General features: G+C 58.1%; 48 protein-coding genes, 1 other RNA gene and 1 other annotated feature. Of the genes, 31 read left to right on the plus strand and 18 right to left on the minus strand.

All coding sequences use genetic code 11. The features are described 5' to 3' along the window. The 5 genes from B3797_RS16190 to B3797_RS16210 form a co-directional block, all read left to right on the plus strand. Nucleotides 1–673, plus strand: a 673-nt coding sequence (locus B3797_RS16190; protein WP_311791599.1) for an ABC transporter permease, incomplete at its 5' end; no start/stop codon positions are given. 12 nt (nt 674–685) lie between these two features. Next, nucleotides 686–1,483, plus strand: a complete 798-nt coding sequence (locus B3797_RS16195) for a glucose 1-dehydrogenase (protein ID WP_311791600.1) — start codon at nt 686–688, stop codon at nt 1,481–1,483. A gap of 164 nt (nt 1,484–1,647) precedes the next feature. Next, nucleotides 1,648–3,090, plus strand: coding sequence for a YchO/YchP family invasin (locus tag B3797_RS16200; RefSeq protein ID WP_311791601.1), 1,443 nt, complete (start codon nt 1,648–1,650; stop codon nt 3,088–3,090). Nucleotides 3,091–3,167: 77 nt separating this feature from the next. After that, entirely contained in the window at nt 3,168–3,530 is a 363-nt protein-coding gene (locus B3797_RS16205) for a hypothetical protein (protein ID WP_311781575.1), read from the plus strand. Nucleotides 3,531–3,659: 129 nt separating this feature from the next. Beyond that, entirely contained in the window at nt 3,660–4,568 is a 909-nt protein-coding gene (locus B3797_RS16210) for a bestrophin family protein (RefSeq protein WP_311791602.1), read from the plus strand. A 99-nt stretch (nt 4,569–4,667) separates the two neighbouring features. Here B3797_RS16210 and B3797_RS16215 read toward each other — a convergent pair whose 3' ends face one another. After that, entirely contained in the window at nt 4,668–5,741 is a 1,074-nt protein-coding gene (locus tag B3797_RS16215) for a porin (protein WP_311791603.1), read from the minus strand. Nucleotides 5,742–6,232: 491 nt separating this feature from the next. Next, nucleotides 6,233–6,463: a hypothetical protein gene (locus B3797_RS16220; protein ID WP_311791604.1), complete on the minus strand. Its 231-nt coding sequence runs from the start codon at nt 6,461–6,463 to the stop codon at nt 6,233–6,235. Nucleotides 6,464–6,659: 196 nt separating this feature from the next. On the opposite strand from B3797_RS16220, the gene B3797_RS16225 reads away from it, so the two are divergent. From B3797_RS16225 to spy, 6 genes are all read left to right on the plus strand, one after another. After that, a complete protein-coding gene (locus tag B3797_RS16225) occupies nt 6,660–7,880 on the plus strand; it encodes an aspartate aminotransferase family protein (RefSeq protein ID WP_311791605.1) in 1,221 nt (406 codons plus the stop codon). Continuing rightward, the gene (astA, locus tag B3797_RS16230; protein WP_311791606.1) at nt 7,877–8,908 is read left to right on the plus strand and encodes an arginine N-succinyltransferase; all 1,032 of its coding nucleotides are present in this window, start codon (nt 7,877–7,879) and stop codon (nt 8,906–8,908) included. The genes B3797_RS16225 and astA overlap by 4 nt, the downstream gene beginning before the upstream one ends. After that, nucleotides 8,905–10,371 (plus strand): succinylglutamate-semialdehyde dehydrogenase, encoded by a 1,467-nt coding sequence (gene astD, locus B3797_RS16235; protein ID WP_311791607.1) that lies wholly within the window; start codon nt 8,905–8,907, stop codon nt 10,369–10,371. The genes astA and astD overlap by 4 nt, the downstream gene beginning before the upstream one ends. Continuing rightward, nucleotides 10,371–11,696 carry an N-succinylarginine dihydrolase gene (astB, locus tag B3797_RS16240; RefSeq protein WP_311791634.1) on the plus strand — a complete coding sequence of 442 codons (1,326 nt, stop codon included), beginning with the start codon at nt 10,371–10,373 and terminating at the stop codon, nt 11,694–11,696. Before astD ends, astB begins: the two co-directional genes overlap by 1 nt. Before the next feature lie 36 nt (nt 11,697–11,732). Then, nucleotides 11,733–12,731, plus strand: coding sequence for a succinylglutamate desuccinylase (gene astE / locus B3797_RS16245; protein ID WP_311791608.1), 999 nt, complete (start codon nt 11,733–11,735; stop codon nt 12,729–12,731). A gap of 277 nt (nt 12,732–13,008) precedes the next feature. Next, entirely contained in the window at nt 13,009–13,497 is a 489-nt protein-coding gene (spy, locus tag B3797_RS16250) for an ATP-independent periplasmic protein-refolding chaperone Spy (RefSeq protein WP_126688799.1), read from the plus strand. 75 nt (nt 13,498–13,572) lie between these two features. On the opposite strand, the gene cho is transcribed toward spy, so the two are convergent. The 4 genes from cho to B3797_RS16270 form a co-directional block, all read right to left on the minus strand. Next, nucleotides 13,573–14,433: an excinuclease Cho gene (gene cho / locus B3797_RS16255; RefSeq protein ID WP_311791609.1), complete on the minus strand. Its 861-nt coding sequence runs from the start codon at nt 14,431–14,433 to the stop codon at nt 13,573–13,575. A 123-nt stretch (nt 14,434–14,556) separates the two neighbouring features. Then, complete coding sequence (gene nadE / locus B3797_RS16260) at nt 14,557–15,381, minus strand: ammonia-dependent NAD(+) synthetase (RefSeq protein WP_311781567.1); 825 nt, start codon at nt 15,379–15,381, stop codon at nt 14,557–14,559. A gap of 126 nt (nt 15,382–15,507) precedes the next feature. Beyond that, nucleotides 15,508–16,701 (minus strand): multidrug effflux MFS transporter, encoded by a 1,194-nt coding sequence (locus B3797_RS16265; RefSeq protein ID WP_311781566.1) that lies wholly within the window; start codon nt 16,699–16,701, stop codon nt 15,508–15,510. Further along, nucleotides 16,698–17,285, minus strand: coding sequence for a helix-turn-helix domain-containing protein (locus tag B3797_RS16270; protein ID WP_311781565.1), 588 nt, complete (start codon nt 17,283–17,285; stop codon nt 16,698–16,700). The genes B3797_RS16265 and B3797_RS16270 overlap by 4 nt, the downstream gene beginning before the upstream one ends. A gap of 192 nt (nt 17,286–17,477) precedes the next feature. On the opposite strand from B3797_RS16270, the gene osmE reads away from it, so the two are divergent. Beyond that, nucleotides 17,478–17,813 (plus strand): osmotically-inducible lipoprotein OsmE, encoded by a 336-nt coding sequence (gene osmE / locus B3797_RS16275; protein WP_311781564.1) that lies wholly within the window; start codon nt 17,478–17,480, stop codon nt 17,811–17,813. A gap of 98 nt (nt 17,814–17,911) precedes the next feature. Here osmE and B3797_RS16280 read toward each other — a convergent pair whose 3' ends face one another. From B3797_RS16280 to hxpB, 6 genes are all read right to left on the minus strand, one after another. Next, a complete protein-coding gene (locus B3797_RS16280) occupies nt 17,912–18,295 on the minus strand; it encodes a DUF6515 family protein (protein ID WP_311781563.1) in 384 nt (127 codons plus the stop codon). A gap of 195 nt (nt 18,296–18,490) precedes the next feature. After that, the gene (locus tag B3797_RS16285; RefSeq protein WP_311781562.1) at nt 18,491–19,882 is read right to left on the minus strand and encodes an L-cystine transporter; all 1,392 of its coding nucleotides are present in this window, start codon (nt 19,880–19,882) and stop codon (nt 18,491–18,493) included. Between the two features lie 155 nt (nt 19,883–20,037). Then, nucleotides 20,038–20,628, minus strand: coding sequence for a metal-dependent hydrolase (locus B3797_RS16290; protein WP_311781561.1), 591 nt, complete (start codon nt 20,626–20,628; stop codon nt 20,038–20,040). A 186-nt stretch (nt 20,629–20,814) separates the two neighbouring features. Further along, on the minus strand, nt 20,815–21,576 hold the full coding sequence (kduD, locus tag B3797_RS16295) for a 2-dehydro-3-deoxy-D-gluconate 5-dehydrogenase KduD (RefSeq protein ID WP_311781560.1): 762 nt from the start codon (nt 21,574–21,576) through the stop codon (nt 20,815–20,817). A 16-nt stretch (nt 21,577–21,592) separates the two neighbouring features. Next, on the minus strand, nt 21,593–22,429 hold the full coding sequence (gene kduI / locus B3797_RS16300) for a 5-dehydro-4-deoxy-D-glucuronate isomerase (RefSeq protein WP_311781559.1): 837 nt from the start codon (nt 22,427–22,429) through the stop codon (nt 21,593–21,595). Between the two features lie 191 nt (nt 22,430–22,620). Continuing rightward, on the minus strand, nt 22,621–23,301 hold the full coding sequence (gene hxpB, locus B3797_RS16305) for a hexitol phosphatase HxpB (RefSeq protein ID WP_311781558.1): 681 nt from the start codon (nt 23,299–23,301) through the stop codon (nt 22,621–22,623). A gap of 143 nt (nt 23,302–23,444) precedes the next feature. Here hxpB and B3797_RS16310 point away from each other — a divergent pair, with 143 nt between their 5' ends. Beyond that, nucleotides 23,445–23,981, plus strand: a complete 537-nt coding sequence (locus B3797_RS16310; protein WP_311781557.1) for a YniB family protein — start codon at nt 23,445–23,447, stop codon at nt 23,979–23,981. A 4-nt stretch (nt 23,982–23,985) separates the two neighbouring features. Here the strand turns inward: B3797_RS16310 and B3797_RS16315 are convergent, their stop codons facing one another. Together B3797_RS16315 and ghoS are read right to left on the minus strand one after the other, a co-directional pair. Further along, nucleotides 23,986–24,879 (minus strand): fructosamine kinase family protein, encoded by an 894-nt coding sequence (locus B3797_RS16315; RefSeq protein WP_311781556.1) that lies wholly within the window; start codon nt 24,877–24,879, stop codon nt 23,986–23,988. 135 nt (nt 24,880–25,014) lie between these two features. Beyond that, entirely contained in the window at nt 25,015–25,305 is a 291-nt protein-coding gene (gene ghoS, locus B3797_RS16320) for a type V toxin-antitoxin system endoribonuclease antitoxin GhoS (RefSeq protein ID WP_311781555.1), read from the minus strand. Nucleotides 25,306–25,658: 353 nt separating this feature from the next. Between ghoS and B3797_RS16325 the strand changes: the two genes are divergently transcribed. From B3797_RS16325 to B3797_RS16400, 16 genes are all read left to right on the plus strand, one after another. After that, nucleotides 25,659–26,420: a DUF481 domain-containing protein gene (locus B3797_RS16325; protein ID WP_311781554.1), complete on the plus strand. Its 762-nt coding sequence runs from the start codon at nt 25,659–25,661 to the stop codon at nt 26,418–26,420. A 239-nt stretch (nt 26,421–26,659) separates the two neighbouring features. Beyond that, on the plus strand, nt 26,660–28,588 hold the full coding sequence (gene thrS / locus B3797_RS16330; RefSeq protein ID WP_311781553.1) for a threonine--tRNA ligase: 1,929 nt from the start codon (nt 26,660–26,662) through the stop codon (nt 28,586–28,588). A gap of 4 nt (nt 28,589–28,592) precedes the next feature. After that, entirely contained in the window at nt 28,593–29,135 is a 543-nt protein-coding gene (gene infC, locus B3797_RS16335; protein WP_033747527.1) for a translation initiation factor IF-3, read from the plus strand. Between the two features lie 99 nt (nt 29,136–29,234). After that, the gene (rpmI, locus tag B3797_RS16340) at nt 29,235–29,432 is read left to right on the plus strand and encodes a 50S ribosomal protein L35 (protein WP_081137701.1); all 198 of its coding nucleotides are present in this window, start codon (nt 29,235–29,237) and stop codon (nt 29,430–29,432) included. 97 nt (nt 29,433–29,529) lie between these two features. Next, entirely contained in the window at nt 29,530–29,886 is a 357-nt protein-coding gene (gene rplT, locus B3797_RS16345; RefSeq protein WP_010616241.1) for a 50S ribosomal protein L20, read from the plus strand. Between the two features lie 115 nt (nt 29,887–30,001). Next, nucleotides 30,002–30,126, plus strand: a sequence feature (Phe leader region). After that, nucleotides 30,007–30,051 carry a pheST operon leader peptide PheM gene (pheM, locus tag B3797_RS16350; RefSeq protein WP_001386830.1) on the plus strand — a complete coding sequence of 15 codons (45 nt, stop codon included), beginning with the start codon at nt 30,007–30,009 and terminating at the stop codon, nt 30,049–30,051. Its footprint overlaps the feature before it by 45 nt. A 70-nt stretch (nt 30,127–30,196) precedes the next feature. After that, a complete protein-coding gene (pheS, locus tag B3797_RS16355; protein ID WP_311781552.1) occupies nt 30,197–31,180 on the plus strand; it encodes a phenylalanine--tRNA ligase subunit alpha in 984 nt (327 codons plus the stop codon). A gap of 14 nt (nt 31,181–31,194) precedes the next feature. Continuing rightward, nucleotides 31,195–33,582: a phenylalanine--tRNA ligase subunit beta gene (gene pheT, locus B3797_RS16360; RefSeq protein WP_311791610.1), complete on the plus strand. Its 2,388-nt coding sequence runs from the start codon at nt 31,195–31,197 to the stop codon at nt 33,580–33,582. Nucleotides 33,583–33,586: 4 nt separating this feature from the next. Next, the gene (gene ihfA, locus B3797_RS16365; RefSeq protein WP_033747517.1) at nt 33,587–33,889 is read left to right on the plus strand and encodes an integration host factor subunit alpha; all 303 of its coding nucleotides are present in this window, start codon (nt 33,587–33,589) and stop codon (nt 33,887–33,889) included. 205 nt (nt 33,890–34,094) lie between these two features. Then, nucleotides 34,095–34,445, plus strand: a complete 351-nt coding sequence (locus tag B3797_RS16370) for a DUF2502 domain-containing protein (RefSeq protein WP_311791611.1) — start codon at nt 34,095–34,097, stop codon at nt 34,443–34,445. Nucleotides 34,446–34,544: 99 nt separating this feature from the next. Continuing rightward, nucleotides 34,545–35,528: a vitamin B12 ABC transporter permease BtuC gene (gene btuC, locus B3797_RS16375; protein ID WP_311791612.1), complete on the plus strand. Its 984-nt coding sequence runs from the start codon at nt 34,545–34,547 to the stop codon at nt 35,526–35,528. Between the two features lie 38 nt (nt 35,529–35,566). Then, nucleotides 35,567–36,109 carry a glutathione peroxidase gene (locus B3797_RS16380; RefSeq protein WP_311791613.1) on the plus strand — a complete coding sequence of 181 codons (543 nt, stop codon included), beginning with the start codon at nt 35,567–35,569 and terminating at the stop codon, nt 36,107–36,109. Between the two features lie 2 nt (nt 36,110–36,111). Continuing rightward, a complete protein-coding gene (gene btuD / locus B3797_RS16385; RefSeq protein ID WP_311791614.1) occupies nt 36,112–36,852 on the plus strand; it encodes a vitamin B12 ABC transporter ATP-binding protein BtuD in 741 nt (246 codons plus the stop codon). A 72-nt stretch (nt 36,853–36,924) separates the two neighbouring features. Next, nucleotides 36,925–37,386 carry a C40 family peptidase gene (locus B3797_RS16390; protein ID WP_311781546.1) on the plus strand — a complete coding sequence of 154 codons (462 nt, stop codon included), beginning with the start codon at nt 36,925–36,927 and terminating at the stop codon, nt 37,384–37,386. 314 nt (nt 37,387–37,700) lie between these two features. Then, entirely contained in the window at nt 37,701–38,432 is a 732-nt protein-coding gene (locus B3797_RS16395) for an EAL domain-containing protein (protein ID WP_311791615.1), read from the plus strand. A gap of 133 nt (nt 38,433–38,565) precedes the next feature. After that, the gene (locus B3797_RS16400; RefSeq protein WP_311791616.1) at nt 38,566–40,002 is read left to right on the plus strand and encodes a protein adenylyltransferase SelO; all 1,437 of its coding nucleotides are present in this window, start codon (nt 38,566–38,568) and stop codon (nt 40,000–40,002) included. Between the two features lie 5 nt (nt 40,003–40,007). Here B3797_RS16400 and B3797_RS16405 read toward each other — a convergent pair whose 3' ends face one another. Then, nucleotides 40,008–41,054, minus strand: coding sequence for a 3-deoxy-7-phosphoheptulonate synthase (locus B3797_RS16405; RefSeq protein ID WP_311791617.1), 1,047 nt, complete (start codon nt 41,052–41,054; stop codon nt 40,008–40,010). A gap of 151 nt (nt 41,055–41,205) precedes the next feature. Continuing rightward, nucleotides 41,206–42,033, minus strand: coding sequence for a posphoenolpyruvate synthetase regulatory kinase/phosphorylase PpsR (ppsR, locus tag B3797_RS16410; protein WP_311791618.1), 828 nt, complete (start codon nt 42,031–42,033; stop codon nt 41,206–41,208). A gap of 457 nt (nt 42,034–42,490) precedes the next feature. Between ppsR and ppsA the strand changes: the two genes are divergently transcribed. After that, complete coding sequence (gene ppsA, locus B3797_RS16415; RefSeq protein WP_311781541.1) at nt 42,491–44,875, plus strand: phosphoenolpyruvate synthase; 2,385 nt, start codon at nt 42,491–42,493, stop codon at nt 44,873–44,875. 60 nt (nt 44,876–44,935) lie between these two features. On the opposite strand, the gene rprA is transcribed toward ppsA, so the two are convergent. After that, nucleotides 44,936–45,042: antisense sRNA RprA (gene rprA / locus B3797_RS16420), an RNA gene on the minus strand. A 245-nt stretch (nt 45,043–45,287) separates the two neighbouring features. Beyond that, nucleotides 45,288–46,406: an AI-2E family transporter YdiK gene (ydiK, locus tag B3797_RS16425; RefSeq protein ID WP_311791619.1), complete on the minus strand. Its 1,119-nt coding sequence runs from the start codon at nt 46,404–46,406 to the stop codon at nt 45,288–45,290. Between the two features lie 204 nt (nt 46,407–46,610). Between ydiK and ydiJ the strand changes: the two genes are divergently transcribed. After that, the coding region (ydiJ, locus tag B3797_RS16430) for a D-2-hydroxyglutarate dehydrogenase YdiJ (RefSeq protein WP_311791620.1) at nt 46,611–49,035 on the plus strand (2,425 nt) is incomplete at its 3' end.

The following is a 49,035-nucleotide window of genomic DNA, read 5'->3' on the forward strand; positions in this document are numbered from 1 at the left end:
CTGCACCCTCGGCATGATGTACGTGGCGCGCGGCGCGGCGCTGCTCTTTAACGACGGCAGCACCTACGCCAATCTGGTCGGCATGCCGGCGCTGGGCAACACCGGCTTCGCCTTTCTCGGCTCCGGCACGCTGCTCGGCGTCTATCTGCCGATCTGGCTGATGGTGGCCTTTCTGCTGCTCGGACTCTATCTGACGCGCAAAACGCCGCTGGGCCGTTATATCTACGCCACCGGCGGCAATGAGTCGGCCGCGCGGCTGGCAGGCGTGCCGATCGTAAAGGTAAAGATTTTCGTCTATGCCTTCTCCGGCCTCTGCGCCGGGCTGGTGGGGCTGGTGGTGGCGTCGCAGCTGCAAACCGCGCACCCGATGACCGGCAACATGTTTGAGATGGACGCTATCGGCGCCACGGTGCTGGGCGGTACGGCGCTGGCGGGCGGCCGCGGACGCGTCTCCGGCTCGATTATCGGCGCGTTCGTTATCGTCTTCCTTGCCGACGGCATGGTGATGATGGGCGTCAGCGACTTCTGGCAGATGGTGATCAAGGGGCTGGTGATTGTCACCGCCGTGGTGATCGACCAGTTCCAGCAGCGGTTGCAAAGCAAAGTGGTGCTGCTGCGTCGCCATGAAAAAAAGCAGCAGTCGACATCGGTATCTGAAGTCAGTCATGGATAAGCGGAGGGTAATATGACGCGTAATTTTCAAGGACAAACCGTAGTGATAACCGGCGCCTGTCGCGGCATCGGCGCGGGCATCGCTGAGCGCTTTGCGCGCGACGGCGCGAACCTGGTGATGGTGTCTAACGCCGAGCGGGTATTCGCCACCGCCGAGGCGCTGAAGGGGCAGTACGGCAGCGAGATCCTCGCGCTGCAGGCGGACGTTACCGATGAAGAGGCGGTGCGGCAGCTTTACCAGCAGGCGTTTGAGCGCTTTGGCCGGATCGACGTTTCGATTCAGAACGCAGGTGTGATTACCATCGATCGCTTCGATGCCATGCCGAAAGCGGACTTCGAGAAGGTGCTGGCGGTAAATACCACCGGCGTCTGGCTCTGCTGTCGCGAAGCGGCGAAGTATATGGTGCAGCAGAACGGCGGCAGCCTGATCAATACCTCGTCGGGCCAGGGGCGACAGGGATTTATCTACACGCCGCACTACGCGGCGAGCAAGATGGGCGTTATCGGCATTACCCAGAGCCTGGCGCTGGAGCTGGCGCCCTGGCATATCACCGTGAACGCCTTCTGTCCCGGCATTATCGAAAGCGAGATGTGGGATTATAACGATCGCGTCTGGGGCGAAATCCTCAGCACCGGGCAGAAAAAATATGGCAAGGGCGAGCTGATGGCGGAGTGGGTACAAAACATTCCGCTGAAGCGCGCTGGCCAGCCCGAGGATGTCGCCGGGCTGGTGGCGTTCCTCGCCTCTGAGGATGCGCGCTATATTACCGGCCAGACCATCAACGTCGATGGCGGACTGATTTTCTCCTGATTCGCTCTCCCCGCTGGATAAGCTGCGTGCTTATCCAGCCTGTTCCCGCCTTTTTCCGCTGTTTTCCCGCTTTTCCTGCAAATAAATTCTGCTGTGTTAAAATAAATTTCATGAATTTTGTGAGACAGGTCTCGTTAATTAGTCGAAAAACGCCTTACTACGCTATGTTTTTTCACCCCAATAGCCGTCTGTTTTTTCCTTTCTGTCTGGTCGCTGAGGCGGTTCTTTCCAGCGTGCCTGCTGCTCAGGCGTTCACCGACAGCGCCTCCGTTGCGGATGCGCCATTCAACGATCCGGCGCGCTTTAACCAGCAGCTGGCGGCGCTGCCGTCGCTGGGCAACCCTCAGAGCGACGACGAGTGGAACAAGCGCCTCGCCGCTATCGCCAAAAGCATCGGCGAGGCGAGCCAGAACGGCGACAACAGCACCAGCTTCGGCCAGCAGGCGGGGGTATGGGCCTTTAATCACTTTCGCGACGAGGTAGCGAACCGCGTCGAGAGCGAAGGGCAGTCGCTGCTGTCGCCCTACGGCAATGCGCAGCTCGATCTGATGGTGGATATGCAGGGCAGCTTTACCGGCACCGGCGGCGATCTCTTTACCGCGCTGGCGGACGAGCGCAGCCATCTTACCTTTAGCCAGGTGGGGGTGCGCGACACCAGCGACGGGCTGGTGGGCAATGTCGGGCTGGGCCAGCGCTGGGTTACCCCAAACTGGCTGCTGGGCTATAACGCCTTTCTCGACCGCAGCTTTGAGATTGGCCAGCAGCGCGCCTCGCTCGGTACCGAAGCCTGGAATGAAAACCTGCGCTTCTCCGCAAACTACTATCACCCGCTGGGCAGCTGGAAAAACAGCGGCGAAACGCAGCAGCAGCGCATGGCGCGCGGCTACGATATCACCACTCAGAGCTATCTGCCGTTCTATCGTCAGCTGGGCGTTTCGCTGAGCTGGGAGCAGTACCTGGGCGACAACGTCGATCTGTTCCACAGCGGCAACCGCTATCACAATCCTTCCGCACTGTCGCTCGGCGTCTCCTATACGCCGGTGCCGCTGGTGACCTTCTCCGCCAGCCATAAGACCAGCAGCGCGGGCGAGACGCAGGACCAGCTGGGCCTGAAGCTCAACTATCGCTTCGGCGTGGCGCTGAGCAAACAGCTTGAGGCGAGCAACGTCGCCGAGGCGCGTTCGCTGCGCGGCAGCCGCTACGATCGCGTCACGCGCTCAGATACGCCGGTACTCGATTTCCGCCAGCGCAAAACGTTGTCAGTATTTCTCGCCACGCCGCCCTGGCAGCTGACGCCGGGCGAAAGCCTGCCGCTTAAGTTGCAGATCCGCCACAGTAATCCCATCAAGGCGGTGAGCTGGCAGGGCGATACCCAGGCGTTGAGCCTGACGCCGCCGGCAGATAACAGCCAGCCGCAGGGCTGGAGCCTGATCGTGCCCGCATGGGACGATTCACCAGGCGCCAGCAATGAATATCACCTGTCGGTGACGCTGGAGGATGATAAACAGCAGCGCGTTACCTCGAACTGGATTACCCTGAAGGTGCAGCCGCCGATGCGTCTGGATGCGGGGCAGGCGTCCGATCGCTTCGATATCATGGCGCCCTGAGCCTGTTCTGAGAAAAGCTCAACTCAGCGAAGGCGCCAGGTCTTTTCGCCTTACTCTTTTCTCAGGCTGGTAATGAAATGAAACGCATCTCCCTTTGTCTGTTTAGCTGTTTTTTATGCGGCTGCGTCGATGTGGGCCAGGTCTCGCTCCATCCGCAAACCACAACCGGCTACTTTTCCGCCCAGCGTGGTGAGGTTGAATCCTGTCTGGAGAGTGAAGCCCTGCGCCAGCAGCACCAGCTGCAAAGAGACGACCCCTTGCCGGGCGGAGCAGACCGCTTCAATCTTCTGAATCCGCAGTCAGAAGTGGTCGCATGGATTGAAGTAGCGCCGTTCAGCAACAGAGAAACCAGCGCCCAGTTCTATTACGCGCCCGATAAACCTGAAACTAAAAGCGTCGTCGCAGCGCTTATCTCCCGCTGCGGCAGTAGCAGGGAATAACCTGCCAGCACCGGAAAAGCGCCGCGCTGGCAGGGGAGGATAAATTGTGACAATTGTCACAATTTATCGCTGGTAAGGCGGGCGGGAAAGTCGCAGAATCGCCGCAAAATCCCTTTTCACCTGCACATCATGATCGTTCGTCCCCATCGCCATTGGTTCGTTCGTTTGTTCGCCTGGCACGGCTCAGTGCTGCCCGATATTTCGTTTCGCTTGTTTCTCAATTTGCTGATGTCGCTGCTCGCGCTCTGGCTGCTCAACTGGTACGAGACGCTCGGCATCCGGCTGACGCTGGCGCCGTTTAGCCTGCTTGGCGTTTCAATCGCCGTGTTTCTCGGCTTTCGCAACAGCGTCTGCTTTGCGCGCTTCAGCGAGGCGCGCCATTTTTTTGGCGCGCTGCTGATCGCCTGCCGCACGCTACAGCGTCAGGTGCTGGCGCTCTTTCCTGACGAGGCGCCGCGTATCCAGGCGCTGCTGCTGGCGTTCTGCTACAGCCTGAAGCACCAGCTGCGCCGCAGCGATCCGCGCCCCGATCTGGAGCGTCTGCTGGGCGAGGATGCCGAATGGGTGCTGTCGCGCCGCTCGCCGACCAATATGCTGCACCTTCAGCTGTCACACTGGCTGGCGGATCAGCGTCGTCAGGGCAAAATCAGCGATCTGGTATGGGGCAATATTGACGAAAGCCTGAATCAGCTGGCGGCGGTGCTCGGCGGCTGCGAGCGGCTGGCCAGTATGCCGGTGCCTTTCGCCTACGGCCTGCTGCTGCACCGCACCGTCTATCTCTTCTGCACGCTGCTGCCGTTTGCGCTGGCACCCGATCTGCACGCGATGACGCCGCTGGTGTCGATGTTCATCTCCTATACCTTTCTGTCGCTGGATACGCTGGCGGAGGAGCTGGAGATGCCCTTTGGCTATCAGAACAACCATCTGCCGATGGACGCTATCTGCGCCAATATTGAAATAAGCCTGCGAGAAATGGCGGGCGAAGAGGAGACGCTGCCGATGCCGCTGCGGCCGGACGTCCGCTATCGCCTGACCTGAGGGCGGCATTTAAGCCTGCATTAGCCCCGGCAGAAAGTGCGCCTGTACAGCCTGCGTGCGCCCGGATAACAGCAACCGGGCGCAGCGTGGGGAAGGTTATCAGAACTGGTAGATCAGGCCGACGGCGGTGATATCGTCGGTCTTCAGTCCCAGCGGGTTGTTGTCCTTCAGCAGGTTGATCTTGTACTCCACGTAGGCAGACATGTTTTTGTTGAAGTAGTAAGTCGTACCCACCGAGACATATTTGAAGATATCGGCGTCGCCGATGTTCTCAATCTCTTTGCCCTTCGAGGAGACGTAGCCTACCGACGGGCGCAGGCCGTTCAGGAACTGATACTGCGCGACGGCTTCGAAATTCTGCGCTTTGTTGGCAAAGCCGCCGCTGATCGGCGTGGCGTTCAGCGTCTCGCCATACATCGCCGCCAGATAGATCTGGTTAGCGTCATATTTTACCGCTGTCGCCCAGTTCTGCGCTTTGTCGCCATCGCCGCGCGACGCTGCGTTCTGCGCTTCGGTGCGGTCCAGGCTGGCAAATGCGCCGGTAAAGCTCAGGCCGAAATCGAAATCGTAGCTGGCGGAAAGGGCGTAGCCGTCGCCGTTGGAGCGGCGCACGCCGTCGGTATTGGCGGCGCGATCGTTTTTGCCTTCATACTGCGCGGCCAGGCTGAGGCCTTTAACCAGACCAAAGAAATCTTTGTTGCGCCAGGTCAGCACGCCGGTTGAGCGGCCCGCCAGGAAAGCGTCGGTGTAGCCTGAATCCCCGCCAAAGAAGGGCAGCATATCGGTATAGGCCAGCGCGTCGTAGACCAGCCCGTAGTTACGGCCGTAGTCCAGCGAGCCGGCATTGCCGAATTTCAGACCGGCATAGCCAAGGCGGGTTCGGTTACCGTTCTGCGCGTCGCTACCTTCCGAGTTGCGCAGGCTGTACTGATACTGCCAGAAACCATAGCCGGTCAGCCGATCGGTAATTTTAGTTTCGCCTTTGAACCCGAGTCGGGTGTAGGAGGAGGTATCGCCATCGTTAGCACTGTCACTGGAAAAGAGGTGCGAGACGTTTATTTTTCCCACCAGGTCGAGCTTGTTGCCATCTTTATTATAAATTTCCGCTGCCTGACCGGCAGATATTCCAAGCAGAGACGACACGATCGCCGCCGCTAAAGCACGCTTCATCATTTATTTTTACCCTGTCACTGTTTGTTATTATTCCCCGCTATCTGGGGTGAGAGAAAAATGACACAAAAGGATAAGGTGACATAGTGCAATAAGTGTAACCAAATATTTCATTAATTTTTACTGCATCTGTGTTGCCTGGTTATTAACCTTTTCTGTATGACGTAAATTTATATCTGCCAGAGAGATAAAGGTTTTTTAATTAATAACCACATGATTTTATTATATTTTTAAAAGGATATGGTGGTTTTTTTGAAAAGGTTTAGCTATTTTCATTTCGCCGCCTATTTCCATATGGAAATTAAGATTTACTGAAAAAAGCATGGGGTTTTATTGATATTAAACCTCTAACCATTAGCTTGCTTACAAATAGTCTGGTCATCATATTATCTTATTTCTACATTGATAATAACGTCAGAAATAATAATGGTCATGCTCATCATTTATTTCCTCTTCCCTGAAAGATAAATAGCCCGCTTTCCCACCAGAGGGTTTTATTTGTTCAGAGGTTCTGTTGTTATCCTGCTTCCCCAAAAACATAACGGCCGCTTTTCATTCTGATTTTTTGCCCGCCAGCGAGGCAATATGCGCCTCGCTGGTGCAATTTTTGCCCGAATTTGAACATAAAAGTCAGGGGCGATCACAAAAGCAATATTTACTCTGGCAACTGCATAAATCTGCTGCGGATTCTGCGGCGCAGGCGCGCTTCGTTCAAAATTATTCACTATTTATTCACTTAAAGTGAATAATGGATGATTGTAAGTTATTGATATTTCGTTGTGATAACTGTTTTATGCATTTTTTTCTCTGGCTGGCACGCATGCTGCACTCTAGAGTAGGCTGCGTTTACCCAACTTTCACAAATTTAAAACATTCGCTTTACTCACCGGCGCGCCGGGCGGGGAAGCAGGAGAAACAGTTATGTCACTGCAGGTTTCGCGTCACGATTTCGATCAATGGATGGTGCCGGTCTATGCGCCCGCGAGCTTTGTACCGGTACGCGCATCGGGTTCGACACTCTGGGATCAGAACGGCAAAGAGTATATCGACTTTGCCGGCGGCATTGCGGTTAACGCGCTGGGTCATGCGCATCCGGCGCTGCAGCAGGCGCTGACTGAGCAGGCGTCGCGCCTGTGGCATACCGGCAATGGCTTTACCAATGAGCCGATTTTGCGCCTGGCGAAGCAGCTGATCGACGCTACCTTCGCTGACCGCGTTTTCTTCTGTAACTCCGGCGCCGAAGCCAACGAGGCTGCGCTGAAGCTGGCGCGTAAAACGGCGCACGATCGTTTCGGCGCGCATAAAAGCGGCATCGTTGCCTTTAATAACGCTTTTCACGGCCGCACGCTGTTTACCGTTTCCGCCGGCGGCCAGCCCGCCTATTCAAAAGATTTCGCGCCGCTGCCGCCCGATATTCGCCATACGCCGTTTAACGATCTGGAGGCCGCTGCGCAACAGATTGACGACAATACCTGTGCGGTGATCGTAGAACCGATTCAGGGCGAAGGCGGCGTGCTGCCCGCCGATCCCGCCTTTTTACGCGGCCTGCGCGAGCTGTGCGATAAGCATCAGGCGCTGCTGATTTTTGATGAGGTGCAGAGCGGCGTAGGCCGCACCGGTTCGCTCTACGCCTATATGCACTACGGCGTGACGCCGGACGTCCTCACCACCGCCAAGGCGCTGGGCGGCGGTTTTCCTGTCGGCGCGATGCTGACGCGCGAAGACCTGGCGCAGGTGATGAGCGTCGGCACCCACGGCACCACCTATGGCGGTAACCCGCTGGCAGGCGCGGTGGCGGGCAAGGCGCTGGAGCTGATCAACCAGCCCGAAACGCTGGCGGGCGTGAAGGAGCGCCACCAGTGGATCGTTGACGCGCTGGAGGAGATCAACCAGCGGCTGCATCTGTTTAAAGAGGTGCGTGGCCTGGGGCTGCTGATCGGCGCAGTGCTGAATGAAGATTATGCCGGTAAAGCGAAACAGTTCAATCTGGCGGCCGCCGAGCAGGGCGTGATGGTGCTGATCGCCGGCGCTAACGTGGTGCGCTTCGCGCCCGCGCTGAATATCAGCGAACAGGAAGTGAAAACCGGCATGGCGCGCTTTGCGGTCGCCTGTGAACACCTGGCGCGAGGATCGACATCATGATGGTGATTCGCCCTGTTGAACATGACGATCTGGCGCAGCTGCTGACGCTGGCGGCTAAAACCGGCGGCGGGCTGACGTCGCTGCCGGTCGACAGCCCGACCTTACAGGCGCGTATTGAACGCTCGCTGCAAACCTGGCAGGGCGCGCTGCCGCGCGCCGAGCAGGGCTACGTCTTTGTACTGGCGGACAGCGAAGACAACCGCGCCGTGGGCATTTGCGCCATTGAGGTGGCGGTCGGACTTCAGGAACCCTGGTATAACTTTCGCGTCGGCACCCAGGTACATGCCTCAAAAGAGCTTAACGTCTATGCGGCGCTGCCGACGCTGTCGCTGAGCAATGACCATACCGGCAGCAGCGAACTCTGCACGCTGTTTCTTGACCCCGACTACCGCGACGGCAAAAACGGCTATCTGCTGTCGAAATCGCGCTTTCTGTTTATGGCCAACTTTCGCCATCTGTTTATGGATCGCGTGGTGGCGGAGATGCGCGGCGTCAGCGATGAAGCGGGGCATTCGCCCTTCTGGGAGAGCGTCGGCAGTCGCTTCTTCTCTATGGAGTTTCGCAAGGCTGACTTCCTCAGCGGCACCGGACAAAAGGCGTTTATCGCCGAGCTGATGCCGAAGCATCCACTCTATATCGACTACCTGTCGCCAGAAGCGAAAGCGGTTATCGGCCAGGTGCATGAGAAGACCGCGCCTGCGCGCGCGGTGCTTGAGGCGGAGGGGTTCCGCTACCGCAACTATATCGACATTTTCGACGGCGGCCCGACGCTGGAGTGCGAGATCGACGATATTCGCGCTATCCGTAAAAGTCATGTGCGCAGCGCCGTACTCGGCGAGCCGGACGACCATGCGCCGCTTTGCCTGGTGGCGAATCTGGACTATCACCATTTTCGCGTCGCGCTGCTGCCTGCGCGTATTGAGCAGCACGACGTGGTACTTAATGAGAATCAGCTCAGGGCATTGCGCCTTCAGCCAGGCGACAGCCTGCGCGTGGTGACGCTGGGCGGCGAGGAGAAAAAAGCATGACGCAAATGATTAACGGCGAATGGCTGCCGGGCCGTGGCGACACCTTAAGTAAAATCGATCCGGTCTTCGGCGAGACCCTGTGGCAGGGCGAGGCCGCTACCGCGGAGCAGATCGCGCAGGCCGCCGCCGCCGCTCGCGAAGCTTTTCCCGGCTGGGCGCGTCGGCCTTTTGCCGAGCGTCAGGCGATAGCTGAACGTTTCGCCGCGCTGCTGGAGAGCCACAAAACCGAACTGGCGGAAACCATCGCCGCCGAAACCGGCAAGCCGCGCTGGGAGGCGCTGACCGAAGTGCAGGCGATGATCAACAAAGTCGCTATCTCGGTAAAGGCATTCCACACGCGCACCGGCGAACAGCACGAGGGCGAAAGCTCGCTGCGCCATCGTCCCCACGGCGTGCTGGCGGTCTTCGGCCCTTATAACTTCCCCGGCCATCTGCCCAACGGCCATATTGTGCCAGCGCTGCTGGCGGGCAACTGCGTGCTGTTTAAGCCGAGCGAGCTGACGCCGCTGACGGCGGAGAAGACCGTACGCCTCTGGCTGGAGGCGGGGCTGCCGCGCGGCGTGCTGGCGCTGCTGCAGGGCGCGCGCGAAACCGGCCAGGCGCTGGCGGCTGAAGCGCAGATCGACGGCGTGCTCTTTACCGGTAGCGCGGGAACCGGCTATCAGCTGCATCGCCAGTTCGCCGGTCAGCCGGAAAAAATGCTGGCGCTGGAGATGGGCGGCAACAACGCGCTGATCGTCGAAGATCCGGCTGATATCGACGCGGCAGTGCATATCGCCGTTCAGTCCGCCTTTATTACCGCCGGGCAGCGCTGCACCTGCGCGCGTCGCCTGCTGGTGAAGCGCGGCGCGGCGGGCGACGCTTTCTTACAGCGTTTGGTCGAGGTGAGCGCGCGGCTGCAGCCCGGCGCGTGGAACGCCGACCCGCAGCCCTTTATGGGAAGCGCTATTTCCGTCGGCGCGGCGGAAAAAATCTATCAGGCCTGGCAGCAGCGCGTCGCGCTTGGCGGCAAGCCGCTGCTGGAGATGCGCTGGCCGCAGCGCGGCAATGCGCTGCTGACGCCCGGCATTATCGATGTCACCCAGGTCAGCGGCCTGCCGGATGAAGAGGTCTTCGGGCCGCTGCTTAACGTTATCCGCTATGACAGCTTCGATGAGGCGATCCGCCTCGCCAACGACACGCGCTACGGTCTTTCATGCGGCCTTATTTCGCCGTCGCGCGCGCAGTTCGATCAGCTGCTGCTGGAGGCGCGCGCCGGGATCGTGAACTGGAACAAGCCTCTGACCGGCGCCGCGAGCAGCGCGCCGTTTGGCGGCATCGGCGCGTCCGGCAATCATCGCGCCAGCGCCTGGTATGCGGCGGATTACTGCGCCTGGCCGATGGCGTCGCTGGAGACGCCAGATCTGACGCTGCCTGCCGCGCTCTCGCCGGGACTCGATTTCTCTGCGGGCGAGGGGCAATGATGAAAGCGATTGAAGCGAACTTCGACGGGCTGGTCGGCCTGACGCACCACTATGCCGGATTATCGTTCGGCAATGAGGCCTCGACGCGTAACCAGCATCAGCCGTCAAATCCGCGCCTGGCGGCGAAGCAGGGGCTGCTGAAGATGAAAGCGCTGGCGGACCGCGGCTTTGTACAGGGCGTGATCCCGCCGCACGAGCGGCCAAACCTGCCGCTGCTGCGCCAGCTCGGCTACAGCGGCAGCGACGAGCAGGTGCTGGCGCAGGCGGCGAAAACTTCCCCTGGCCTGCTGTCGGCGGTCAGCTCCGCCTCGGCGATGTGGGTCGCCAACGCGGCGACGGTTTCGCCCTCGGCCGACAGCGCCGACGGACGCGTGCACTTCACCGCGGCGAACCTGAATAATAAATTCCATCGCGCGATGGAAGCGCCGCAAACCGCCCGGCTGCTGCGCGCTATCTTCCGCGATCCGCAGCATTTCGCCGTCCACGACGCGCTGCCGCAGGTGGCGCTGTTCGGCGACGAAGGGGCGGCGAACCATAACCGCCTCGGCGCGGCGTATGGTGAACGCAGCCTGCAGCTGTTTGTCTATGGACGCGACGATAACGGCGGCAGCGCGCCGGGGCGCTATCCTGCGCGCCAGACGTTGCAGGCGAGTCAGGCGGTGGCCAGGCTGCATCAGCTTGATGACAGCCAGGTGCTGTTTGCCCAGCAAAATCCACAGGTGATCGATCAGGGCGTGTTTCATAACGACGTTATCGCGGTGAGCAATCGCGAGGTTCTGTTCTGCCATCAGCAGGCGTTTGTTGACCAGCCTGCGCTGCTGGCGACGCTGGCGCGCCGCGTGCCCGGCTTTACCGCGATCGAAGTGCCCGACAGTCGCGTGTCCGTGGCGGACGCGGTCAGTACCTATCTGTTCAACAGCCAGCTGCTGAGCCGTGATGACGGCAGCATGCTGCTGGTGCTGCCTGAAGAGTCGCGCCAGCATCCCGGCGTCTGGCGCTATCTTACCGAACTGGTGGAGCAGGGCGGCCCGGTGCGCGAGCTGGTCAGTTTCGATCTGCGTGAAAGCATGCAAAACGGCGGCGGCCCGGCCTGTCTGCGCCTGCGCGTGGTGCTGACGCCGCAGGAGCAACAGGCGCTGAATCCGGCGGTAATAATGAACGACAGCCTGTTCGCCACGCTTAATCGCTGGGTGGATCGCCACTATCGCGATCGCCTGACGCAGGCGGATCTGGCTGACCCGCAGCTGTTAAGAGAGGGGCGTGAAGCGCTGGACGAACTGACGCGCCTGCTGGACTTAGGCAGCGTTTATGCGTTCCAGCAGTAGCGGGAACGGCTCTTTTTCTCGCAGACAGGAGTAGCAATGCAGGATTTTCTTCAGCAAACGCTGTCAGGCGACGCCCCGCAACATCAGCGCGGCGAAACCCCGTATTTACGCTGGCAGTGGCTCGATCACGGCATTTTACAGCTGGATCCTCTGAGCGAGCCACAGCAGGCGCTGGTGCTGTCAGCAGGCATTCACGGCAATGAGACCGCGCCGGTAGAGATACTGAATACGCTTATCGGCGCGCTGCTGCGCGGCGAAATGAAGCTGCGGCATCGCGTACTGGCGATCCTTGGCAACCCGGCCGCGCTGCGTGCCGGAAAGCGCTATCTGCGCCATGATGTTAATCGCCTGTTCGGCGGTCGCTGGCAGCGCATCGACGACTGCGACGAGGCGCGACGCGCGCTGCGTCTGGAGCAGGCGACAGAAGCCTTCTGGCAGCAGGAGTCCAGAGAAGCACAGACTCGCTGGCATCTTGACCTGCATACGGCCATTCGCGGCTCCTGGCATACACGCTTTGGCGTGCTGCCGCTTAATCCGCAGCCCTGGCCGGATAATTTTATCCACTGGCTAGCGGCGGCAGGGCTGGAGGCGCTGGTCTTCCACACCGCGCCGGGCGGCACCTTTACCCACTTCAGCTGTGCGAACTTTAATGCCGCCAGCTGTACGCTGGAACTGGGTAAGGCTTTGCCGTTCGGCACCAACGATCTGACGCAGTTTTCCGCCGCGCACCAGGCGCTGGCGGCGCTGCTGAGCGGCGAGCCGCTGCCGCAAGCGCAGGAGACGCCGCGCCGCTACCGGGTGGTGCAGCAGATTACCCGTCTCAGCGAGCAGTTCCGGCTGCATATGGACGCAGAAACGCGTAACTTCACCGCGTTTCCGCAGGGCGCACTGCTGGCCGAGGATGGGGATACGCGTTACTTTGTGCAGCAGGCGCGCGAATATGTGCTGTTTCCCAATCCGGGTGTGGCGCTGGGGCTGCGCGCTGGGCTGATGCTGGTGGAAGAGAGCGCGCAGAACGAGGCGCTGCCGCGCTGACCTCATAAAGGGTGGCAGAGCGCGGGATTTTCCTTCCGCTTTGCTGCCAGAACCCTTACACTCCTCCATAATTCCTGCCAAATCCGCTTTGATTTCATACTCTTTTGCAATTCTTCACTTAATTCTTCTCATTCTCTTCATGATTGCGCGATTTTTGTCTTTTATGCTTTCACGGCTTTACTCACTCTCTGAGTAGTTGACATTCAGCAGCGTAATCTTGTTCTCGAAGACGCGACAGGCTGCTGTCGTTATTAACTGAATGATAAGGACAACTATTATGCGTAAACTGACTTCCCTGATTCTGGCGTCTACTCTGGCTTTCGGTGCGGCAAGCGTGGTTCATGCCGCAGCTGACAACCTGACGCCGCCGCCGGCCGGTAGCGAAAAGCCGATGCATAAGCCGCCGATGCCACACGGAATGAACATGATGTTCAAAGATCTCAATCTGACCGAGGCGCAGAAAAAACAGATCCATGAGATCCTGAAAGAGAGCCACAAAGACTTTAAGCGTCCGTCGCTGGAAGAGCGCCGCGCCGGTCACGCCATTATCGCCTCTGACACCTTTGACCGTGCGAAAGCGGAAGCGCAGGCAGAGAAAATGACCGCAGACGCGAAAGAGCGCGCGGTGGCGATGATGGAAACGCAGAACAAGCTCTACAACGTGCTGACGCCGGAGCAGAAAAAGCAGTACAACGCTAATTTTGAGAAGCGTCTGACTGAGAAAGGCCCGCACGACGATAAAATGGCACCACCGCCGGCTGAATAATCAGGCTGAATTAAGGCAGTGAGACCGCCTGCGTTGTCCAGATAAGCAAAATGCTGGGCAGCGCAGGCGGTTTTTTTATAAGGGTTCGACAGGATAGTGGCCGGAAAGCAGCGGCCGACACAAAATTTTATAGCCGTCATGGTCAAAGCCGCTCGGCGCGCGTTTTAGCTGGCGCGCCTCCTCCATATCGTTGACCGATCCCAGATAGAACCAGTGATCGATAACGTGGATCTGCGTCATCAGCTTCCCTTCCTCGATCAGCGCCACCGGGCCTTGCCACGGCCAGCAGATCACCCGTACGCTCTCCAGCGCCTCCACCAGACGCGCCTGATGTTCGCTTAGCGTCTCGCGGCCGCAGCAGGCGCCTGCGCAGCGGCGCAGGGCGGCGCGGAAACAGGCGCGGTTGGCGCTCAGCTTTTCCAGCCCCAGCAGCCCGTGACAGAGCTGATGCTCGTCAGCGAGATACTTAAGCGTCTCCAGCGCCTTATGGCGGCTGCGGTAGAGACCGAACAGATCGGGAGAGTGGGAAAAGTCGACGTCGCGCGCGTAGACCACTTCAGGCTTGCCGTCGGCGATGCGAATCGAACAGAGCTGGCGATTCTTACGCAGGCGCTTATTGAACAGCGGCTGCTGCGTCTTGATCATCTGCGCTTCCAGCAGCAGCGCGCCGAGATCGCCAGCGGTCGGGATCCAGCTGACGCGCCGCGCCTGACGCAGCATGCGCGCCTCTTCCGGCGTACGGAAATGGGACATCACGCGCGATCGCAGATTGATGCTTTTCCCGATATAGAGCGGCAGCGTCTCGCTGTCACCGTGGAAGGTATAGACGCCCGGCTGATTTGGTAAACCTTCCAGCCATTCGCGCAGATGTTCGGGATATTCGTAGATAGCAGCCGCATCGAACTCGAGGCGGTGCGTGGCGGCACGTCGAACCAAGACAGACTCCTGTAACTGTGTATTCATACAGCATATCAGTCTGTTCAGGCTTTCGCCAGCGGGTTAGCGAGTGAACACAGCGGCAGGGAAAATTTCCCCTGCCGGAGGGCAGGGGAAAAAGGGTTATTTCCAGAAGTCGTCGAATACCGTAATCGGCGGGCGACGCTTGTGCTCGGTCTTGGTATACCAGTTTTCAATGATTTTTGCCGTTTCCGGCGCGACGCTTTTGCCTTCCAGGTAGTCGTCAATCATTTCGTAGGTAACGCCGAGCGCGACTTCATCTTCAAGGCCAGGACGATCGTCTTCCAGGTCCGCCGTCGGGCGTTTCAGGTAGAGATGTTCCGGGCAGCCCAGCGTCTTCAGCAGCAGTTTGCCCTGACGTTTGTTGAGGCGGAACAGCGGGTTAATATCTGTGCCGCCGTCGCCATACTTAGTGAAGAAGCCGGTCACCGCTTCCGCCGCATGGTCGGTGCCGACTACTACGCCCTGCGTCATACCGGCGATGCTGTACTGCGCCTTCATGCGCTCGCGCGCTTTTTCATTGCCGCGCACAAAGTCAGAAAGCTCAATGCCCGCTTCCCGCAGCGCGCGTTCGCTGGCCAGCACCGACTCTTTGATATTTACCGCCAGCGAGCGATCCGGCTGGATAAACGCCAGCGCGTCCTGGCAATCCTGCTCATCCGACTGCACGCCGTAGGGCAGGCGCACAGCGATAAAGGCGTAGGCCTTGTCGCCGGTCTCTTCGCGCAGTTCGCTGATCGCCATCTGCGACAGTTTGCCCGCCAGCGTAGAGTCCTGACCGCCGCTGATGCCCAGCACCAGGGTCTTCAGAGACGGGTAGCGCTTCAGATAGCTTTTGAGGAAATCAACGCTGCGGCGAATTTCCTGCTGCGCGTCGATAACCGGGTTAACGCCGAGTGCTGTAATGATTTCCTGCTGCAGTGACATGAATTTCTCCTCAAGACGGTGGCCTGTCGGCCCGAGCGAACCATCTATTAAAGCTAACGCGCATCGCTGAAAACAACAAGCCAAAGCGCCAGTTGTTTCCAGTTAAGTGTTGCGATATCAGGCAGTTTATGTGCGCGGCGCGGGCTTCTGCGCCAGGAAAATAAACATCAGAATCGCCAGCATAAAGCAGCCGAAGATCGTGCCGGTCATGCTGAGCAGCGAGGTGCCGCCAAGGCCGGTGATGGGTACTGAAATGGCGCCAAGCGAGAACATGCAGACGCCAATCACCGCTGAGGCGCTGCCGGCGCGATGCCCCTGGCTCTGCATCGCCAGCGACGAGGCGGTAGTGGCGATGACCCCGTTGCTCGCGATAGTGAAGAAGAGCGCTACCAGCACCAGCGGCAGCGGCGCGGCGGTAACGCCCGCCAACAGCAGCAGACTGGAGGCAACGAACGCCAGCGTCAGGCCGCCTTTCAGGACGCGATACTCACCCCAGAGCGGGCAAAGACGCGCGCTGGTCTGCGAGGCGATGACCAGGCCGATGCCGTTCGCCGCAAAGCAGAAGCTGAACGCCTGCGGTGACAGGCCGTAAATCTGCTGCAGCACGAACGGCGAGGCGCCGATATAGGCGAACATGCCCGACATCATAAACGCCTGCGTCAGGCAGAAACCCATAAAAGGACGATGGACGATAACCTGGCCCAGTGCCGCCCAGGCGGAAAACACCGAGCCCTGGCTACGACGTTCCGGGGGCAGGGTTTCGTGCAGCTTCCAGCGCGCCAGCAGGATAAGCAGCAGCGCCGTCGCGCCCAGCACCACAAAGATGCCGCGCCAGTTAAGCACCGTCATCAGCACGCCGCCGAGCACCGGCGCGCCGATCGGCGCCAGCCCGTTCACCAGCATCAGCAAGGCAAAGAAACGCGTCAGTTCATGGCCGCTGTACATATCCCGCGCCACCGCACGCGACAGCACCGCGCCGCCTGCGCCCGCCAGGCCTTCGAACAGGCGAGCCAGCAGCAGCTGGTGGATATCCTGCGCCAGCGCGCAGCCAATCGAGGCGACAAACAGCAGCACCAGCGAAAGCGCCAGCGGCCGCAGGCGGCCAAACTTATCGCTCATCGGCCCGAACAGCAGCTGTCCGGCGCCCAGGCCGAGCAGACCGGCGGTCAGGCTAAGCTGCGCCGTCGCGGTTGATGTCTGGAGATCGCGCGCCAGTTCAGGCAGCGCGGGAAGATAGAGATCGATGCAGAGCGGGCCGAGCGCCGCCAGCAGGCCCAGCGTTATGGCATAGACCAGTCGGTTATTATGTGCAGGTGTCATTTGTCCTCTGAGGGCTTTACTAAGTCGTGGATCATCTTTTTGTAGAGGGTATTGAGCAGTTCCGCTGACGCTTTCTGCGTCGTCAGTCGGCGAAAAGCGGTGCCTTCAACCAGCACTGCCAGCACTTCGACGCAGGCGGTGAGCTGCGCCTCGCTGAGATGCGGATAGTCAGCGCGCATTTTTTCACAGGCGTTGTGAAACAGTCGCGCCTCGGCATGTTGCAGGATGGCGCTGACGCGCGGATTGCGGCTCGCCTCGGCGGCGACTTCCAGCATCAGTATCTCATCCTCTTCATTCAGGGTTTCGCGGCGGGCGATCATATCGGCGAGATGGCTGGCGTCGGCCTGCTCACTCATCGCCGCCACGCGGCCGTCGACGATGCGTTTCACCATCTCTTCGATCAGCGCGTCTTTGCTGGGGAAATAGCGATAGATTTGTCCGACGCTCAGGCTGGCGGCGCTGGCAAGCTGCGCCATGCTGGCGCCGTGAAAGCCGGACTGGCGGAAACAGCGCCGCGCCGCCGCGATGATCTCATCCTGGCGCATACGATGCCGCGCATCGCGCGCTTCACGCTGTTTGCTCATCCTGCCTCCTGACGTTAGTTTTGAGAGTGTTTATTCTCGCGCTGGATTATACGAGTCGATCGCGATAAGAACAGCTTTTTTACGCTAACCTGACGTTTCAGACTCTACTTAAAAACGCGCCATAAAGTTGATTAATCTGCATTTCTGTTCCAGGCTTAAGCTTACATGGACAATACAACGAGGAACAACAAGATGAAAAAAGCAATGGGATGTATCGCTGCGGCGCTGACGCTGGCCGCACTGTCTGGTTGTACGGCTTACGATCGTGCTGAGAGCTACGTGAGCAAGCCTGTAGTTAAGGATGTGAAAAAAGGCATGACGCGCGATCAGGTGCGCCAGATTGCCGGACCGGCTTCAACTGAAATCACGATGGTTCACGCGCGCGGCACCTGCCAGACTTATGTGCTGGGCGAGCGCGACGGTAAACAGCAGACCTATTTCGTCAGCTACAACGACACCGGTCGCGTAATGAACTACGGTTTCCAGAGCTGTAAAGAGTACGATACCGATCCGCAGGCTGCCCAGTAAGCTGAGCAAAAGCGGTAGAGAACAACAAACGGCCCGTCAGTGACGGGCCGTTTTTCATTGGCTGGCTCAGCGCCAGATAAAGCTGCTCGCGCGATGGGTTACAGCCCGGCGGGACGCGGCACCTCAATATATTCGCCATTAATATCGCGCTGATAGTAGTGCCCCTCCTGGACGTAAAAACGTCGTCCGTTGAAGTCGAGCACGCGCATCGCGCTGGCCGGTTCGGCTGGCGGCTGCACCACCACGTAGTTCTCGCCCTGACGCTGATAGTAAGCGCCGTTGAGCATATAGTAGGTCAGGCCGCCGATCAGCACTGCGGTAGCCGCTTCAGGCAGGAAGCGCAGCGGGCCGGGACCACCCCAGCCGCGACCAGGACCGCCCCAGTGCGGGCCCGGGCCTGGGCCCCAACCGCCGGGGTGAGCAGAGACAATGGCTGGCGACAACAGCGTTAACGCCAGCAGTGAGGCGATAACTTTTTTCATGGGTTTTCTCCTGCGATAACTCACTGAAGCATTCTCCTTTTCCGCGTTGAAAACAAGCGCAGAAGCGCGACTTTTTCCTCTCTTTACCACGCTTAACGCTTTCTTAACGAGGCCGCCATAAAGCCACCAGATTATGAAGCGCAGACATAAAAAAACCGGGCGCAATGGCCCGGTTTATGGTGGCGTAAAAGGCGATTAACGGTGCGCCAGCTCCGCGTGCTCCTCGCTCTCCAGCACTGCTTTGTCGGTCAGGCCGAGCCAGCGGCTGGTAAGGGAACCGGCGGTCATCGCGCCGTTGACGTTGAGCGCGGTACGGCCCATATCGATCAGCGGTTCGATAGAAATAAGCAGGGCAACCAGCGTCACCGGCAGACCCATTGCCGGCAGTACGATCAGCGCGGCGAAGGTCGCGCCGCCGCCTACGCCCGCCACGCCAGCGGAGCTGAGCGTAACGATGCCCACCAGCGTAGCGATCCAGACCGGATCAAACGGGTTAATACCTACGGTTGGCGCAACCATCACCGCCAGCATCGTTGGGTAGAGTCCTGCGCAGCCGTTCTGACCAATGGTCGCACCGAAAGAGGCGGAGAAGCTGGCGATCGACTCCGGCACGCCCAGGCGACGCGTCTGGGTTTCCACATTAAGCGGAATGCTCGCGGCGCTGGAGCGGCTGGTAAAGGCGAAGGTGATAACCGGCCAGACCTTGCGGAAGAAACGCAGCGGATTAATACCGTTCACCGACAGCAGCAGCGCGTGCACGCCGAACATAATCGCCAGACCCAGATAGGAGGCAACGACAAAGCCGCCCAGCTTGATGATGTCCTGCAGGTTCGACCCGGCGACCACTTTGGTCATCAGCGCCAGCACGCCGTAAGGCGTCAGCTTCATAATCAGACGCACCAGCTTCATGACCCAGGACTGCAGGGTATCTATCGCGACCAGCACGCGCTGGCCCTTGGCTTCGTCATCTTTCAGCAGCTGCAGCGCCGCCACGCCGAGGAAGGCGGCGAAAATCACTACGCTGATAATCGAGGTCGGGCTGGCGCCGGTCAGATCGGCGAACGGATTTTTCGGCACAAACGAGAGCAGCAGCTGAGGAACGGTCAGATCCGCTACCTTGCCCGCGTAGTTGCTCTGTATTGCAGCGAGGCGCGCGCTCTCCTGCGCACCCTGCACCAGACCTTCAGCGCTGAGGTGGAACAGGCCAGTAACCAGCACGCCGACCAGCGCGGAGATAGCGGTGGTGAACAGCAGCACGCCAATCGTCAGCAGGCTGATTTTACCCAGCGACGAGGCATTATGCAGGCGCGCAACGGCGCTGAGGATAGAGGCGAACACCAGCGGCATCACGATCATTTGCAGCAGCTGTACGTAGCCGTTGCCCACAATATTGAACCAGCTTATTGAGGTCTTCAGCACTTCGCTCTGTTGGCCATAGATGGTTTGCAGCGCCAGGCCGAACAGCACGCCGATCACCAGACCGACCAGCACCTTTTTCGACAGGCTCCAGCCTTGACGGCCGAGGCGCGACAGCAGCAGCAGCAGCGCGACGAAGGCCGCGAGATTAAGAATCAGAGGTAGATCCATATTGGCTCCCGAGAGAGGCACCCGACGACAGCTGTGGTGTCGGGACGCCAGATAATGTTATGCACGAATTAAGTGCCGGTATGTTAACAGTTACCCCGGGTATCGACTTATATCCAAATGGAATGGCTTATAACCAGACAGCGGTTTCTGCTGGTTTAATGCGCTTTTTGCGTGGAAATCAAGCGGGAAACACCATTTTGCAGCGTATCAAAGAGCTGAGAAGGCCAGCCATTCGCACCAAAAGAGGGCGAGCCGGGTGGAAACCAGAGCGCGTAGCCAACCAGCGCCAGGCAGAGCGTACGCTCCAGCTGGTTGCCTTTCTGACTTCTGAGGATGGGCAGACGGAAACGCCAGCGACACGGCCACAGCAGCGGCACCCCGGCAGGAGTCAGCATATCCGCCACAATATGGCTGAGATAGCCCAGCGTCATACCCTGCAGCACATCGGCAGGCAGCAGCCAGTCTTTGGGGACATTAATCTGAAACAGCCACAGGCTGGCGGCTACCGCCAGCAGGCTGTGCGTGAACCCCCGGTGACCAAAGGCGCGCGCGATAGGATGCGACAACCACTTTAAGCGCTGGCCGAGCAGGGATTTAGGATGATCGATATCAGGCAGCAGGCAGGTAAGCAGCGAGGCGGAAATAAGGTGCCACCAGTCGGCCTGCGCCAGCACAGGCGTCAGCTCTGCGCGCTTGGCAAAAATAGCGGTAGCAATAGCGAAAATTACGTGGCCTTCGCCCGTCATGATAAAACCTGGCTGCAAACTGTCGATGCATCCAGTATAGGGATTTATCCAGTGAATGAGAAGTTGTGACGCTGTAACGAAGCGTGAATTTTTTTAGCGAAACGGCGCCGCCAGGCTGCCGTTTCGCCACAGAAAGCCTTTTAGGGTGAGCGCGCGCCGAAGGGCTGCTGGCGCGCCTTCCTGCGCTTAACGCGCCAGCCAGCCGCCGTCAACGGCCAGCGTATAGCCATTCACATAATCTGACGCCGAAGAGGCGAGGAAAACAACCGGACCCATCATATCTTCCGGCACGCCCCAGCGCGCAGCCGGGATGCGTCCAAGAATTTCTGCGCTGCGGCCCTCGTCGCTGCGCAGCTGCTCGGTATTATTGGTCGCCATATAACCCGGCGCGATAGCGTTAACGTTAATGCCGTGTTTCGCCCATTCGTTCGCCATCAGGCGCGTCAGCCCCATCACCGCGCTTTTCGACGCCGTGTAAGAGGGAACGCGGATACCGCCCTGGAAAGAGAGCATTGAGGCGATATTGATGATTTTGCCGCCCTGGCCCTGCGCGATAAAATGACGCGCTACCTGCTGCGACAAAAAGAAGACGCTCTTGGTATTGATGTTCATCACATCGTCCCAGTCCTGCTCGCTAAAGTTAAGTGCGTCTTCGCGGCGGATAATCCCGGCGTTATTGACCAGAATATCGATTTTGCCTGCAGCGTCGATCGCCTGCTCCACGACGCGCGGCACCTGCTCGGTACGAATAAGATCCGCCTGCAGAGACCAGAAGCGGCGGCCCAGCGCTTCGACGCGCTGCTGCGTTTCTGCGGGATCTTCGCGATTGACGCCGATGATATCGCAACCGGCCTGCGCCAGTCCCAGCGCCATGCCCTGACCGAGCCCGGTATTGCAACCGGTGACCAGCGCGATTTTACCTTCCAGATTAAATGCGTTGAGTATCATGAGAGCGCCTCCTTTTTTAGCGCAGATCGCGGATTTTGACATGATCCATGTCGTCGAATACCTGATTCTCGCCGACCATGCCCCAGATAAAGGTGTAGCGTTCGGTGCCGACGCCGGCATGAATCGACCAGCTGGGCGAAATGACCGCCTGCTCGTTGTGCACCAGCAGATGACGCGTCTCCTGCGGCTGACCCATCATGTGAAACACCGCGCTTTCCGGATTCATATCAAAATAGAAATAGACTTCCATACGGCGCTCGTGGGTATGGCATGGCATGGTATTCCACAGGTTGCCTTCATCCAGGCGGGTCAGCCCCATGGTGAGCTGGCAGGTCGGCAGCACGTCCGGCACCAGGTATTTATTGATGGTGCGGCGGTTAGAGGTCGCCGCATCGCCGAGCGTGGTGCGTACCGCCTCCTCTTTACCTATTTTCTTATCGGGAAAGCGGCTGTGCGCGGGCGCGCTGTTGAAATAGAACTTCGCCGGATGGGCCGCATCGCTGCTGCGAAAGCTCAGCGTCTGGGCGCCTTTGCCGACATAGAGCGCCTCTTCCGTTCCAATCTCCCAGACTTTGCCGTCCACCTCAATGGTGCCCGGGCCGCCGATATTGATCACGCCCAGTTCGCGGCGCTCCAGAAAATAGCTTACGCCCAGCTGTTTGCCCATCTCGTTGCCGAAAGAGACGCTGGCGGCGACCGGCATCACGCCGCCGATAATAATGCGATCGATATGGCTGTAGGTCAGGGTGTAGCGGTCAGCTTCAAAGATGTTTTCAATCAGGAACTCGCGGCGTAGCGCGGCGGTGTCGAGCTGTCTGGCATGCTCGCTGTGAATGCTTTGTCGAACGTCCATTCTGATCCCCTCTGGCAAAAAAGGCGTGCGTGCCCCGCAGGGCGTCTGAGGGCATTTTAGGAGGAGTGGAAGATCAATTCAATAAAAATGAAACGTTGTTTTATTTTTTGCGAAGGGGATCATGCCATAAACAAAACCCGCCAGCGGCGGGTCGGGTCCGATAAAGGCGCCATCAAAGGCCCACGCGCGAGTCAGGGCGCAGAGTTGCCCAGAAGATGTGCTGCGGTGAGTTGGGTAAGATCGTCCAGCCTGACGTTCGCCAGCGACCAGCGCGCGTCATCGCGCAGCGCCGCGGGCGGCACCACGATGGAGCGCATACGCGCCGCTTTTGTGGCGATCATGCCGTTAAACGAGTCTTCCAGCGTCACGCAGTTCAGCGGGTCGATGTTCAGCCGCGCGGCGGCATCCAGATAGACCTGCGGATGCGGTTTGCTGTAGGGCAGCGCCTCGGCGGAAACCAGCACGTCGAAATCGTCGCGCAGGTCAAAGAGCGCCAGCACGCGCTCCAGCATCATCAGCGGCGACGCGGAAACCAGGCCGGTTTTCAGCCCGCGCTGGCGACACAGCTGCAGCGCCTGCTTAACCCCCGGCAGTAGCGGGCGCTTCTCCTCAATCAGCGCCAGCGCGCGGGCGATAATACGCGCCGTGACCGTCTGCTGATCCGGGCCTGTCCAGGGCAGGGTTTCATACCACATGCGCACCACCTGATCGATACGCAGGCCCAGCGTGTCCGGCAGCTCGCTGCGGCGTGATAAATCAACGTTCAGCGTAGCGAATATATCCATTTCAGCCTGATCCCACAGCGGTTCGGAGTCGATTATCAGGCCATCCATATCAAACAGGGCGGCATAAACAGGGCGGGTATAACTCATCGGCTGGCTCCTTGTAGAATTTGCGCTACCTTATCATGGGCTGGCTCGCGTCGCGAAAGGGACGCAGGCTACGCTTTTTACAGGAAATAAAAACCACAGGCAGGTAGACTGGCTGCAATCTGGATTGAGGTACAGGAGATACCATGACTTATCAACAGGCTGGCCGCATCGCCATCCTTAAGCGAGTGGCTGGCTGGGCAATCTTTTTGCTCGCGCTGCTGTCGACCGTGATTTCAGTGCTGAGCTTTATGTTCAGACACAGTGAAAAACAGCCGGGCATTGACGCCGTGATGCTCGACTTTGTCCATGTAATCGTCGATATGATCCGCTTCAACACGCCTTTCCTTGGCTTCTTCTGGCAGAACTCGCCGGTACCGGAGTTCCACGGTCAGATGAATCTCGGCTTCTGGATCATCTACATTCTGATTTTTGTTGGTCTGGCGCTGGAAGCGTCCGGTTCGCGAATGGCGCGTCAGGCGCGCCATATAAAAGAGGGTGTTGAAGATCAGCTGATTCTGGAGCAGGCAAAAGGCGGCGATGCCCGTACGCGCCAGCAGCTGGAAGAGAAGATCCGCGTGCCGCACCACACCATCTTCCTGCAGATTTTTCCGCTCTATATCCTGCCGGTGGTGATCGCCGTTGCCGGTTATTTCGTGCTGTCGCTGCTCGGCTTTCTGTAACAGGTCAGGCCGGTCTGGCCTGACGCTGCGCCAGCGCGTCCTCATCCAGCAGTCGCCCGACGGCGAACTGCGCCTCGCTTAACCAGCTGCCGCCGAATACGTTGGCGCGGTTAAGCAGGTAGTAGAGCTGATAGACCGGCTGGCGCTGCGAGAAGCCGTCCGGCAGCGGCCAGACCGACTGATAGCCTTCATAGATCTGCCGCGGCAGATCCGGGAACCAGCCGAGCATCGCCAGATCGCATTCGCGGTCGCCCCAGTAACAGGCGGGATCGAACAGCCAGGGGCCGTTGGCGCTGCCAGCACAGTTGGCTGGCCAGAGATCGCCGTGAAGCAGGGAAGGCTGCGGCTGATGCGTGGCGAGGGCGCGCTGCACGCAGTTTATAATCTCTTCCGTATTGCCGTAGGTGAGGCCTTTCTCTTCAGCGAGCTGAAGCTGCCAGCCGATGCGCTGTTCGGCAAAAAAGACCGACCAGCGGCGCAGCCAGCTGTTGGGCTGCGGCGTCGTGGTGATGTTATTGTCGAAGTCGAGGCCGAACTGCGCCTGTTCGCTCCACTGATGCAGGTGCGCCAGCTGCTGTCCCAGCTGAAAGGCGTTCTCCGCATCCAGCGGCTGAGGCGTGATATATTCCAGCAGCAAAAAGCTCTGGTCGCGGTGATGGCCCACGCCATAAACCGCCGGTACGCGTACGCTTTGCGTGCGCGCCAGTAGCGCCAGCTGATCGGCTTCCCAGGCGAAAAGGGTAAGCATTTCACGACTGTTGCACTTCACGAAAACGTCATGTTCGCCATAGCGAATGCGCCAGGCGGGGTGGATGTCGCCGCCAGGAAGTTCGTGGCGTTCGGTAATATCGGCATGGCCAAACTGTTCGCTTAATAAACGACTAATAGCGTTCCACATTGGGCGATCCTCTTTTAACCTGTCAGGCTGCGGTGTCGGGCAGCACGCTCTACGACCCATTGACGATTATATCGCGTGAATATCGCTCAAAACCCGCGCTTGCGCACAGCTTACCGGAACGAATGGCGGGCGCGTTTACTGCGCAGCGTCACGTAAAAACGCCTCCAGCGTCGTTACGGTGACGTCGGGCGTCTGATGCAGCACGCTCTCGCCAGCGGCGACGGCCTGGCGTTGCAGATCCTCCTGCGACAGGGCGCTGACCAGACCGAAGCTGTTAGTGCCCAATTCGTGGGCGTGACCCTGATCGTCATTAAGCGTGGTGCTGAACCCTCCTGCGATCATCGCGCTGTTGAGCGTTTGGACGTCGCTGAGGCCCGATTCCTGATAGTGAAACGTGACAATGTAACGTTTAAGTCCGTCGCTCATTTTTCACCTCTGTTCGGCTTGACTGAGCACAGCGTAGACCATGGCGAAAAAGCGCGCGAATAATGAACAGGATAAAGGCATTATTTATCACAGGCATAAAAGTAAAGCTGGGTAAAGGCGGGGGTTGCAGGTTCAGAAAAATTTTGTCGCAACTGAGCTGATGTTTTGCTGGCTGCCCCCTATAATGTGCGGCGTTAATGAGAAAATTCCCAATAATCAAGCGTGATTGAGTCTGAATAGCCTGTTTTATGGAGGTTAATACTTATTTACAATACTTACCGTAAATTGCATTGATCGGCCCGTAAAACCCTTCACACTCTTCGTTTTTTAAACTGTCGTACGGGTCACAATAAATGAAAGTGCTTAACAAGCTCTCAGCCGTTCTTTTGCTCTCCGCTGGCGCGTTTTGCCACCAGGCATTGGCGGACAACAACGTTTTTACCGCGATGGACGATCCTTCAACGGCAAAGAAGCCGTTTGACGGCAGCGCCTCCGCAGGCTATCTGGCGCAGACTGGCAACACCACCAGCTCTTCGCTGACCGCGCAGACTAATATGACGTGGTATCAGAGCTCTATGGCGTACAGCCTGTGGGGCAACGCGGCGAACACCTCATCTAATGATGAGCGCTCTTCGGAAACCTACAATATCGGCGGCCGTTCGCGTTACAACCTTAACAGCTTCGATTACCTGTTTGGTCAGGCGAGCTGGCTGAGCGACCGCTTTAACGGCTACGATTCGCGCGATGTGCTGACCGCAGGTTACGGTCGCCAGATCCTGAGCGGCCCCATTCATTCGCTGCGCGCTGAATTTGGTCCGGGCGTGCGCTATGACGATTTCCATGACGGCGGCAGCGAAACCAAAGCGCTGGGCTACGGCGCGCTGAGCTATCAGTGGCAGCTGACCGATAACACCAAATTTATCCAGGGTGTTTCGGTGCTGAGCAGCTTCGGCGAAGATACCACCATCAACTCAGAAACCGGGCTGCAGGTTGGCATTAACGACCACTTCGCGCTGAAGCTGGCCTACAACGTCACCTGGAACAACAATCCGCCGGAGTCCGCGCCCGATCGCACCGACACCAAAACCAGCATTATGCTGACCTACGCGATGTAATTGCCTGCAAAAATCGCTTCCTGACCGCAGCCTGTCTGCGGTTTTTTTTCGCCTGCTCCTCGACTTAGCGGCGTGGCCACGGGTTTTGCTGGCCGCTCAAAGCTGTTATCATCGTCGGCGCACTACAATTCCTGGCGTCATTCCGACAACGTGGGTCTGACATTACGCCAGGCAATCAATTTTACTCAATGTTGTATGTAAGCTTTCGTGTGGCTTACCACTGCAATTAAGGATATTAAATGCCTGTAATTACTCTTCCTGATGGCAGCCAGCGCACCTACGATCGTCCGGTAAGCGTGATGGATATTGCGCTGGATATCGGGCCTGGCCTGGCGAAAGCCTGTATTGCCGGACGCGTTAACGGTCAGCTGGTGGATGCGGTCGATCCCATCACTGAAGATGCCTCTGTGGCCATCATTACCGCAAAAGATGAAGCGGGTCTGGAGATTATTCGCCACTCCTGCGCGCATCTGCTGGGGCACGCTATTAAACAGCTGTGGCCTAACACCAAAATGGCGATCGGTCCGGTTATCGACAACGGCTTCTATTACGATGTCGATCTCGATCATACCCTGACGCAGGAAGATATCGACGCGCTGGAAAAACGTATGCACCAGCTGGCCGAAACCAACTACGACGTTGTGAAAAAGGTCGTCAGCTGGCAGCAGGCGCGCGACGTGTTCGCCGAGCGCGGCGAGAGCTATAAAATCACTATTCTGGATGAGAACATCAGCCACGACGATCGTCCTGGCCTTTATCATCACGAAGAATATATCGACATGTGCCGCGGTCCGCACGTGCCGAATATGCGTTTCTGCCACCACTTCAAGCTGCAGAAAATCGCGGGCGCCTACTGGCGCGGCGACAGCAATAACAAAATGCTGCAGCGTATCTACGGCACTGCCTGGGCGGATAAAAAGCAGCTCAACGCCTATCTGCAGCGTCTGGAAGAGGCGGCGAAGCGCGACCACCGTAAAATCGGTAAGCAGCTCGACCTCTACCATATGCAGGAAGAGGCGCCCGGCATGGTTTTCTGGCATAATGACGGCTGGACTATCTTCCGCGAGCTGGAAGTGTTCGTGCGCAGCAAGCTGAAAGAGTACCAGTACCAGGAAGTAAAAGGTCCGTTTATGATGGACCGCGTGCTGTGGGAAAAAACCGGGCACTGGGAAAACTACAAAGAGGCGATGTTTACCACCTCTTCAGAAAACCGTGAATACTGCATCAAGCCGATGAACTGTCCGGGCCACGTGCAGATCTTTAATCAGGGGCTGAAATCCTACCGCGATCTGCCGCTGCGCATGGCGGAGTTCGGTAGCTGTCACCGCAACGAGCCGTCAGGCGCGCTGCATGGCCTGATGCGCGTACGCGGCTTCACTCAGGATGACGCCCACGTCTTCTGTACTGAAGATCAGGTGCGTGACGAAGTGAACAGCTGTATCCGCATGGTCTATGACATGTACAGCACCTTCGGCTTCGAAAAGATCGTGGTGAAACTCTCCACGCGTCCTGAGAAGCGTATCGGCACCGATGAAATGTGGGACCGAGCTGAAGAAGATTTAGCCGCTGCGCTGAATGAAAACGAAATTCCGTTTGAATTCCAGCCCGGAGAAGGTGCATTCTACGGCCCGAAAATTGAATTTACGCTTTACGACTGTCTCGATCGCGCCTGGCAGTGCGGCACAGTTCAGCTAGACTTTTCCCTGCCAAAACGTCTGGACGCCACATATGTGGGCGAAAATAACGATCGTCAGACGCCGGTTATGATTCACCGCGCGATTCTCGGCTCTATGGAGCGCTTTATTGGCATCCTGACCGAAGAGTTCGCCGGTTTCTTCCCGACGTGGCTGGCGCCGATGCAGGCGGTGGTGATGAATATCACCGATGGACAGGCAGAATATGTCGACATGTTGACACGCAAATTGCAGAATGCTGGCATTCGTGTGAAAGCAGACTTGAGAAACGAGAAGATAGGCTTTAAAATCCGCGAGCACACATTACGTCGCGTCCCTTACATGCTGGTTTGCGGTGACAAAGAGGTGGAAGCAGGCAAAGTTGCCGTTCGCACCCGCCGCGGTAAAGACCTCGGGACGATGGATGTCGATGTGTTTGTTGAGAAGCTGCAACAAGAGATTCGCAGCCGCAATCTTCACCAATTAGAGGAATAAGGTTATTAAAGGCGGAAAACGAGTACAACCGACGCGTCCGAATCGAATCAACGGTGAAATCCGTGCCACTGAAGTACGCTTAACTGGCGTGGATGGCGAACAGATTGGTATTGTCAGCCTTCGCGAAGCTATTGAAAAAGCTGAAGAAGCGGGTGTTGATTTAGTAGAAATCAGCCCCAACGCCGAACCGCCGGTGTGCCGTATTATGGATTACGGCAAGTTCCTTTATGAAAAAAGCAAATCTTCTAAGGAACAGAAGAAGAAGCAAAAAGTTATCCAGGTTAAGGAAATTAAATTCCGTCCTGGTACCGATGAAGGCGACTATCAGGTAAAACTCCGCAGCCTGATTCGTTTTCTGGAAGAAGGCGATAAAGCCAAAATCACGCTGCGTTTTCGCGGTCGTGAGATGGCGCACCAACAGATCGGTATTGAAGTGCTTAACCGCGTGAAAGAAGATCTGACAGAACTGGCAGTAGTCGAATCCTTCCCATCGAAGATCGAAGGCCGCCAGATGATTATGGTGCTCGCTCCCAAGAAGAAACAGTAGGCTTTCAAGTAACAATGACCGCGCAGCGTTCGCGCTGTGCGGTTCTTTGTTCGCCTGTCTGATTCGTTTTATTAACAATGCGAAGTGGATATTTTTAAAATGCCAAAGATTAAAACTGTACGTGGCGCGGCTAAGCGCTTCAAGAAGACCGCTTCTGGCGGCTTCAAGCGTAAGCACGCAAACCTGCGTCATATTCTGACTAAAAAATCAACTAAGCGTAAACGTCACCTGCGTCCGAAAGGCCTGGTGTCTAAAGGCGATCTGGGTCTGGTTGTTGCCTGCCTGCCGTACGCATAAGTTAACTTTTTTATAAATCTGCCTGAAACCTTTGCATAACGGCCGCTGGCCAGCAGGGGATAAGGGCATCACAGAATATTGATACAGGAGAGCTCACATGGCTCGCGTAAAACGTGGTGTAATTGCTCGCGCACGTCACAAGAAAATCTTAAAACAAGCTAAAGGCTACTACGGTGCACGTTCACGTGTATACCGCGTTGCCTTCCAGGCTGTTATCAAAGCTGGTCAGTATGCTTACCGTGACCGTCGTCAACGTAAGCGTCAGTTCCGTCAACTGTGGATTGCGCGTATCAACGCTGCAGCGCGTCAGAACGGCATCTCTTACAGCCGTTTCATCAATGGCCTGAAAAAAGCGTCCATTGAGATTGACCGTAAAATCCTGGCTGACATCGCTGTATTCGACAAAGTGGCATTTACTGCACTGGTCGAAAAAGCAAAATCAGCTCTGGCGTAAGTCAGATGAAAAAGGGAGCTTGCTCCCTTTTTTATTGCCTGTAACTCAAGCAAAAGATTGACATTTTCATCGCTGGGCTTTTCAATAGTACCCTCAGAATCCCAGCAAGGTAACGCAAGCATGAATGCTGCTATTTTCCGTTTCTTTTTTTACTTTAGCACCTGAATCTCAGGGGCTTTTGCGCATAGAAAAGAAACGAAAAATCGCGCCGAAAGCCTCCCTCGTGGAGGCTTTTGTGTTTCTGGCGAAGCATATTGGACGGCAACGTCCCAACGAGAACTGACCAGCCCGCCTGGAAGAAGAGGAAACCATGTCCCAACTCGCAGAACTGGTGGCCCGCGCCACAGCCGCTATCGACGAGGCGACGGATATCGCCACCCTTGACGCGGTGCGCGTCGAATATACCGGTAAAAAAGGCCACCTGACGCAGCTGATGACGACGCTGCGCGAGCTGCCGCCGGAAGAGCGTCCGGCTGCGGGCGCGGTGATCAACGACGCCAAGCAGCAGGTGCAGGAGCGTCTTAACGCTCGCAAAGAGACGCTGGAGTCCGCCGCGCTTAACGCCCGGCTGGCCGCCGAGACCATCGACGTTTCCCTGCCGGGCCGCCGCATCGAAAACGGCGGTCTGCATCCGGTAACGCGCACCATCGATCGCATCGAAACCTTCTTCGGCGAACTGGGTTTCGCGGTGGTGACCGGTCCGGAAATCGAGGATGACTACCACAACTTCGACGCGCTGAATATTCCCGGCCATCACCCGGCGCGCGCCGATCACGACACCTTCTGGTTCGACGCCACGCGTCTGCTGCGTACTCAGACCTCCGGCGTGCAGATCCGCACCATGAAAAATCAGCAGCCGCCGATTCGCATCATCGCGCCGGGCCGCGTCTATCGCAACGATTACGACCAGACGCATACCCCGATGTTCCACCAGATGGAAGGGCTGATCGTCGACAAGAACATCAACTTTACCAACCTGAAAGGCACGCTGAACGACTTCCTGCGCAACTTCTTTGAGGAAGATTTGCAGATCCGTTTCCGTCCTTCCTACTTCCCGTTCACCGAACCTTCGGCGGAAGTGGACGTGATGGGCAAAAACGGCAAATGGCTGGAAGTGCTGGGCTGCGGCATGGTGCACCCGAACGTTTTGCGCAACGTCGGCATCGATCCAGAAGTCTACTCCGGCTTCGCCTTCGGTATGGGCATGGAGCGTCTTACCATGCTGCGTTACGGCGTGACTGACTTGCGCGCCTTCTTCGAAAATGATTTACGTTTCCTCAAACAATTTAAATAAGGGCAGGTTATCCAATGAAATTCAGTGAACTCTGGTTACGCGAATGGGTAAACCCGGCTCTGGACAGCGCTGCCCTTTCTGAACAGATCACCATGGCCGGTCTGGAAGTGGACGGCGTGGAGCCGGTTGCCGGCGCGTTTCACGGCGTAGTCGTCGGTGAAGTCGTAGAGTGCGGCCAGCACCCGAACGCCGATAAACTGCGCGTGACTAAAGTTAACGTCGGCGGCGATCGTCTGCTGGATATCGTCTGCGGCGCGCCGAACTGCCGTCAGGGGCTGAAGGTGGCGGTCGCCACCGTCGGTGCCGTACTGCCGGGCGATTTTAAGATTAAAGCGGCGAAGCTGCGCGGCGAACCTTCGGAAGGGATGCTCTGCTCTTTCTCCGAGCTGGGCATTTCCGACGATCACAGCGGCATTATCGAACTGCCGGGCGATGCGCCGATCGGCATGGATATCCGTGACTACCTGAAGCTGGACGATAACACCATCGAAATCAGCGTGACGCCGAACCGCGCCGACTGCCTCGGCATTATCGGCATTGCGCGTGATGTGGCGGTGCTGAATAGCCTGCCGCTCACCGCGCCCGCTATCGAGCCGGTAGCCGCCACCATCAGCGACACCTTCCCGATCCGCGTCGACGCCACCGATGCCTGCCCGCGCTATCTGGGTCGCGTGGTAAAAGGTATCAACGTCAAGGCTGCCACGCCGCTCTGGATGCGTGAAAAGCTGCGCCGCTGCGGCATCCGTTCTATCGATCCGGTGGTGGATATCACCAACTACGTACTGCTTGAGCTGGGCCAGCCGATGCACGCCTTCGATCTTGACCGCATTGACGGCGGCATCGTGGTGCGCATGGCGGAAGAGGGCGAAACCCTGACGCTGCTTGACGGCAGCGAAGCGAAGCTCAGCAGCGATACGCTGGTTATCGCCGACCACCATAAAGCGCTGGCGATGGGCGGCATATTCGGCGGCGAGCATTCCGGCGTGAATGAAGAGACGCAGAACATCCTGTTTGAGTGCGCCTGGTTCGAACCGCTGGCGATCACTGGCCGCGCGCGTCGTCACGGCCTGCACACCGATGCCTCGCACCGCTACGAGCGCGGTGTCGATCCGGCGCTGCAGTACAAAGCTATTGAGCGCGCCACTCAGCTGCTGCTGGAGATCTGCGGCGGCCAGGCTGGCCCGGTTATCGACCAGACGCACGAAGCGGCGCTGCCGCCGCGCGCCACCATTACGCTGCGCCGCGAGAAGCTGGACCGCCTGATTGGCCACGTTGTTACCGACGAGCAGGTGACCGACATTCTGACGCGTCTCGGCTGCGACGTGACGCCAGGTCAGGGCGAGTGGAAAGCGGTCGCGCCGAGCTGGCGCTTCGACATGGCGATTGAAGAAGATCTGATTGAAGAGGTCGCGCGCGTCTACGGTTACAACAATATCCCGAACGTGCCGGTACAGGCTGGCCTGGTGATGACTCAGCATCGCGAAGCGGATCTGTCGCTGAAGCGCGCGAAAAACCTGCTGGTGGATAAAGGCTACCAGGAAGCGATCACCTACAGCTTCGTCGACCCGAAAATGCAGCAGCTACTGCACCCGGGCGAAGAGGCGCTGATCCTGCCAAGCCCCATCTCCAGCGATATGTCGGCGATGCGCCTGTCGCTGTGGACCGGCCTGCTGAGCGCCGTGGTCTACAACCAGAACCGCCAGCAGAGCCGCGTGCGCCTGTTTGAGAGCGGTCTGCGCTTTGTACCTGATACCCAGGCGGATTTAGGCATCCGTCAGGATCTTATGCTGGCGGGCGTGCTGAGCGGCAACCGCAACGAAGAGCACTGGGATCTGGCGCGTCAGACGGTTGACTTCTATGATTTGAAAGGTGATTTAGAATCGCTGCTCGATTTAACCGGCAAGCTGGACGACATTCGCTTCCGCGCCGAAGCCAATCCAGCGCTCCATCCGGGGCAGAGCGCAGCGATTTATTTGCATGATGAACGAATCGGATTTATCGGTGTGGTTCATCCTGAGCTGGAACGTAAGCTGGATCTCAATGGTCGCACCTTAGTCTTTGAACTGCTTTGGAATAAGGTCGCAGACCGCGTCCTGCCTGATGCGCGCGAGATTTCACGCTTCCCGGCGAACCGTCGCGATATCGCCGTGGTAGTGGCTGAAAACGTCCCCGCAGCAGATATCATCGCCGAGTGTAAGAAAGTTGGCGTAAATCAGGTAGTTGGCGTAAACTTGTTTGACGTGTACCGCGGTAAGGGTGTTGAAGAGGGTTTCAAGAGCCTCGCCATCAGCCTGATTTTGCAGGATACCAGCCGGACACTCGAAGAAGAGGAGATTGCCGCGACCGTTGGCAAATGTGTTGCGGCATTAAAAGAGCGATTCCAGGCAACCTTGAGGGATTGAACCTATGGCGCTTACAAAAGCTGAAATGTCAGAGTACCTGTTTGAGAAGCTTGGGCTGAGCAAACGCGACGCGAAAGAGCTGGTGGAGCTGTTTTTTGAAGAGGTTCGCCGCGCTCTGGAAAATGGTGAACAGGTAAAACTGTCTGGGTTTGGTAATTTCGACCTGCGCGATAAAAATCAGCGTCCAGGCAGGAATCCAAAAACGGGGGAAGATATTCCGATTACCGCGCGCCGCGTGGTAACGTTCCGCCCGGGTCAGAAGCTGAAAAGCCGTGTCGAAAATGCTTCTCCGAAAGATAACGACTGACCGATTTCAGTGTTCTAAAAAGGCCGCGCAAGCGGCCTTTTTCATTTCTGCGCCGCGCGCGCTGTTTTTCACTCTCCACGCTCTCTTCACTCTGTCAGCTTTTTGTAAGCATACGGGAAATAAGCTGAAAATCCGCCTGCGCCGATAGTGACCCGCAAAAGGCTTTTGTTATAACAGCGCCCACGGATAACAAGAGACTACCCTGATGAAAAAAACCGCACTGCTTTTAAGCATCCTGCTGGGGATGCCGTTGCTGGCGAGCGCTCATGCTCCGCATCATGACAACGCGCCGGGCCATGATGTCCATATCGGCGATCGCGATCATCGCGGCTACTACTGGGACGGCTATGACTGGCGTCCGGCGAAATGGTGGCAGGCGCACCATGGCCGCAATGTCGGACTGAAAGGGCCGCATGGCTACTGGAACGGCAACGGCTGGCAGGCACAGCGTCCTGAGCAGGGCAAGCCGATGGCGAAGCGCGACAACCCGGCGCATAATGACCACCCGACGCGCAACGACCGCGAGCCGGTGCCGCCGCGTTCTAACCACAACTGATCCTCTTTGCGGCGCCCTGCGGCGCCGCAAACGCCAGCCTTTCTTTTTCCGCCAATCTCTCTACAATCAAATCTCTGTTTTCTCAGCGAATCCTCGATTATGTCCCTGCTGGAGCAGCTTGCTCATCAGGCGGATCGCCGCAGCCGTCGCGTGCTGCTGGCGCTGTGCCTTATCCTGCTGGCGTTAATTGTTCTCAGCCTGTGCGCGGGTGATAGCTGGATCGCCCCGGCCCGGTGGCTGAGCGACAGCGGTCAGCTGTTCGTCTGGCAGCTGCGTCTGCCGCGCACCCTTGCGGTGGTGCTGGTCGGCGCGGCGCTGGCGGTCTGCGGCGTCGTGATGCAGGCGCTGTTTACCAATCCGCTGGCAGAGCCGGGCCTGCTCGGCGTTTCTAACGGCGCGGGCATCGGGCTGGTGCTGGGCGTGCTGTTTGGCAGCGGGTCGCTCTGGAGCCTGAGCCTGGCGGCGATGGCGGGCGCATTGCTGATCACCCTCATCCTGCTCCATTTCGCCCACCGGCAGCTCTCCGTAACGCGACTGCTGCTTACCGGCGTGGCGCTGGGCATTATCTGTAGCGCCATCATGACCTGGGCGGTCTACTTCAGCACCAGCCTCGATCTGCGCCAGCTTATGTACTGGATGATGGGCGGCTTCAGCGGTATCGACTGGCGTTATGGCTGGATGATGCTGGCGCTGCTGCCGGTCACCGCTGGACTGATCGCCACCGCGCGCGTGCTCAATCTGCTGGCGCTTGGCGAAACCCCGGCGCAGCAGCTGGGCCTGTCGCTCTTTTTCTGGCGCAATACGCTGGTGCTGGCAATGGGCTGGCTGGTCGGCGTCAGCGTCGCTATGGCGGGCGCAATCGGGTTTATTGGTTTAGTTATTCCGCACCTGCTGCGGCTGAGCGGCATCAGCGATCATCGCTATCTGCTGCCGACGTCGGCGCTGGCGGGCGCTAGCGTGCTGCTCGCCGCCGACATTATTGCGCGTCTGGCGCTTACCTCGGCGGAATTGCCAATCGGCGTGGTAACCGCCACGCTGGGCGCGCCGCTGTTTATCGCGCTGTTACTCAAATCTTCGCGCTAGCTTCGGCTGGCTTTCCGCATCCACGACAGGAGACTTTTATGGGCCTTTATCAAACTGAACTGATGACGATCGACGGCGAAAAAACCACGCTGGAAAAGTGGCAGGGCAAGGTGCTGCTGGTGGTGAACGTGGCGTCAAAATGCGGTCTTACCCCACAGTATGAACAGCTGGAGGCGCTGCAGCAGCAGTATCAGGCGCAGGGCTTCAGCGTGCTGGGCTTTCCCTGCAATCAGTTCCTTGAGCAGGAACCGGGCAGCAATGAAGAGATTAAAACCTACTGCAGCACCACCTGGGGCGTGACCTTTCCCATGCTGGCCAAAGGGGACGTCAACGGCCCGGCGCGCCATCCGCTCTATACGCAGCTGATCGCGGCGCAGCCGGAAGCGGTACGTCCGGAAGGCAGCGGCTTTTACGAGCGTCAGGTCAGCAAAGGCCGCGGGCCGAAAGCGCCGGGCGATATTCTGTGGAACTTCGAGAAATTCCTGATCGACCGTCAGGGCAACGTAGTGAAGCGTTTCGCACCGGATATGACGCCGGACGATGCCATTATCCAGCAAAGTATTCAGCAGGCGCTGGCGTAACAGTGATCATAAGCCTCAGGGACGCCGCCGTTCCCGGACGGCTGGCGTCTTTCTCCGCCGAAGTGGTCGCTGGCTCGCTGCTGCATCTGGTAGGGCCAAACGGCGCGGGCAAAAGTACACTGCTGGCGCTAATGGCGGGGATGCTGCCGGGCGAGGGAGAGATCCGGCTGCTGGGGCGTCCGTTGCGCGAATGGCGCGGTCCGGCGCTGGCGCGGGTGCGCGCCTGGCTGCCGCAGCAGATCGCGCCGGGTTTTATGCCGGTTTATCACTATTTGCGTCTTCATCTGAGCGAGGCGCAGTCGGATGCGCCGCTGGTAACGCTGCTGGAGAAACTGCAGCTGCAGGACAAGCTGGCGCGTCCGCTGGCGCAGCTGTCAGGCGGCGAGTGGCAGCGCGTCAGGCTGGCGGCGGCGTTCGCCCAGATCGACCCTGCTCTTAATCCACAGGGGAAAGTGCTGCTGCTGGACGAACCGATGACGGGGCTGGATATTGCCCAGCAGAACGCCGTCCACAGCCTGATTGTCGGGCTGCAGCGCGCCGGCGTCTGCATTATCGCCAGCAGCCACGATCTCAACCATACGCTGCGCCATGCCGATAGCGTCTGGCTGATGGCGCAGGGCAGCGTGATAGCGCAAGGCGCGCCTGCGGCAATCCTGACGCCCGAGCGTCTCAGCGATCTCTATGCTATCCCGTTTCGCCTGCTGGAGCTGGACGGCCAGCCGCTGCTGACTGCACAGCCCTGACGGCCACGTCTTGCCAGGCTGCGCGCCTGACGCTAGAGTGTGGCCGTTGCGATTAACAGAGGATGTGCGCGAATGCGGGCAGGCGTGATTTTACTGGTTTTGATCCTGGCAGGATGCAGCGGCCATCGCGCGCCGCCGGTCAACGGCCGCCTGTCGGATTCCATTATGGTAGTGGCGCAGCTTAACGAACAGCTGGGCCAGTGGCGCGGCACGCCCTATCGTTACGGCGGTATGAGTCGCGGCGGCGTCGACTGCTCCGGCTTTGTTTATCTCACCATGCGCGATCGGTTCGATCTGCAGCTGCCGCGCAGCACGCGGGCGCAAAGCGATATCGGCACGCGTATCAGCAAGGATGAGCTGCAGCCGGGCGATCTGGTATTTTTCAAAACCGGCCGCGGCGAAAACGGCCTGCACGTTGGCATTTACGACAGCGACAACGCCTTCATTCACGCTTCCACCAGCCAGGGGGTGATACGCTCCTCGCTGGACAACGCTTACTGGCGCAAAGCCTTCTGGCAGGCGCGGCGCATTTAAGGCAAATTAACGGACGCCTGGATCGCGGTTCGTCCTAATAGTGATGTAAATAGCGGCAAAAAAAACCGGCATAATTTAGCTCTTATTTAAAATGGCACTTTACGCTGCTGAAAAATAATTATATCAATAAGACAGAGATTTAATTATCTGGTAAAGGGTATTTACGCTACCGTTATTTGGCTTAGGGATCTGGCGCAGCGGGCAAAGCGAAATTTAACGGCAAATATGTCCATCTCTTCCTGGCTTTGGTACTATTGCCTGCCTGATTTCGATGATATACGATGCGCCAGTCGCCACTTTATCTGGCTGTAAAAATGAAAGTTCATTTATCTGCCGACTATCAGTCGGAAATTTGGTTTTATCCTGCCTGTACAATTAGCGGGCAGCTGGTGGCCGTCGAGCTGGTTAGCCAGTTCGTGCATGATACTGCGCCTGTAACCTTGCCGCAGGACTTGTTGTTGCCGCAGCTTAATGAGACGCAGAGGCTGCGTCTGCTGCAGCGCCAGATTGGTTTACTGGAGCAACATTACGAATTCTTCAATAAAAATCATGTGCTGGCATTAATGCGAATTGATGAAAATCTGGCGCAAACGCTGCTGGCGAGTGAATTGCTGATACGTAAAATTAAGCAGCTCCCTTTTTTATTACTGGACCTTAGTGAAACGTTTCCGCAGCTTTTAAACGGAATTAACGATCCTCTTATTTCTGCGCTAAAACAACAGTTCCGTTTATCATTATCTCATTTCGGTGCCGGTAAATCTTCGACCCGCGCTGTCTACGATAATCTGTTCGACTGCATCAAACTCGATAAACAATTTATTCAGGCGCTGGCGAAACGTGCCTCTTTTCAGCCTTTTATTCAGAGTATCATCGATAACTTTTGCAGCCATACGCAGCTGATGATTATTTGCGGCATTGACGACAAAACGCTGCTCGATAAAACGGCGGCGCTGCAGAATGCTGTGCTGCAGGGCGCACTTTTCCCGCCGGTTAAAGCCGAGGCGCTAAAACGCCTGATTGCGAGCGAATGCTGCGCTCCCGATTAAGCCCGCCTGTTGTATTTGATTTCCCACAACTATACTTGCGGTGTCTCGCGCGACTGCGGCGGGACGGCCCGATATCCGGTTTTTCACAGCGACGGCGGCCCTGGTTTCGCCGGGCTACCGCTCGGGAGAGTATATGTTGTTTGATAACAGCTGGCAGCGCGAGCTGCCGGGATTCTATACCGCTCAGATGCCGACCCCGCTCAAGGGCGGCCGTCTGTTTTATCACAATGCGCCGCTGGCGCAGACGCTGGGCGTTGACCCGGCGCTTTTTGCTGGCGAAGGCCATGGCGTATGGTACGGCGCCGCGCTGCTGCCCGGCATGCAGCCACTGGCGCAGGTCTATAGCGGGCATCAGTTTGGCGTCTGGGCCGGCCAGCTGGGCGACGGCCGCGGCATTTTGCTGGGCGAACAGCGTCTCAGCGCGGACAGCAAAGTTGACTGGCATCTGAAAGGCGCCGGACTCACTCCTTACTCGCGCATGGGCGATGGACGCGCCGTGATCCGCTCCACGGTGCGCGAGTTTCTCGCCTCCGAGGCGCTGCACCACCTGGGCATTCCCACCACGCGCGCCCTTGCTATCGCCATCGGCGACGAGCCGGTCTATCGTGAAACGCCAGAGCGCGGCGCGACGCTGATGCGCATCGCTGAAAGCCATCTGCGCTTCGGCCATTTCGAGCATTTCTTCTACAGCCAGCAGCAGGAAAAAGTAGAGCAGCTGGCGGACTATGCGCTGCGTCACCACTGGCCGCATCTGATTAACGAGGCGGATAAATATCTTTTATGGTTTACCGACGTCGTTGAGCGCACCGCGCGGCTGATCGCCCAGTGGCAAAGCGTGGGATTTGCGCATGGCGTAATGAACACCGACAATATGTCACTGCTGGGACTCACCATCGACTACGGCCCTTACGGCTTCCTTGACGACTATCAGCCCGGCTTTATCTGCAACCACAGCGATTATCAGGGGCGCTACAGCTTTGAAAATCAGCCGATGATCGGCCTGTGGAACCTGAACCGCCTGGCGCATGCGCTTTCCGGCCTGCTTAACGTCGATCAGCTTAAACAGGCGCTGAGTCGTTACGAGCCGGAGCTGATGCGGGTATGGGGCGAACGTATGCGGGCGAAGCTGGGCTTTACGCAGGCCGACAGCGGCGATAATGAGCTGCTGGTGGAGCTGTTGTCGCTGATGGCGCAGGAGCGCAGCGACTATACCCTGACGTTCCGTCTGCTCAGCGACACGCAGCCGCAGGAAGCGCGCTCGCCGCTGCGCGACGAATTTATGGATCGCGACGCCTTTGACCGCTGGTATCAGCGCTACCGCGCGCGTCTGCTGCAGGAAGAGGTTGCCGATGAGACGCGACAGCAGCTCATGAAGGCCGCCAACCCGGCGCTGGTGCTGCGCAACTATCTGGCGCAGCAGGCGATTGACGAGGCGGAAAAGGGCGAAAGCGGGGCGCTGGCGCGGCTGCATCAGGCGTTGCAGCAGCCCTTTAGCGACGAAACGGCCGCTGAGTATCGTCAGCGGCCGCCGGACTGGGGTAAAACGCTGGAGGTGAGCTGCTCCAGCTAGGCGGCTCAGAAGCGGCTGTTCACCGCCTCGGCCAGCAGCGACAGCACTTCTTCGCTGTCCTGCCAGCCGAGGCAGGGATCGGTAATTGACTGGCCGTAAACCAGCGGCTCGCCCGCGACCACTTTCTGATTTCCCTCTTCGATAAAGCTTTCGATCATTACCCCTGCGACCGCGCGTGACCCGGCGCGGATCTGCTGCGCCACCTCGGCCGCCACCTCTTTCTGACGACGATGCTGCTTCAGGCAGTTTCCGTGGCTGAAATCGATCACCAGCTGCACCGGCAGGCTAAACTCGCGCAGGCTGGCGGCAGCGGCGGCGACATCGTCGGCGTGATAGTTCGGCGTTTTGCCGCCGCGCAGAATAACGTGACCGTGTGGGTTACCGCTGGTCTGGTAAATCGTCATCTGGCCATCTTTGTCGGGGGAGAGAAACATATGGCTGGCGCGCGAGGCGCGAATGGCATCCACCGCAATGCGCACGTTGCCGTCGGTGCCGTTTTTAAAACCTACCGGACAGGAGAGCGCCGAGGCCATTTCGCGGTGAATCTGGCTCTCTGTTGTGCGCGCGCCAATAGCGCCCCAGCTGATCAGATCGGCGATAAACTGGCCGGTGACCATATCCAGAAATTCCGTCGCGGTGGGCAGGCCGAGGCGGTTAATATCGAGCAGAATCTGGCGCGCCAGGCCAATGCCGCGGTTAACGTTAAAGCTGCCGTCCAGATCGGGATCGGAGATCAACCCTTTCCAGCCCACCACGGTGCGCGGCTTTTCAAAATAGGTGCGCATCACGATTTCCAGGCGATCGGCGTAGCGCTCGCGCAGCGCATTCAGCCGCTGCGCATAGTCGAGCGCGGCACGCGGATCGTGCAGAGAGCAGGGGCCGATAATCACCAGCAGGCGCGGATCTTCGCCGCTCAGAATCCGGGCGATGCGCTGGCGCGCGCGGGTGACATTATCCGCCACGTCGGCGGAGAGAGGATGGGCAGCGGCTAACGCGGCAGGCGTGATCAGGCTGCCGATGCGTGCCGTACGCAGTTCATCAGTTTTATTCATGAGCATCTCGAAAACTTTTTCTTCGCAACGGTGACATACCGGGAAGTGATGATGATCACAATAAATTATTAGTCTGCGAATGCAACCCTCTAAACTAAAATGATTTTTGCCCAACGGCAGCGGCGGTTTACAAGCTGCTGCCGAGGGCAGTTCAGTACATGCGGCGCGTCAGGCCCATAATGTCGAGAATTTTGGTAGCGATCTCCTCCACCGAATAGTTGGTGCTGTTGAGATAGCGGATCTGGTGAGTGCGGAACAGCGCTTCGACTTCGCCCACTTCGAGCCGGCACTGGCGCATCGAGGCGTAGCGGGTATTTTCCGCGCGCACCTGACGAATGGCGGAAAGCCGTTCCGGATCGATGGTTAAGCCGAACAGTTTATGCTGAAACGGACGCAGGGCGGCGGGCAGCCGGAGATTATCCATATCATCGGCGATAAATGGGTAGTTAGCGGCGCGGATGCCGAACTGCATCGCCAGATAGAGGCTGGTAGGGGTTTTACCGCAGCGCGATACGCCTAACAGGATAACCTGCGCATCCTCCAGGCCGCGCAGCGAAATGCCGTCGTCGTGCGCCAGGGTGTAGTCAATAGCGGCGATGCGCGCGTCATATTTACCCAGATTGCTGGCATCGAGGCCGTGGGTGCGGTGCGCCACCGGCGCGGGCGCCAGGCCCAGCTCTTCCTGCAGCGGCGCCACCAGCGCCTGCACGATATCCTGACAGAAACCCTCGCTCTGCATAATGATGTCGCGCACCTCCGGCGTCACGATAGAGAAAAACACCAGCGGGCGAACGCCGCTTTTCTGGTAGAGCGCGTTAATCTGCGCTTTCACTGCCTGCGCGCGCTGAACATTCTCGACAAAAGGCAGCGTCAGGCTGTTAAAACCTACCGGAAACTGCGAGAGCACAGCATGTCCCAGCACTTCGGCGGTAATTGCGGTGCCGTCTGAAATATAAAAAACGCTTCTTTCGCTGCTCATGGCTTTTTTACCTTATGCGTACAGAGATATTGCTTAGGTTAGCAGCTTTAAATAGCGGTTAAAGCAAAATAAAAAATCCATATTTTAAATTTATGAACTATTTATTTTTTTTGCCCGTTTTAATCATGCAGGTTGCCGTTGAAATAATGAAATGACGTTTTGAAATCTTTTTCTGGCAGGTGGGCAAGGGGATAAGAGCAAATAAAGCCTCCGATCGTTGCGCAACAAAATCAGCGCTAAATCAATGAATAGCCTCAAAAATCAAAGTCATCATAGCCTTAGCGGAAAATAACGCATTTGCGCAACCTGAGCAAATTAATGGAATAATTCTTAATTTGCGAAATCTTGCGCGCTTTAACGATTCAACACTTAGTCATTAATTGCGCGTTGTGCCAGGCTAATTTTGCGAATAGCTAAATTTTCCATGTGCCCATTCATTCTTAAAAGGATAATCTCGATGTCCATTACAGGCGAACAGCCGTTAGTGCTCTGGTATAACCAGCTTGGCATGCATGATGTCGATCGCGTGGGAGGGAAGAATGCCTCCCTGGGTGAAATGATTACGAACCTGTCGTCGCTGGGCGTTTCAGTGCCTAACGGATATGCGACCACATCTTATGCCTTTAATCAGTTCCTCGATCAGAGCGGCCTCAACCAGCGCATTTACGATTTACTGGACAAGACCAACATTGACGACGTTGATGAGCTGGCGAAAGCCGGTAAACAGATCCGTCAGTGGGTCGTCGATACCCCGTTCCAGCCAGAGCTGGAAACGGCTATTCGCGAGGCCTACGAGCAGCTCTCCGCCGACGATGCCGAAGCGTCCTTCGCCGTACGCTCCTCCGCTACGGCGGAAGATATGCCGGATGCCTCTTTCGCCGGCCAGCAGGAGACCTTCCTTAACGTACAGGGCTTTGACGCGGTCATGATCGCCGTGAAGCATGTTTACGCCTCGCTGTTTAACGATCGCGCTATCTCCTACCGCGTGCATCAGGGTTACGACCATCGCGGCGTGGCGCTGTCGGCGGGCATTCAGCGCATGGTGCGCTCGGATCTCGCGTCGTCGGGCGTTATGTTCACCATTGATACCGAATCGGGCTTTGATCAGGTGGTATTTATCACCTCTGCCTTCGGCCTTGGCGAGATGGTGGTGCAGGGCGCGGTTAACCCGGATGAGTTCTACGTGCATAAGCCGACGCTGGCCGCCGATCGTCCCGCTATCGTGCGCCGCAATATGGGTTCGAAAAAGATTCGTATGGTTTACGCCGATTCGCAGTCTCATGGTGAACAGGTGCGTATTGAAGACGTGCCGGAAACTGAGCGCGACCGCTTCTCGCTGACCGATGAGGAAGTAGAAGCGCTGGCGCGTCAGGCCATACTGATCGAACAGCACTACAAGCGCCCAATGGATATCGAATGGGCCAAAGATGGCCACACTGGCAAACTCTTTATTGTCCAGGCGCGCCCGGAAACGGTGCGCTCCAATGGGCAGGTAATGGAGCGTTATAACCTGCAGGGCAAAGGCAGCGTGGTGGTGGAAGGACGCGCTATCGGCCATCGCATCGGCGCCGGCGAAGTGAAGGTTATCCACGACATTAGCGAGATGAACCGCATTGAAAAAGGCGACGTGCTGGTAACGGATATGACCGACCCGGACTGGGAACCGATCATGAAGAAAGCCTCGGCGATCGTTACTAACCGCGGCGGACGCACCTGTCACGCGGCGATTATCGCGCGCGAGTTAGGTATCCCGGCGGTGGTGGGCTGCGGCGACGCCACTGACCGCCTGAAAGATGGCAATAAAGTAACCGTCTCCTGCGCCGAAGGCGATACCGGCTATGTCTATAACGATCTGCTCGATTTTGAGGTCACCAGCTCGCAGGTAGACGAAATGCCCGCGCTGCCGCTGAAGATCATGATGAACGTCGGCAACCCCGATCGCGCCTTTGACTTCGCCTGCTTGCCGAACGAAGGCGTCGGCCTGGCGCGTCTGGAGTTCATCATCAACCGTATGATTGGCGTGCATCCGAAAGCGCTGCTGGAATTTGATCAGCAGACGCCAGAGCTGCAGCAGCAAATTCGCACCATGATGAAAGGCTTCGATGATCCGGTAGAATTCTATATTGCGCGCCTGACCGAAGGGATCGCGACGCTGGGCGCCGCTTTTGCGCCGAAGCGGGTAATTGTGCGCCTCTCGGACTTTAAATCGAACGAGTATGCCAACCTGGTCGGCGGCGAGCGATACGAGCCGGAAGAGGAGAACCCGATGCTGGGCTTCCGCGGCGCGGGGCGCTATGTATCTGATAGCTTCCGCGACTGCTTTGCGCTGGAGTGCGAAGCGGTTAAGCGCGTGCGTAACGAAATGGGGCTGACCAACGTCGAAATTATGGTTCCCTTTGTGCGCACCGTCGCGCAGGCGCAGGCCGTGGTCGAAGAGCTGGAACGCCAGGGCCTGAAGCGCGGCGAGAACGGCCTGAAGATCATTATGATGTGCGAAATTCCCTCCAACGCCTTACTGGCCGAGCAGTTCCTTGAGCATTTCGACGGCTTCTCTATCGGCTCGAACGATATGACGCAGCTGGCGCTGGGGCTGGATCGCGATTCAGGCGTGGTGTCGGCGCTGTTCGACGAGCGCAATGAGGCCGTCAAAGCGCTGTTGTCGATGGCGATTCAGGCAGCGAAGAAGCAGGGCAAATATGTCGGCATCTGCGGTCAGGGGCCGTCTGACCATCAGGACTTCGCGGCCTGGCTGATGGAAGAGGGTATTGATAGCCTGTCGCTTAACCCTGACACCGTGGTTGAGACCTGGCTGTCGCTCGCTGAGTTAAGCAAAAGCGCATGATTGTTTAAGCTAAAATGCAGACAAAAGGCCAGCTTTGCTGGCCTTTTTACTTTATCTGGGACAAAAAAAAGCCCATCACAGGGGATGGGCAAAGACTACACACAGCAATTCTTCACTTTACTCAGGGGAAAAGGTTGTTTAAAAATCAGTAGCTTGATTTCAAACATAGGAATCATGTTATTCATCGCGCCGTTCTGAGTCTTTAAGAATCCTCTTATTAGTTTAAAGCCAGTAAACTTTTGTCACGTATTTTGCCGCAAATTCCGGGTAAACCAGTGCGAAAAATAAACTATTCGCCGCTGATATGCGGCCTCATGGCTAAAAACTGCGTTTTTTCTTAAAAAGCGCTAATGGAAAAAAATATTAACGTGACGCAAATGAATCAGGGCGGTTAACCGCCCTGAGCCTGGATTCAGGAAGGCAGATGTTCTTCGTCGTGATCGGCGAGGATATCGACCACGCTGGCGGGATCGTCCGCCGGCGGCGGCGCCTCGTGCATCCAGACGGAAACCAGCCGGTAAGAGACCGCCAGCACCACCGGGCCGATAAACAGGCCGATCAGGCCAAAGGCCACCAGCCCGCCGATAACGCCGGAGAGGATCAGGATCATCGGCAGGTCGGCGCCCATGCGGATCAGCATCGGACGCAGCACGTTATCGAGCGTGCCGACCACGCAGCTCCAGATCAACAGCACCGTTCCCCACGTAGTGTCGCCGCTCCAGTAGAGCCAGACGATGGCCGGAACCAGCACGATGAGCGGCCCAATCTGCACCAGGCAACAGAGGATCATCAGGACGGTGAGCAGCGTGGCATAGGGGATGCCGGAAAGCGCCAGCCCAATGCCGCCGAGCACGCCCTGCACCAGCGCAGTGACCACCACGCCGAGCGCCACGGCGCGGATCGCCTGGCCGGCCAGCAACACGGTCGCATCGCCGCGGCGGCCCGCCATACGAAAGGCGAAGTGACGGATGCCATGCGCCGCCTGTTCGCCGCGCCAGAACAGCAGGGCGCTGAACAGAAGCATCACGCCGAGGTGGATCATCAGCCGACCAAAGTGGCCCGCCTGCGCGACGAAAAAGCCGGTGGTGCGGCCAACGTAGGGCTGCAGTTTCGCCATAATGGCGGAGCCGCCGCCCGCAATCAGCTTGTGGTAGCTGGAAAAAAGTTTGTCGCCAATGGCCGGAATATCATTCAGCCAGAGCAGCGACGGTATCTCCATATGACCCTGAGTCGCCCAGGCGATCACCGGGGCGCTGTTGTCGATCAGGCTGTTGACCAGCAGCGCGATAGGAATAATAAACAGCAGCAGTAAAAGCAGCGTCATCACGATGACCGCCAGCGAACGCCGGTTCCACAGCAGGCGCTGCAGGCGCAGCATCAGCGGCCAGGTAGCGATCACCACCATGCTCGCCCAGGCGAAGCCCAGGATAAAAGGCTGAACTATCCAGATACAGGCGACGATCATCAACAGGATAAACATCAGCGTAAAGAGCATCTGCGGCATATCCGTGGTGCGGTGCAGGTTTTTCATAAGGAACAACGACCTCAAATAATCCTTCATGGGGGGCAATCAGGCCCGGCTTAATGATGAGCTATTTTCAGGGCTTTAAACAGGGGCGGAAGAGAGGCTTTTTCCCTTTCCTGAAAAAACAGCGAGCGCGAAAAAAATGTGTTAAAACGGAACGTTCAGACAAAACAGACAACGCAAACGTTTACAACATCTGGTCTCCCAACAATGATCCCACAGATTTCTCAGGCGCCCGGCCTCGTTCAACGGGTGCTGACATTCCTCGACGCGCTAAAGGCGCAGGGTTTCACCGGCGATACCGCCACCAGCTATGCTGACCGCCTGTTAATGTCCACGGATAACAGCATCTACCAGCTACTGCCGGATGCGGTGCTCTTTCCGCGCTCTACCGCCGACGTCGCGCTGATTGCGCGCGTGGCGGGCGAGGCGCGCTTCCGCGAGCTGATTTTCACGCCGCGCGGCGGCGGAACCGGCACCAACGGGCAGTCGCTGAATCAGGGCATTGTGGTGGATATGTCACGCCATATGAACCGCATCCTGGAGATCAACCCGGAGCAGGGCTGGGTACGCGTCGAAGCGGGCGTGGTGAAGGATCAGCTTAACGCCTGGCTTAAGCCTTACGGTTTCTTCTTCTCGCCGGAGCTTTCTACCAGCAACCGCGCGACCCTGGGCGGTATGATCAATACCGATGCCTCGGGCCAGGGATCGCTGGTGTACGGTAAAACGTCCGACCATGTGCTGGGGCTGCGCGCGGTTCTGCTCGGCGGCGATATTCTCGATACCCGGCCGATGGCCACCGCGCTGGCGGAGACGCTGGCGCAGACGGCGACGCCGGAAGGGCGTATCTATCAGCAGGTGCTGACGCGATGCCGCGAGCAGCGCGACTTAATTCTGGAAAAGTTTCCAAAGCTGAACCGCTTCCTGACCGGCTACGATCTGCGTCATGTCTTTAGCGACGATATGCAGACCTTCGACCTGACGCGCATCCTGTGCGGCGCTGAGGGCACGCTGGCCTTTATCACCGAGGCGCGGCTCGACATTACGCCGATCCCGAAAGTACGCCGTCTGGTAAACATCAAATATGACTCCTTCGACTCCGCGCTGCGCAACGCGCCTTTTATGGTGGAGGCTAAGGCGCTGTCGGTGGAAACGGTGGACTCTAAAGTCCTGAATCTGGCGCGTGAGGATATCGTCTGGCATTCGGTGCGCGAGCTGATTACCGACGTGCCGGATAAAGAGATGCTCGGCCTGAACATTGTGGAGTTCGCAGGCGACGACGGCGCGCTGATCGAGCAGCAGGTAAGCGCGCTCTGTGCGCGGCTGGATTTGCTGATGGCGCAGCGTCAGGGCGGCGTAATCGGCTATCAGCTCTGTGACGATCTCGACGGCATCGAGCGCATCTATAACATGCGTAAAAAAGCGGTGGGGCTGCTGGGCAACGCCAAAGGCCGCGCCAAGCCGATCCCTTTCGTAGAGGACACCGCGGTGCCGCCGGAGAACCTCGCCGATTATATCGTCGAGTTTCGCGCGCTGCTCGACAGCCACGGCCTGAGCTACGGCATGTTCGGCCATGTTGACGCGGGCGTGCTGCATGTGCGCCCCGCGCTGGACATGTGCGATCCGCAGCAGGAAATGCTGATGAAAACCCTCTCAGATGAGGTGGTGGCGCTCACCGCGCGCTATGGCGGATTACTCTGGGGCGAACACGGCAAGGGATTCCGCGCGCAGTACAGCCCGGCGTTCTTCGGCGAAACGCTGTTCAACGAACTGCGGCGTATCAAGTCGGCGTTCGATCCCGACAACCGCATGAACCCTGGCAAAATCTGTACCCCCATCGACAGCAACGAGCCGATGATGCAGGTCGACGCGGTCAAGCGCGGCAGCTATGACCGCCAGATCCCCCTGACGGTACGCAGCGACTGGCGCGGCGCGATGGAGTGCAACGGCAACGGTCTCTGCTTCAACTTCGATGCGCGCAGCCCGATGTGTCCCTCGATGAAAATTACCCGCAACCGCATCCATTCACCGAAAGGGCGCGCCACTCTGACGCGCGAGTGGCTGCGTCTGCTGGCGGAGCAGGGGGTCGATCCGCAGCAGCTGGAGAAGCAGATACCGGAGAACAGCCTGTCGCTGCGCGCCCTGATTGGCCGCGTGCGCAACAGCTGGCACGCCAGCAAGGGCGAGTATGATTTCTCCCATGAAGTGCATGAGGCGATGTCCGGCTGCCTCGCCTGTAAAGCCTGCTCGACCCAGTGCCCGATCAAAATCGACGTACCCGATTTTCGCGCGCGCTTTTTACAGCTCTACCATACGCGCTACCTGCGGCCGGTAAGCGACCATCTGGTCGCGGCGGTGGAGAGCTATGCGCCGCTGATGGCGAAAGCGCCGAAGGCGTTTAACTTCTTCCTTAAACAGCCCTGGATGCGCGAGCTGAGCAAAAACCATATCGGCATGGTCGATCTGCCGCTGCTGTCATCGCCTTCGCTCAAGCAGGAGCTGAGCGGTCATCCGGCAATGAATATGACGCTGGAGAAACTGGAAGCGCTGAGCGCCGACCAGCGCGCCGACTATGTGCTGGTGGTGCAGGACCCCTTCACCAGCTTCTATGAGGCGCAGCTGATCGCTGATTTTA

This window comes from Pantoea sp. UBA5923 (assembly GCF_002431095.1).
Lineage (GTDB): Bacteria > Pseudomonadota > Gammaproteobacteria > Enterobacterales > Enterobacteriaceae > Pantoea > Pantoea piersonii.

Excerpts from the sequence above, each read along its gene's own strand:
- B3797_RS16195 (WP_311791600.1), top strand. The coding sequence starts at position 686 with ATGACGCGTAATTTTCAAGGACAAACCGTAGTGATAACCGGCGCCTGT.
- B3797_RS16200 (WP_311791601.1), top strand. The coding sequence starts at position 1,648 with ATGTTTTTTCACCCCAATAGCCGTCTGTTTTTTCCTTTCTGTCTGGTC.
- B3797_RS16205 (WP_311781575.1), top strand. The coding sequence starts at position 3,168 with ATGAAACGCATCTCCCTTTGTCTGTTTAGCTGTTTTTTATGCGGCTGC.
- B3797_RS16210 (WP_311791602.1), top strand. The coding sequence starts at position 3,660 with ATGATCGTTCGTCCCCATCGCCATTGGTTCGTTCGTTTGTTCGCCTGG.
- B3797_RS16215 (WP_311791603.1), bottom strand. The coding sequence starts at position 5,741 with ATGATGAAGCGTGCTTTAGCGGCGGCGATCGTGTCGTCTCTGCTTGGA.
- B3797_RS16225 (WP_311791605.1), top strand. The coding sequence starts at position 6,660 with ATGTCACTGCAGGTTTCGCGTCACGATTTCGATCAATGGATGGTGCCG.
- astA (WP_311791606.1), top strand. The coding sequence starts at position 7,877 with ATGATGGTGATTCGCCCTGTTGAACATGACGATCTGGCGCAGCTGCTG.
- astD (WP_311791607.1), top strand. The coding sequence starts at position 8,905 with ATGACGCAAATGATTAACGGCGAATGGCTGCCGGGCCGTGGCGACACC.
- astB (WP_311791634.1), top strand. The coding sequence starts at position 10,371 with ATGAAAGCGATTGAAGCGAACTTCGACGGGCTGGTCGGCCTGACGCAC.
- astE (WP_311791608.1), top strand. The coding sequence starts at position 11,733 with ATGCAGGATTTTCTTCAGCAAACGCTGTCAGGCGACGCCCCGCAACAT.
- spy (WP_126688799.1), top strand. The coding sequence starts at position 13,009 with ATGCGTAAACTGACTTCCCTGATTCTGGCGTCTACTCTGGCTTTCGGT.
- nadE (WP_311781567.1), bottom strand. The coding sequence starts at position 15,381 with ATGTCACTGCAGCAGGAAATCATTACAGCACTCGGCGTTAACCCGGTT.
- B3797_RS16265 (WP_311781566.1), bottom strand. The coding sequence starts at position 16,701 with ATGACACCTGCACATAATAACCGACTGGTCTATGCCATAACGCTGGGC.
- B3797_RS16270 (WP_311781565.1), bottom strand. The coding sequence starts at position 17,285 with ATGAGCAAACAGCGTGAAGCGCGCGATGCGCGGCATCGTATGCGCCAG.
- osmE (WP_311781564.1), top strand. The coding sequence starts at position 17,478 with ATGAAAAAAGCAATGGGATGTATCGCTGCGGCGCTGACGCTGGCCGCA.
- B3797_RS16280 (WP_311781563.1), bottom strand. The coding sequence starts at position 18,295 with ATGAAAAAAGTTATCGCCTCACTGCTGGCGTTAACGCTGTTGTCGCCA.
- B3797_RS16285 (WP_311781562.1), bottom strand. The coding sequence starts at position 19,882 with ATGGATCTACCTCTGATTCTTAATCTCGCGGCCTTCGTCGCGCTGCTG.
- B3797_RS16290 (WP_311781561.1), bottom strand. The coding sequence starts at position 20,628 with ATGACGGGCGAAGGCCACGTAATTTTCGCTATTGCTACCGCTATTTTT.
- kduD (WP_311781560.1), bottom strand. The coding sequence starts at position 21,576 with ATGATACTCAACGCATTTAATCTGGAAGGTAAAATCGCGCTGGTCACC.
- kduI (WP_311781559.1), bottom strand. The coding sequence starts at position 22,429 with ATGGACGTTCGACAAAGCATTCACAGCGAGCATGCCAGACAGCTCGAC.
- hxpB (WP_311781558.1), bottom strand. The coding sequence starts at position 23,301 with ATGAGTTATACCCGCCCTGTTTATGCCGCCCTGTTTGATATGGATGGC.
- B3797_RS16310 (WP_311781557.1), top strand. The coding sequence starts at position 23,445 with ATGACTTATCAACAGGCTGGCCGCATCGCCATCCTTAAGCGAGTGGCT.
- B3797_RS16315 (WP_311781556.1), bottom strand. The coding sequence starts at position 24,879 with ATGTGGAACGCTATTAGTCGTTTATTAAGCGAACAGTTTGGCCATGCC.
- ghoS (WP_311781555.1), bottom strand. The coding sequence starts at position 25,305 with ATGAGCGACGGACTTAAACGTTACATTGTCACGTTTCACTATCAGGAA.
- B3797_RS16325 (WP_311781554.1), top strand. The coding sequence starts at position 25,659 with ATGAAAGTGCTTAACAAGCTCTCAGCCGTTCTTTTGCTCTCCGCTGGC.
- thrS (WP_311781553.1), top strand. The coding sequence starts at position 26,660 with ATGCCTGTAATTACTCTTCCTGATGGCAGCCAGCGCACCTACGATCGT.
- rpmI (WP_081137701.1), top strand. The coding sequence starts at position 29,235 with ATGCCAAAGATTAAAACTGTACGTGGCGCGGCTAAGCGCTTCAAGAAG.
- rplT (WP_010616241.1), top strand. The coding sequence starts at position 29,530 with ATGGCTCGCGTAAAACGTGGTGTAATTGCTCGCGCACGTCACAAGAAA.
- pheS (WP_311781552.1), top strand. The coding sequence starts at position 30,197 with ATGTCCCAACTCGCAGAACTGGTGGCCCGCGCCACAGCCGCTATCGAC.
- pheT (WP_311791610.1), top strand. The coding sequence starts at position 31,195 with ATGAAATTCAGTGAACTCTGGTTACGCGAATGGGTAAACCCGGCTCTG.
- ihfA (WP_033747517.1), top strand. The coding sequence starts at position 33,587 with ATGGCGCTTACAAAAGCTGAAATGTCAGAGTACCTGTTTGAGAAGCTT.
- B3797_RS16370 (WP_311791611.1), top strand. The coding sequence starts at position 34,095 with ATGAAAAAAACCGCACTGCTTTTAAGCATCCTGCTGGGGATGCCGTTG.
- btuC (WP_311791612.1), top strand. The coding sequence starts at position 34,545 with ATGTCCCTGCTGGAGCAGCTTGCTCATCAGGCGGATCGCCGCAGCCGT.
- B3797_RS16380 (WP_311791613.1), top strand. The coding sequence starts at position 35,567 with ATGGGCCTTTATCAAACTGAACTGATGACGATCGACGGCGAAAAAACC.
- B3797_RS16390 (WP_311781546.1), top strand. The coding sequence starts at position 36,925 with ATGCGGGCAGGCGTGATTTTACTGGTTTTGATCCTGGCAGGATGCAGC.
- B3797_RS16395 (WP_311791615.1), top strand. The coding sequence starts at position 37,701 with ATGAAAGTTCATTTATCTGCCGACTATCAGTCGGAAATTTGGTTTTAT.
- B3797_RS16400 (WP_311791616.1), top strand. The coding sequence starts at position 38,566 with ATGTTGTTTGATAACAGCTGGCAGCGCGAGCTGCCGGGATTCTATACC.
- B3797_RS16405 (WP_311791617.1), bottom strand. The coding sequence starts at position 41,054 with ATGAATAAAACTGATGAACTGCGTACGGCACGCATCGGCAGCCTGATC.
- ppsR (WP_311791618.1), bottom strand. The coding sequence starts at position 42,033 with ATGAGCAGCGAAAGAAGCGTTTTTTATATTTCAGACGGCACCGCAATT.
- ppsA (WP_311781541.1), top strand. The coding sequence starts at position 42,491 with ATGTCCATTACAGGCGAACAGCCGTTAGTGCTCTGGTATAACCAGCTT.
- ydiK (WP_311791619.1), bottom strand. The coding sequence starts at position 46,406 with ATGAAAAACCTGCACCGCACCACGGATATGCCGCAGATGCTCTTTACG.